Origin of the sequence: Micromonospora sicca (assembly GCF_003172935.1) — a bacterium.
GTDB lineage: Bacteria > Actinomycetota > Actinomycetes > Mycobacteriales > Micromonosporaceae > Micromonospora > Micromonospora sicca.
In genome coordinates, this window is record NZ_QGKS01000406.1 from 1 (window position 1) to 56,227 (window position 56,227).

The 56,227-nt window shown below is 73.3% G+C and carries 53 protein-coding genes, 1 tRNA gene and 1 pseudogene (1 of these 55 cut by a window edge); 33 read left to right on the plus strand and 22 right to left on the minus strand.

Going from position 1 to position 56,227, the window contains the following annotated elements; all coding sequences use genetic code 11:
- On the minus strand, positions 1-448 hold a 448-nt coding region (locus tag DKT69_RS31435), incomplete at its 3' end, for a helix-turn-helix domain-containing protein (protein ID WP_161557989.1).
- Positions 449-653: 205 nt separating this feature from the next.
- Positions 654-1,547 carry a helix-turn-helix domain-containing protein gene (locus tag DKT69_RS31440; RefSeq protein WP_109805058.1) on the minus strand — a complete coding sequence of 298 codons (894 nt, stop codon included), beginning with the start codon at positions 1,545-1,547 and terminating at the stop codon, positions 654-656.
- Positions 1,548-1,682: 135 nt separating this feature from the next.
- On the opposite strand from DKT69_RS31440, the gene mfd reads away from it, so the two are divergent.
- The 4 genes from mfd to DKT69_RS31460 all read left to right on the plus strand — a co-directional run bounded on the left by mfd (position 1,683) and on the right by DKT69_RS31460 (position 8,860).
- Positions 1,683-5,315 (plus strand): transcription-repair coupling factor, encoded by a 3,633-nt coding sequence (gene mfd / locus DKT69_RS31445; RefSeq protein ID WP_109805059.1) that lies wholly within the window; start codon positions 1,683-1,685, stop codon positions 5,313-5,315.
- Between the two features lie 55 nt (positions 5,316-5,370).
- Positions 5,371-6,147: a hypothetical protein gene (locus DKT69_RS31450; protein ID WP_109805060.1), complete on the plus strand. Its 777-nt coding sequence runs from the start codon at positions 5,371-5,373 to the stop codon at positions 6,145-6,147.
- Positions 6,148-6,149: 2 nt separating this feature from the next.
- Complete coding sequence (locus DKT69_RS31455; RefSeq protein ID WP_109805061.1) at positions 6,150-7,145, plus strand: nucleoside triphosphate pyrophosphohydrolase; 996 nt, start codon at positions 6,150-6,152, stop codon at positions 7,143-7,145.
- A 95-nt stretch (positions 7,146-7,240) separates the two neighbouring features.
- Positions 7,241-8,860 (plus strand): DUF885 domain-containing protein, encoded by a 1,620-nt coding sequence (locus tag DKT69_RS31460; protein WP_109805062.1) that lies wholly within the window; start codon positions 7,241-7,243, stop codon positions 8,858-8,860.
- Positions 8,861-8,926: 66 nt separating this feature from the next.
- On the opposite strand, the gene DKT69_RS31465 is transcribed toward DKT69_RS31460, so the two are convergent.
- On the minus strand, positions 8,927-9,775 hold the full coding sequence (locus DKT69_RS31465) for an NAD(+) diphosphatase (protein WP_109805063.1): 849 nt from the start codon (positions 9,773-9,775) through the stop codon (positions 8,927-8,929).
- A 215-nt stretch (positions 9,776-9,990) separates the two neighbouring features.
- Between DKT69_RS31465 and DKT69_RS31470 the strand changes: the two genes are divergently transcribed.
- Both DKT69_RS31470 and DKT69_RS31475 read left to right on the plus strand, forming a co-directional pair.
- Positions 9,991-10,812 (plus strand): alpha/beta fold hydrolase, encoded by an 822-nt coding sequence (locus DKT69_RS31470; protein WP_109805064.1) that lies wholly within the window; start codon positions 9,991-9,993, stop codon positions 10,810-10,812.
- Between the two features lie 68 nt (positions 10,813-10,880).
- Positions 10,881-12,020 carry a low temperature requirement protein A gene (locus DKT69_RS31475; protein ID WP_236648473.1) on the plus strand — a complete coding sequence of 380 codons (1,140 nt, stop codon included), beginning with the start codon at positions 10,881-10,883 and terminating at the stop codon, positions 12,018-12,020.
- A gap of 83 nt (positions 12,021-12,103) precedes the next feature.
- On the opposite strand, the gene DKT69_RS31480 is transcribed toward DKT69_RS31475, so the two are convergent.
- Positions 12,104-12,796 (minus strand): hypothetical protein, encoded by a 693-nt coding sequence (locus tag DKT69_RS31480; protein ID WP_109805066.1) that lies wholly within the window; start codon positions 12,794-12,796, stop codon positions 12,104-12,106.
- Positions 12,797-13,040: 244 nt separating this feature from the next.
- Between DKT69_RS31480 and eno the strand changes: the two genes are divergently transcribed.
- From eno to DKT69_RS31500, 4 genes are read left to right on the plus strand one after another with little or no spacing between them, the layout of a single operon-like run.
- Entirely contained in the window at positions 13,041-14,324 is a 1,284-nt protein-coding gene (gene eno / locus DKT69_RS31485; RefSeq protein WP_109805067.1) for a phosphopyruvate hydratase, read from the plus strand.
- Between the two features lie 29 nt (positions 14,325-14,353).
- Complete coding sequence (locus DKT69_RS31490) at positions 14,354-14,992, plus strand: FtsB family cell division protein (protein WP_109805120.1); 639 nt, start codon at positions 14,354-14,356, stop codon at positions 14,990-14,992.
- 34 nt (positions 14,993-15,026) lie between these two features.
- Positions 15,027-15,584, plus strand: a complete 558-nt coding sequence (locus DKT69_RS31495; protein ID WP_109805121.1) for a DUF501 domain-containing protein — start codon at positions 15,027-15,029, stop codon at positions 15,582-15,584.
- A 2-nt stretch (positions 15,585-15,586) separates the two neighbouring features.
- The gene (locus DKT69_RS31500) at positions 15,587-16,099 is read left to right on the plus strand and encodes an amino-acid N-acetyltransferase (protein ID WP_109805068.1); all 513 of its coding nucleotides are present in this window, start codon (positions 15,587-15,589) and stop codon (positions 16,097-16,099) included.
- 23 nt (positions 16,100-16,122) lie between these two features.
- On the opposite strand, the gene DKT69_RS31505 is transcribed toward DKT69_RS31500, so the two are convergent.
- Positions 16,123-17,019: a CE1 family esterase gene (locus DKT69_RS31505; protein WP_236648474.1), complete on the minus strand. Its 897-nt coding sequence runs from the start codon at positions 17,017-17,019 to the stop codon at positions 16,123-16,125.
- Between the two features lie 96 nt (positions 17,020-17,115).
- Here DKT69_RS31505 and DKT69_RS31510 point away from each other — a divergent pair, with 96 nt between their 5' ends.
- A complete protein-coding gene (locus tag DKT69_RS31510; protein WP_109805070.1) occupies positions 17,116-18,153 on the plus strand; it encodes an ArsR/SmtB family transcription factor in 1,038 nt (345 codons plus the stop codon).
- Positions 18,154-18,206: 53 nt separating this feature from the next.
- A complete protein-coding gene (locus DKT69_RS31515) occupies positions 18,207-19,136 on the plus strand; it encodes a Ppx/GppA phosphatase family protein (RefSeq protein ID WP_109805071.1) in 930 nt (309 codons plus the stop codon).
- A gap of 661 nt (positions 19,137-19,797) precedes the next feature.
- On the opposite strand, the gene DKT69_RS40310 is transcribed toward DKT69_RS31515, so the two are convergent.
- Together DKT69_RS40310 and DKT69_RS31530 are read right to left on the minus strand one after the other, a co-directional pair.
- Entirely contained in the window at positions 19,798-20,139 is a 342-nt protein-coding gene (locus DKT69_RS40310; RefSeq protein ID WP_236648475.1) for a DUF6069 family protein, read from the minus strand.
- A gap of 412 nt (positions 20,140-20,551) precedes the next feature.
- The gene (locus DKT69_RS31530; RefSeq protein ID WP_109805073.1) at positions 20,552-21,580 is read right to left on the minus strand and encodes an RNA polymerase subunit sigma-70; all 1,029 of its coding nucleotides are present in this window, start codon (positions 21,578-21,580) and stop codon (positions 20,552-20,554) included.
- Between the two features lie 616 nt (positions 21,581-22,196).
- Between DKT69_RS31530 and DKT69_RS31535 the strand changes: the two genes are divergently transcribed.
- On the plus strand, positions 22,197-22,547 hold the full coding sequence (locus DKT69_RS31535) for a VOC family protein (protein ID WP_109805074.1): 351 nt from the start codon (positions 22,197-22,199) through the stop codon (positions 22,545-22,547).
- Positions 22,548-22,569: 22 nt separating this feature from the next.
- Here DKT69_RS31535 and DKT69_RS31540 read toward each other — a convergent pair whose 3' ends face one another.
- A complete protein-coding gene (locus DKT69_RS31540; RefSeq protein ID WP_109805075.1) occupies positions 22,570-23,199 on the minus strand; it encodes a LysE family translocator in 630 nt (209 codons plus the stop codon).
- Between the two features lie 79 nt (positions 23,200-23,278).
- On the opposite strand from DKT69_RS31540, the gene DKT69_RS31545 reads away from it, so the two are divergent.
- The 7 genes from DKT69_RS31545 (at position 23,279) to DKT69_RS31575 (ending at position 28,175) form a co-directional block, all read left to right on the plus strand.
- Positions 23,279-23,611 carry a PadR family transcriptional regulator gene (locus DKT69_RS31545; RefSeq protein ID WP_088969841.1) on the plus strand — a complete coding sequence of 111 codons (333 nt, stop codon included), beginning with the start codon at positions 23,279-23,281 and terminating at the stop codon, positions 23,609-23,611.
- Positions 23,608-24,624 carry an HAAS signaling domain-containing protein gene (locus DKT69_RS31550; protein WP_109805076.1) on the plus strand — a complete coding sequence of 339 codons (1,017 nt, stop codon included), beginning with the start codon at positions 23,608-23,610 and terminating at the stop codon, positions 24,622-24,624. The genes DKT69_RS31545 and DKT69_RS31550 overlap by 4 nt, the downstream gene beginning before the upstream one ends.
- 132 nt (positions 24,625-24,756) lie before the next feature.
- The gene (locus DKT69_RS31555; protein ID WP_109805077.1) at positions 24,757-25,251 is read left to right on the plus strand and encodes an LppU/SCO3897 family protein; all 495 of its coding nucleotides are present in this window, start codon (positions 24,757-24,759) and stop codon (positions 25,249-25,251) included.
- A 110-nt stretch (positions 25,252-25,361) separates the two neighbouring features.
- Positions 25,362-26,048: a dienelactone hydrolase family protein gene (locus DKT69_RS31560; protein ID WP_109805078.1), complete on the plus strand. Its 687-nt coding sequence runs from the start codon at positions 25,362-25,364 to the stop codon at positions 26,046-26,048.
- 19 nt (positions 26,049-26,067) lie between these two features.
- Positions 26,068-26,781, plus strand: coding sequence for a uracil-DNA glycosylase (locus tag DKT69_RS31565; RefSeq protein ID WP_109805079.1), 714 nt, complete (start codon positions 26,068-26,070; stop codon positions 26,779-26,781).
- A 19-nt stretch (positions 26,782-26,800) separates the two neighbouring features.
- Positions 26,801-27,535: a DUF4129 domain-containing protein gene (locus tag DKT69_RS31570; RefSeq protein ID WP_109805080.1), complete on the plus strand. Its 735-nt coding sequence runs from the start codon at positions 26,801-26,803 to the stop codon at positions 27,533-27,535.
- 55 nt (positions 27,536-27,590) lie between these two features.
- Positions 27,591-28,175: a hypothetical protein gene (locus DKT69_RS31575; protein WP_109805081.1), complete on the plus strand. Its 585-nt coding sequence runs from the start codon at positions 27,591-27,593 to the stop codon at positions 28,173-28,175.
- Here the strand turns inward: DKT69_RS31575 and DKT69_RS31580 are convergent.
- A complete protein-coding gene (locus DKT69_RS31580) occupies positions 28,150-29,403 on the minus strand; it encodes an RNA-guided endonuclease InsQ/TnpB family protein (protein ID WP_109805082.1) in 1,254 nt (417 codons plus the stop codon). The genes DKT69_RS31575 and DKT69_RS31580 overlap by 26 nt on opposite strands.
- Positions 29,404-29,558: 155 nt before the next feature.
- Between DKT69_RS31580 and DKT69_RS31585 the strand changes: the two genes are divergently transcribed.
- The 4 genes from DKT69_RS31585 to DKT69_RS31600 all read left to right on the plus strand — a co-directional run bounded on the left by DKT69_RS31585 (position 29,559) and on the right by DKT69_RS31600 (position 33,938).
- Positions 29,559-30,566, plus strand: coding sequence for an AAA family ATPase (locus DKT69_RS31585; RefSeq protein WP_109805083.1), 1,008 nt, complete (start codon positions 29,559-29,561; stop codon positions 30,564-30,566).
- Positions 30,566-31,936 (plus strand): DUF58 domain-containing protein, encoded by a 1,371-nt coding sequence (locus tag DKT69_RS31590; protein ID WP_109805084.1) that lies wholly within the window; start codon positions 30,566-30,568, stop codon positions 31,934-31,936. The genes DKT69_RS31585 and DKT69_RS31590 overlap by 1 nt, the downstream gene beginning before the upstream one ends.
- 8 nt (positions 31,937-31,944) lie before the next feature.
- Entirely contained in the window at positions 31,945-32,505 is a 561-nt protein-coding gene (locus tag DKT69_RS31595) for a hypothetical protein (protein ID WP_375373484.1), read from the plus strand.
- A 101-nt stretch (positions 32,506-32,606) separates the two neighbouring features.
- On the plus strand, positions 32,607-33,938 hold the full coding sequence (locus tag DKT69_RS31600; RefSeq protein ID WP_109805086.1) for an NAD(P)/FAD-dependent oxidoreductase: 1,332 nt from the start codon (positions 32,607-32,609) through the stop codon (positions 33,936-33,938).
- Positions 33,939-34,068: 130 nt separating this feature from the next.
- Here the strand turns inward: DKT69_RS31600 and DKT69_RS31605 are convergent, their stop codons facing one another.
- Positions 34,069-35,901: a hypothetical protein gene (locus DKT69_RS31605; RefSeq protein ID WP_236648476.1), complete on the minus strand. Its 1,833-nt coding sequence runs from the start codon at positions 35,899-35,901 to the stop codon at positions 34,069-34,071.
- A gap of 102 nt (positions 35,902-36,003) precedes the next feature.
- Here DKT69_RS31605 and DKT69_RS31610 point away from each other — a divergent pair.
- The 4 genes from DKT69_RS31610 (at position 36,004) to DKT69_RS31625 (ending at position 38,266) form a co-directional block, all read left to right on the plus strand.
- Positions 36,004-36,084 (plus strand) — tRNA-Leu (locus DKT69_RS31610).
- 110 nt (positions 36,085-36,194) lie between these two features.
- Entirely contained in the window at positions 36,195-37,031 is an 837-nt protein-coding gene (locus tag DKT69_RS31615) for a Bax inhibitor-1/YccA family protein (RefSeq protein WP_109805088.1), read from the plus strand.
- A 127-nt stretch (positions 37,032-37,158) separates the two neighbouring features.
- A complete protein-coding gene (locus DKT69_RS31620; RefSeq protein WP_109805089.1) occupies positions 37,159-37,917 on the plus strand; it encodes a Bax inhibitor-1/YccA family protein in 759 nt (252 codons plus the stop codon).
- Positions 37,918-37,945: 28 nt separating this feature from the next.
- Complete coding sequence (locus DKT69_RS31625; protein ID WP_109805090.1) at positions 37,946-38,266, plus strand: hypothetical protein; 321 nt, start codon at positions 37,946-37,948, stop codon at positions 38,264-38,266.
- 37 nt (positions 38,267-38,303) lie between these two features.
- Here DKT69_RS31625 and DKT69_RS31630 read toward each other — a convergent pair whose 3' ends face one another.
- The 4 genes from DKT69_RS31630 to DKT69_RS31645 form a co-directional block, all read right to left on the minus strand.
- Entirely contained in the window at positions 38,304-39,797 is a 1,494-nt protein-coding gene (locus tag DKT69_RS31630; RefSeq protein ID WP_109805091.1) for a CYTH and CHAD domain-containing protein, read from the minus strand.
- Between the two features lie 39 nt (positions 39,798-39,836).
- On the minus strand, positions 39,837-41,099 hold the full coding sequence (locus tag DKT69_RS31635; RefSeq protein ID WP_109805092.1) for an acetyl-CoA C-acetyltransferase: 1,263 nt from the start codon (positions 41,097-41,099) through the stop codon (positions 39,837-39,839).
- 76 nt (positions 41,100-41,175) lie between these two features.
- A complete protein-coding gene (locus DKT69_RS31640; protein ID WP_109805093.1) occupies positions 41,176-41,976 on the minus strand; it encodes an SGNH/GDSL hydrolase family protein in 801 nt (266 codons plus the stop codon).
- A gap of 46 nt (positions 41,977-42,022) precedes the next feature.
- A complete protein-coding gene (locus tag DKT69_RS31645) occupies positions 42,023-43,069 on the minus strand; it encodes an SGNH/GDSL hydrolase family protein (RefSeq protein ID WP_109805094.1) in 1,047 nt (348 codons plus the stop codon).
- Positions 43,070-43,249: 180 nt separating this feature from the next.
- On the opposite strand from DKT69_RS31645, the gene DKT69_RS31650 reads away from it, so the two are divergent.
- Together DKT69_RS31650 and DKT69_RS31655 are read left to right on the plus strand one after the other, a co-directional pair.
- Positions 43,250-43,606, plus strand: coding sequence for a YkvA family protein (locus DKT69_RS31650; protein ID WP_109805095.1), 357 nt, complete (start codon positions 43,250-43,252; stop codon positions 43,604-43,606).
- A 76-nt stretch (positions 43,607-43,682) separates the two neighbouring features.
- Positions 43,683-45,053, plus strand: a complete 1,371-nt coding sequence (locus tag DKT69_RS31655) for a cystathionine beta-synthase (protein WP_109805096.1) — start codon at positions 43,683-43,685, stop codon at positions 45,051-45,053.
- Between the two features lie 46 nt (positions 45,054-45,099).
- Here the strand turns inward: DKT69_RS31655 and DKT69_RS31660 are convergent, their stop codons facing one another.
- The 3 genes from DKT69_RS31660 to DKT69_RS31670 form a co-directional block, all read right to left on the minus strand.
- Positions 45,100-46,050: a S1C family serine protease gene (locus DKT69_RS31660; RefSeq protein ID WP_109805097.1), complete on the minus strand. Its 951-nt coding sequence runs from the start codon at positions 46,048-46,050 to the stop codon at positions 45,100-45,102.
- Between the two features lie 113 nt (positions 46,051-46,163).
- Positions 46,164-46,673: a GNAT family N-acetyltransferase gene (locus DKT69_RS31665; RefSeq protein ID WP_109805098.1), complete on the minus strand. Its 510-nt coding sequence runs from the start codon at positions 46,671-46,673 to the stop codon at positions 46,164-46,166.
- A complete protein-coding gene (locus DKT69_RS31670; protein WP_109805099.1) occupies positions 46,670-47,599 on the minus strand; it encodes a ribonuclease Z in 930 nt (309 codons plus the stop codon). Before DKT69_RS31670 ends, DKT69_RS31665 begins: the two co-directional genes overlap by 4 nt.
- Positions 47,600-48,007: 408 nt before the next feature.
- On the opposite strand from DKT69_RS31670, the pseudogene DKT69_RS40315 reads away from it, so the two are divergent.
- A pseudogene (locus DKT69_RS40315) lies at positions 48,008-48,235 on the plus strand (alpha/beta fold hydrolase); the annotation flags it as partial.
- Between the two features lie 148 nt (positions 48,236-48,383).
- Here DKT69_RS40315 and DKT69_RS31680 read toward each other — a convergent pair.
- The 5 genes from DKT69_RS31680 to DKT69_RS31700 form a co-directional block, all read right to left on the minus strand.
- Positions 48,384-49,583: an osmoprotectant NAGGN system M42 family peptidase gene (locus DKT69_RS31680; protein WP_109805101.1), complete on the minus strand. Its 1,200-nt coding sequence runs from the start codon at positions 49,581-49,583 to the stop codon at positions 48,384-48,386.
- Entirely contained in the window at positions 49,580-51,409 is a 1,830-nt protein-coding gene (gene ngg, locus DKT69_RS31685) for an N-acetylglutaminylglutamine synthetase (RefSeq protein ID WP_109805102.1), read from the minus strand. Before ngg ends, DKT69_RS31680 begins: the two co-directional genes overlap by 4 nt.
- 2 nt (positions 51,410-51,411) lie before the next feature.
- Complete coding sequence (locus DKT69_RS31690) at positions 51,412-53,196, minus strand: N-acetylglutaminylglutamine amidotransferase (protein ID WP_109805103.1); 1,785 nt, start codon at positions 53,194-53,196, stop codon at positions 51,412-51,414.
- A gap of 202 nt (positions 53,197-53,398) precedes the next feature.
- Positions 53,399-54,061, minus strand: coding sequence for a peptide-methionine (S)-S-oxide reductase MsrA (gene msrA / locus DKT69_RS31695; RefSeq protein WP_109805104.1), 663 nt, complete (start codon positions 54,059-54,061; stop codon positions 53,399-53,401).
- Between the two features lie 74 nt (positions 54,062-54,135).
- Positions 54,136-54,552, minus strand: coding sequence for an HIT family protein (locus DKT69_RS31700; protein WP_109805105.1), 417 nt, complete (start codon positions 54,550-54,552; stop codon positions 54,136-54,138).
- A gap of 130 nt (positions 54,553-54,682) precedes the next feature.
- Here DKT69_RS31700 and DKT69_RS31705 point away from each other — a divergent pair, with 130 nt between their 5' ends.
- Together DKT69_RS31705 and DKT69_RS31710 are read left to right on the plus strand one after the other, a co-directional pair.
- Positions 54,683-55,822 carry a cystathionine gamma-synthase gene (locus tag DKT69_RS31705; RefSeq protein WP_109805106.1) on the plus strand — a complete coding sequence of 380 codons (1,140 nt, stop codon included), beginning with the start codon at positions 54,683-54,685 and terminating at the stop codon, positions 55,820-55,822.
- Positions 55,823-55,834: 12 nt separating this feature from the next.
- On the plus strand, positions 55,835-56,227 hold the 5' end (the start) of the coding sequence (locus tag DKT69_RS31710; RefSeq protein WP_109805107.1) for an amidase. 1,017 nt of this gene lie beyond the right edge of the window; only the first 393 of its 1,410 coding nucleotides appear in the window; it begins with the start codon at positions 55,835-55,837; its stop codon lies beyond the right edge, outside the window.

A 56,227-nucleotide genomic window follows, 5' to 3' on the forward strand; every position in this document is an offset into this window, starting at 1 on the left:
CCCGGATGGCCCCGGTGGTGAACCGCACCGAGGGTGTGGACCGGCGGCGTGACTTGAACCCCGGGAACCCCACCCGCCGCCCGGCGCGCTTGCTTGAACGCGAGTCGGACCAGTTCTTCAACCCCCGCGCCAGCGCGTCCAGGCCAGTGTTGAACGACTCCTTCGAACACTCCGCCCACCACGGCGCCACATCGGCCTTCGCGTGATTCCACGCTCTACGCAGCGCCGGCAGCGACCAGCCGATCATGGGGGTGAGCTGCCCGTCGGGGATGCCGTAGGAACGCTCAGCGGCCCGCTGATCCATCACCACCCTGACCCGGGCCAGCGCCCAGTTGTGCGCCACCCGCGCCGCACCAGCATGAGCCAGCACCACCCGCTCCTGTCGGGGCGTCAGGTCCAACGCGAACCGGTACGCCTGCACGACACCCAACCGCTCCTGGTGTGCCACGCCGAGCACGATAACCACGCGGTAGGACATTCACCTGCAACCACCATCGCCCCGCCCCCCACGACAGCGCGCCGCCGACCACCGGATCCCCCTCACGATGCACCACCCACACCGCACGCCACTCCTCCAAGGTCACCAACACCCACCAACACCTACTCAACCGGGAACAGTCGACTGCCCCCGTACGGCACCTTTGCCGGCAGGGTCAGCCCGCGAGCAGCCGGCGCAGCCGGGCCGGCGGGTGACCGACCTGGTCGCGTACCACCCGGGTCAGGTGGGCCTGGTCGGCGAAGCCGTACTCACTGGCCAGCGCGCCGAGCGGACGCCCGTCCGGCTCGGCGAGGGTGTCCAGCACCGCCCGGACCCGCAGCCGGTTCCGGTACGCGGTCAGGCTGCTCCCGGTCATCCGCTGGAACACCCGGCTGAGGTGGTGCGGCGAGGTGCCCACCTCCCGGGCCACCTCCTCCAGGCCGAGGGTGAAGTCCGAGGTGGCCAGCACCTCACGGGCCCGGTCGGCGAGCCGCCGGTGCGCGGCCAGCGTCGCCGGCCGTCGCCGGACCGCCCGCTCGATCTCGGCGCCCGCCTCCTCCCCGGCCAGCGCGCTGTGCTGGAGCAGCCGGCCCAGGAACCGGTGCAGCCGCTCGGCCATCTCGAACCGGTCCAGCCCGCGCCGGCACTCGGCCACCAGCAGCCGGTGCGCCAGGTCCAGGGAGGCGTCCGAGGTGCCCGCCCAGCCGGGCCGGTCCAGCCAGCCGACGGCGTCCGGCCGGTCCGCCAGCACCTCCCGGTCGATCTCCAAGCAGGTGTACGAGTCGCCGCAGCCGTACGGGTGGGAGACCGCCATCTCGTCCCCGGGGCGGGTGATCAGCACCGAGGTGGCGTCGGAGACACCGGGCCGGCCGTTGAGGCGGCGCTGGTAGGCGCCCGAGCGACCCAGGATGATCTTGTAGCGGTCCTCGGCGGCGGGCTCCGTCCAGCCGTGGTGTTCCACGATGCAGTGCACCTGGTAGATCAGCATCCCGTCCGGGTGCCCCAGCACCCGCCACCGGGCCGGCGTGGTCTTGCGGCGTGGATCACTGCCGGTTCCCTCCGCAGGCATTCGGTCTCCCTCAGGTGTTCCTCGACGGCGTGGCGGCCGATCGTCCCCCCGGAGAGATAGTGTCGATTCGCAAACCCCCCGTCCAGACCGGGCGCGGGGTGATCGTCGTGTGCCATCCGCGGGAAGTGATCACTGATGCTCACCGGACTGTTCGCCGCCGCCCTGGCCGACCCGGGCCTGGCCCGGGCCCGTGACCTGGCGCGCTCCGGTGCCGCCCAGGTCGACGGCCTGGACCTCACCGCCCCGGCCGCGCTGCGCCCGTTCGCGGTCGCCGCGGTCGCCGCGGACGAGCCCGCGGGCGGCGCCGGCCGCCCGGTGCTGGCCGTCACCGCCACCAGCCGGGAGGCCGACGACCTCGCCTCGGCGCTGGGCAGCCTGGTTCCGCCGGAGCAGGTGGCGGTCTTCCCGTCCTGGGAGACGCTGCCGCACGAGCGGCTCTCGCCCCGCTCCGACACGGTCGGGCGGCGGCTGGCCGTGCTGCGCCGGCTGGCCCACCCGGGCTCCGCCGACGCGCACGGGCGTACCGGGCCGCTGCGGGTGGTCGTGGCGCCGGTCCGGTCGCTGCTGCAACCCCAGCTCAAGGGGCTCGGCGACCTGGAGCCGGTGCAGCTCGCCGCGGGTGACGAGGCGGATCTGGAGGAGGTCGCCCGCCGGCTCACCGACATGGCGTACGCCCGGGTCGACCTGGTCACCAAGCGGGGCGAGTTCGCCGTCCGCGGCGGCATCCTCGACGTCTTCCCGCCCACCGACGAGCACCCGTCCCGGGTCGAGTTCTGGGGCGACGAGGTGGAGGAGATCCGCACCTTCGCCGTCGCCGACCAGCGCACCATCGAGGGCGTGCCGCAGCTCTGGGCGCCGCCCTGCCGGGAACTGCTGCTCACGCCGGAGGTCCGCAAGCGGGCCGCCGCCCTGGCGCAGGAGCACCCGGAGCTGGCCGAGATCCTCGACAAGCTCGCCGAGGGCATCCCCGTCGAGGGGATGGAGTCGCTGGTCCCGGCGCTGCTCGGCAACGAGAGCCTGGAACTGCTGCTGAACTGCATGCCGGCCGGCACCCACGTGCTGCTCTGCGACCCGGAGCGGATCCGCACCCGGGCGCACGACCTGGTGCGTACCTCGGAGGAGTTCCTCCAGGCCAGCTGGGCCGCGGCCGCCGTCGGCGGCCAGGCCCCGGTCGACCTCGGCGCCGCCGCGTTCAAGACCCTGGGCGACGTACGCACGGCGGCCCGCGCCCTGCGCCAGCCGTGGTGGACCCTCGCGCCGTTCGGCCTGGTCGAGGCGGACGCCACCGCACCGGTCCGCCAGCCGTGGGAGGACGAGCCGACCGAGGTCGACGTCAGCCCCGACGACGCGATCGCGGTGACCCTGGCCGCCCAGCCCGCCCCGCTCTACCACGGCGAGACCGCCCGGGTGGTCGAGGACCTGAAGCGCTGGGCCGGCGAGGGCTGGTCGATCGCGCTGGTCTTCGAGGGCCACGGCCCCGCCCAGCGGGCCGTCGAGGTGCTCCGCGACGCCGGTCTCGGCGCCCGGCTCACCGAGGCGGTCCCCACCGCGCCCGCCCCCGGCGAGCTGCTGGTGTCCTGTGGCTGCCTGACCGGCGGCTTCGTCGACGAGGCGTCCCGGTTCGTGCTGCTCACCGGCAACGACGTCACCGGCGGCCGGGGCACCTCCACCCGGGACATGCGCAAGATGCCGAGCCGGCGGCGCAACACCATCGACCCGCTGGAGCTCAAGGCCGGCGACCACGTGGTGCACGAGCAGCACGGCATCGGCCGGTACGTCGAGCTGGTGCAGCGCACCGTCAACGGCGCCTCCCGGGAATACCTGGTCATCGAGTACGCCGCGAGCAAGCGCGGCCAGCCCGGCGACCGGCTCTTCGTCCCCACCGACCAGCTCGACCAGCTCTCCCGGTACGTCGGCGGCGAGCAGCCCACCCTGCACAAGATGGGCGGCTCGGACTGGCAGAAGTCGAAGGCCCGGGCCCGCAAGGCGGTCCGCGAGATCGCCGCCCAGCTGATCCAGCTCTACGCCGCCCGCAAGGCGTCCAAGGGGCACTCGTTCGGCCCGGACACCCCGTGGCAGCGGGAGCTGGAGGACGCCTTCCCCTGGCAGGAGACGCCGGACCAGCTCGCCGCGATCGACGAGGTCAAGCGGGACATGGAGCAGACCGTGCCGATGGACCGGCTGATCTGCGGCGACGTCGGGTACGGCAAGACCGAGATCGCGGTGCGAGCCGCGTTCAAGGCGGTCCAGGACGGCAAGCAGGTGGCGGTGCTGGTGCCCACCACGCTGCTGGTGCAGCAGCACTACAACACCTTCGCCGAGCGGATGGGTCAGTTCCCGGTGACCATCCGGCAGCTGTCCCGGTTCCAGACGCCGAAGGAGTCCGAGCGGACGTTGGAGATGATCGCCGACGGCACCGTCGACATCGTCATCGGCACCCACCGGCTGCTCCAGACGGCCACCCGGTTCAAGAACCTCGGCCTGGTCATCGTCGACGAGGAGCAGCGCTTCGGCGTCGAGCACAAGGAGCACCTGAAGACGCTGCGCGCCTCGGTCGACGTGCTGAGCATGTCGGCCACCCCGATCCCGCGGACGCTGGAGATGGCGATCACCGGCATCCGGGAGATGTCCACCATCGCCACCCCGCCGGAGGAGCGGCACCCGGTGCTGACCTTCGTCGGGGCGTACGACGACCGGCAGGTGGCCGCCTCCATCCACCGCGAGCTGCTCCGCGACGGGCAGGTGTTCTACCTGCACAACCGGGTCGAGTCGATCGACCGGGCGGCGCGCCGGATCCGGGAGCTCGTGCCCGAGGCGCGGGTCGCCGTGGCGCACGGCCAGATGGGCGAGGAGGCGCTGGAGAAGGTGATGGTCGGCTTCTGGGAGAAGGAGTTCGACGTCCTGGTCTGCACCACGATCGTGGAGTCCGGCATCGACATCCCGAACGCCAACACCCTGATCGTGGAGCGCGCCGACCTGCTCGGCCTGGCTCAGCTGCACCAGATCCGCGGCCGGGTCGGCCGGGGCCGGGAGCGGGCGTACGCCTACTTCCTCTACCCGCCGGAGAAGCCGCTCACCGAGCACGCGCACGAGCGGCTGGCCACCATCGCCCAGCACACCGAGCTGGGCGCCGGCATGTACGTGGCGATGAAGGACCTGGAGATCCGGGGCGCCGGCAACCTGCTCGGGGGCGAGCAGTCCGGCCACATCGAGGGCGTCGGCTTCGACCTGTACGTCCGGATGGTCGGCGAGGCGGTGTCGGCGTTCAAGGGCGAGCAGCCCGAGGAGGAGGCCGACGTCAAGATCGACCTCCCGGTCGACGCGCACCTGCCGCACGACTACGTCGGGGTGGAGCGGCTGCGCCTGGAGATGTACCGCAAGCTCGCCGAGGCCCGCGACGACGAGCGGCTGCGCGAGGTGGTCGCGGAGATGACCGACCGGTACGGCGAGCCGCCCGCCCCGGTGCAGAACCTGGTCGCGGTGGCCCGGTTCCGGCTGCTGGCCCGCCGGTACGGCCTCAGCGAGGTCTCCATGCAGGGCAAGCACCTGCGGTTCGGCCCGTTGCCGCTGCCCGACTCGAAGCAGCTGCGGCTCAAGCGCTACCACCCGGACTCGGTCTACAAGCAGGCCCAGGACCAGGTCAGCGTGCCGCGCCCGAGCACCCGCCGAGTGGGCGGCGAGCCGCTGCGCGACCAGGCCTTGTTGGAGTGGTGCGCCCAGCTCCTCAAGGATGTGCTGGGCGAGCCGGCCCTGGCGGGGGCCCGGTGAGCCGGCCCGGTGGGCGGCGTCACAGCCGGGTGGCGGGCGTGAGAGAGTGACCGTCATGCGTGCTCGCCGTCTCATCGCCGCCGCCAGCGTCGCGGCCCTCGCTGTCTTCCCCCTCGCCGCCTGCGGTCGGTCCGCCCCGGACGTCGCCGCGTACGTCGGGGACCGGACCTACTCGGTGGACCGGGTGGACGCCATCCACGACGAGGCCCAGGCGGCGTACGAGGAGTCGGTGAAGGCCTCCGCCGCGCAGCAGGGGGCGACCCCGTCGCCGGAGCAGCTGAAGCTGAACGTGGACCGGCAGGACATCCTCAACCTGCTGGTCGGCATCGACCTCGGCAAGCGGATCGCCGAGGAGAAGAAGGTCGAGGTGCAGGACCAGCTCAGCGCCGCGCAGATCGGCAAGGAGCTGGGCGTGCCGGACACCGAGTACGCGCAGCTCGCCGCCGAGTGGTACGACCTCTACCTGGGCCTGGAGGCGGGGCTGCCGCCGGCCGAGCTGACCGACGACTCGCGCGGTGACCTCTACGACGCGCTGGTCAAGGCCGGCGTGGCCCCGGCCGGCTGGTCCGCCGACGAGCAGCGCCAGCAGTTCGAGCAGGCGCCGTTCACCCGCCAGGTCTCCGCGGTGAGCGCGGCCCTGCAGGACGAGGTCGAGAAGCTCGACGTCACGGTCAACCCGCGCTTCCGGGCGCTGGAGATCCCGGCGCTGCTGCAGACCCAGAGCGGCCTCCGCCAGTACGACCTGCCGTACGTCCACGGCAACGGCCAGGTGACCGACGTCTCCACGCCGGAGCCGGTGGCCACCGAGGCGACCGGTCAGGCCGCCTCCTGAGCATGTCCGCGCGGATCGTCCTGCTGGTCACCTCGCCCCGGCTGCCGGCCGGCCTGCTGACCGCGGCCGCCTGGGACGTCGTACGGTCCGCTCCGGTGCTGGCGGGCGCGGAGAGCGCGCTGACGGCGGCGGTCCGCTCGGCGGGCGCCGAGGTCTCGGTGCAGGTCGAGGGCGGCGCGACGCAGGCGTTGCTGGACGCGGTGGCCGCGCACGGCACGGCGGTCTGGCTGGCCGGCCCGGCCGGCGACGAGGCGCTGGCCCGGGAGTTGGGGCTGCGGCTGGCCCGCGAGCCCGGGCTGGCCGAGCTGGAGCTGATGTACGGCTCGTGGGATCCGCCGGGGGCCCGGCTGCTGGACGCGGTCGAGGTGATGGACCGGCTGGCCTCGCCGGGCGGTGACCCGTGGAAGCGGGCGCAGACCCACCGCAGCCTCGCCGGCTTCCTGCTCGAGGAGTGCTACGAGGCGTACGACGCGATCAGCGCCGACGACACCGACGCTCTCCGCGAGGAGTTGGGCGACGTGCTGCTTCAGGTGCTGCTGCACGCCCGCCTCGCCGAGGACCTGCCCGAGGACGAGCGGTGGAACGTCGACGACGTGGCCGGGGGGCTGGTCGACAAGATGGTCCGCCGCAACCCGCACGTCTTCTCCGGGGAGCGGACCGGCTCGCTGGAGGAGATCGAGGCGAACTGGGAGCGGATCAAGCGGGCCGAGAAGGCCCGCGAGTCGGTGCTGGACGGCATCGCGCTGAGCCAGCCCGCCCTCGCCCTGGCCGCCAAGATCCTCGACCGCGCCGCCCGCGTCGGGCTCGCCGTCCCGCCCCCGCTCGCGGAGTCCCAGGTCGACCCGGAGGCCAGGCTCGGCGCCAGCCTCCTCGCCACGGTGGCGGCGGCGCGGCAGGCGGACATCGACCCCGAGGCCGCCCTCCGTCGCACCACCCTGGCCTACGCCGAAGCCGTCCGCACCGCCGAACGCGAGGCCCGCGCCGACCAGCCGAGTTGATTATGAAGTTGTCACGACCCGTCGTGCCGAGTGACAACAACTTCATGATCAACCGAAGGGCGGCCGAGGTGCCGCGAGGTCGGTAGGGTCGGGGCATGGAGTCGTTCGTGCCGCTCGCCGAGCGGATCGTGGAGGCATTGCTGGAGAGCCGGCCGGGGCTGGCCACGTCGGCCGGGGACCACCGGTACGACGACCGGCTGCCCGACCTCTCCGCGGACGCGGTCGCAGCCGACCAGGCGATGCTCAAGGAGGCCGCCGACGCGCTCTCCGAGATCGACCCGGATTCGCTCGACGTCGAGGAGGGCGTCGACCACGCGCTGCTGAGCAGCCTCGTCGACCGGGCGATGTTCGAGTCGACGGAGATCCGCGCGCACGAGTGGGACCCACTGCGACACAACCCGGGTCCGCTGCTGCACGCGCTGCTCGCCCGCCCGTACGCGCCCGTCGAGGAGCGGCTGTCCCACCTCGCCGGGCGGCTGTCGGCCGTACCGGACGCCCTGGCGACCGCGCGCGCGACGCTGCGCGACATGCCGCGGATCCACGTGGAGACGGCGGTCGGGCAGTTCACCGGCACAGCGGCGCTGATCCGCGACGAGGTGCCCCGGCTGCTGGCCGAGGCGCCGGGGCTGTACGGCCGGGTCGAGCCCGCCGCGACCGACGCGATCGCCGCGCTGGAGGAGTTCGTGGCCTGGTTGCGGATCGGCCTGGCCGCCGACGCCGGGCCGGGGCGCGACCCGCGGCTGGGCCGGCGCCGCTGGGAGGCGCGGCTCTGGCACACCCTCGACACCGAGCTGGGCGCCGCCGAGGTGCAGCGCCGGGCCTGGGCCAACCTGGAGCGGGTCACCGCGGAGATCCGCGAGGCGGCCGTCGAGCTGGTCGGCGGTCCGGCCGACGACGAGACGGTACGCCGGGCGCTGGACCTGCTCGCCGCCGAGCACCCCGACGACCAGTCCATCGTGGAGCTGGCCTCGGTCACCCTGGACGAGGCGAGCGACTTCGTCCGCGCGCACGACCTGATCACCCTGGTCGAAGACCCGTGCGTGATCCAGGAGATGCCGGAGTTCGCCCGGGGGGTCGCGGTGGCGTACTGCGACTCGCCGGGCCCGCTGGAGACGGCCGACCTGCCCACCTTCTACTGCATCGCGCCCACCCCCGCGGACTGGCCGGCGCACCGGGTCGAGTCGTTCTACCGGGAGTACAACGACCACATGATCCGCAACCTGACCGTGCACGAGGCGGTGCCCGGTCACTTCCTCCAGCTCGCCCACGCCCGCCGGTACGCCGGCCCCACCCGGGTCCGCGCGCTGACCGAGTCCGGCGTGTTCGTCGAGGGCTGGGCGGTCTACACCGAGGAGCTGATGGCCGGCCTCGGTTTCGGCGGGCTGCCGGTGCGGTTGCAGCAGCTCAAGATGCAGCTGCGGATGACCATCAACGCGCTGCTCGACCAGCTCGTGCACGGCGAGGACCTGCCCGAGTCGGAGGCGATGGCGCTGATGACCGGGCGCGGCTTCCAGGAGGAGGGCGAGGCGGCCGGCAAGTGGCGCCGGGCGCTGCTGACCTCCACCCAGCTCTCCACGTACTTCGTCGGCTACAGCGAGATGGCCGACATCGCCCGGTCCCGGCCGGACGGGGTGTCGGTGCGCGAGTGGCACGACGCGATGCTGGCGCACGACTGCCCGCCGCCCCGGCACCTGCGCACCCTGCTGGGCGTCTGAGCCGGCGGACCACCTGCGGCGCTGCCCTCCCTGGCCCCGGCCTGCGGCCCCGGGCGCCGCGCGGGCTCAGCGCCGCGCGGCGGTCACCGCCGCGTCGATCAGCCAGCGGGAGATCGAGTACGCCGGCGGCAGCTCCGCCGGCAGCGAGTCCACCGGGAACCAGCGCGCCTGCGTCAGCTCCCGCCCGTCGACCACCGGCTCGGCCGTGGGGTCGGCGGCGGTGGCGGTGAAGCCGGCGAGCAGCGTCCCCGGCCCGGACATCGCCCAGGGCTGGCTGCCGAAGTAGGTGACCCTGCCGACGGCCAGCCCGACCTCCTCGGCCACTTCCCGGTGCACCGCCGCCTCCAGCGACTCGCCCGCCTCCAGGAAGCCGGCGACCAGCGCCCACAGCTCCGCCGGGCCGTACGCGTGCCGGACGAGCAGCAGCTCGTTGGCGCCGCCGGCCGGGCCGGGGCGGGTGATCGCGGTGAGCACCGCGGCGGAGAGCCCCATCGGGACGTACAACTCGCAGCCGGGGCAGCGGCGGGCCGTCTCGCCGGGCACGTCGGCCAGCTCCTCCCGGCAGGCGCCGCACCAGCGGTGGGTACGCCGCCAGGTGAGCACCGCCAGCGCCCGACCGGCGAGCGTGGCGAGCGGTTCGGGCAGCTCGGCGGCGAGCACGCGCCAGCTGCGCCAGCGCCCCCCGTCGTGCTGTCCCGGGACCACCTCGGCGCCCCAGGCGCGTACCCCGTCGAGCGTGCCCAGTGGCACCCAGCGGGTCTCCGGCGGCAGGTCGGCGACCCGGGGGAAGCCGCCGTCCGGTGCGGTCAACAGCCGGCGGCCGGCCACTGGCAGGGCCAGGTCGTCGGGGGCGGGCGGGACGGTGGCGTCCGATCCCGGCAGGAAGCGTGCGCGGACCGGCTGGGGGATCGACATCCGTACGAGGGTAGTCGTGGCGATGGAGACCGATCGGCAACGACCGGTCGGGGGCCTCTCCCTTCGCCCGCAGCGCGTTTCGGTGAACCGGCCGTTCCCGGCCGAGGGCCGACCTAGCATCGGGTGAAGTCGACCTCCCCCTGCCGGCCTGCGGCGAGACTGCGCGCGCGGCTCGGTCGTCCGCACCCCACTTTTGTGACCAGGAAGGTAGCGGCATGAGTTTCGTCACGACCAAAGACGGCACGGACATCTACTACAAGGACTGGGGCGAGGGTCCGGTCGTCACCTTCTCCCACGGCTGGCCCCTCAGCGCGGACGCCTGGGACGGGCAGATGCTCTTCCTGGCGCAGAACGGCTTCCGGGTGGTCGCCCACGACCGTCGCGGCCACGGCCGGTCCAGCCAGTCCGGCACGCGAAACGACATGGACGGGTACGCCGACGACCTCGCCGCGGTCATCGAGGCGCTCGACCTGCGGGACGCGACGCTGATCGGCCACTCGACCGGCGGCGGCGAGGTGGCCCGCTACATCGGCCGGCACGGCACCGGCCGGGTCGCCAAGGCGGTGCTCATCTCCGCCGTACCGCCGATCATGGTGCAGACCCCGGACAACCCGGAGGGCCTCCCGATCAGCGTGTTCGACGAACTGCGCGCGAACCTGGTCAAGGACCGGTCGCAGTTCTACCAGGACCTGGCGCAGATGTTCTACGGCGCCAACCGGCCCGGCGCGAAGGTCTCGAAGGGGATCCTCGACCAGTTCTGGCTGTGGAGCATGCAGGCCGGGCTGTGGAACGCGTACGAGAGCATCAAGGCGTTCTCGGAGACGGACTTCCGGGACGACCTCGCCAAGTTCGACGTCCCCACGCTCGTGCTGCACGGCGAGGACGATCAGATCGTCCCGGTGAAGGACTCGGCGCGGAAGACCGCCCAGCTCGTCCGGAACGCGCAGGACATCTACTACCCGGGCGCGCCGCACGGCATCACTTCGACCCATCAGGATCAGGTCAACAAGGATCTGCTCGCGTTCCTCCGCAGCTGAACGCGTCCCGGCCCGACGACGTGCGGATCCGGCCGCGGGCCCCGGTGCCGGCCGCCCCGGACGGTCGGGTGACGACGTTCGAGATCTTCTTCGATCTGGTGTTCGTCTTCGCGCTCACGCGGATCATGGCGTTGATCGGGCAGCCGCCGACCCCGGTGGCCATGGCGCAGGGCCTGCTCCTGCTGGTGCTGCTCTGGTTCGCCTGGTCGTCGTACGCCTGGTTGGGCAACCAGACGCGGGCCGACGTCGGTCTGGTCCGTGCGGGGATCCTGGTCGCCATGGCGGCGCTCTTCGTCGCCGCGCTGGTCATGCCCCGCTCCTGGTCGTCCGGGCCGGGCCTGGACGGGCCGCTGCTCCTCGTCCTGGCCTACGTGCTGCTCCGCGCGGTCCACCTGCTGCTGTACCACTGGGTGGCGGGCGCCGTCCCCGGACTGCGCGCGCGGATCCGGTTCTTCGCGACGGTCAGCGCCCTCGGCTGGGTGCCGCTCCTGCTCGGCGCGCTGCTGGGCGGGGCCGCCCATGCCGTGCTGTGGGTGGCGGCGTTCGTGATCGAGATCGGCGGGCAGCGTCTGTCGTACGCGTGGCGCGGCGTCTGGCCGTTGCGCAGCCCGAGCCACTTCGCCGAACGGCACGGACTCGTCCTGATCATCGCGCTCGGCGAGTCGCTGGTCGCGGCGGGGGTCGGTGCCAGGTCGGCGGTGATCGCGCCGCCGGTCCTCGGCGTGGCGCTGGTCGGCCTGGCCGTGACGGTCTGCCTGTGGTGGCTGTACTTCGCCGACGCCGCGCCTGCGGCGGCCCGCGCTCTCGCCGCGGCGAGCGGGGACCGGCGGGCCCGGATGGCGGCGGACGCCTACAGCGTCACCCACCTGCTGCTGATCATCGGGGTCATCTACGTCGCGCTCGGCATCGAGCAGGTGCTCGCGCACGTCGCCGAGCAGGACGGCGGTGGCCGCCGTTCCGGCGGTGGCACGTTGAGCTGGTCGGCCTCCGTCGCCCTGTACGGCGGCGCCACGGTCTACCTTGCCGGTCGGCTGCTCTTCCGCCGGCTCACCGAGCAGGCGGTCCGGCCGGCGCAGGTGGCGGCCGCCGTGGCGGCGTTGCTCCTGCTGCCGCTCGGCCGGGCGCTGCCGCCGGCGGCGGCGCTCGGCGTGCTCGCGGCGCTTCTCGTCGCCGCGGCGGTCGGTGAACGGCTGGCCCGCGCCCGATGAGGCCACCGCGTCGGACGCGCCGGCGCCGGCCGCCGGCGGGGCCGGACCGGAACGCCCGTCAGGGGCGGGAGGCGCCGGTCCGGTCAGGACGCCGCGCGGCGGCGGTCCACCACGCCGGCCCCGGGCGGCACGTCGAAGGTGGTCGGGTCGACGGTCTCGGTGTAGCCGGTCAGCGCCACCTCCGCCGGCTTGCCGTCCAGGGTGCCGGTGAAGCTGCCCAGCACCCCCTCGGTGGTGACGCAGGCGTCGAACCGGTCACCGGAGCGGGTGACGTCGACGCAGGTGGCGTGGTGTCCGGCGAGCGTGGTGTCGCTCTGCTCGATGGTCGCCGCCGGGTCGAGGGCGGCCTCGGTGAGCAGTCTGATCACGGCGGGCGGGGTGACCAGGCCGAGCTTGCCGGCCTCCGTGTAGACGGCGACCGACGGTTTCCCGGCGGTCAGCACCGGCGGCAGCAGGGTGCACGAGGTGCGGCCGGCGGTCGTCGCGCACCGGGTGAACGCCTCCTGGGTCACCGTGATCTTGCCGGCCGGCCAGGTGTACGCCGACCGGAGCGGATCCTCCGTCTGGGCGATCGAGGCGGTCTTGCCGCCGGGGCGCTGGTAGTCGGCGGCCCAGGTCTGCTCGAGCGCCCGGTCCATCCGGGCGGCCAGGTCGTTGACCAGGTCGGCCCGGCCGAGGGCCTGTCCGGCGTCGTCGAGCGCCTGACACCCGGTGACCGTCAGCGACGCGATGACCGAGGTGGCGAGCACGCGGAGGGTGGTCGAGGCGGCGGGCATGGCGCCCAGCCTTGTCGATCGAGGCGACCTCTCGCAAACCCGTTGCCGGTTGACGCCCGAGAATCCGGGAATGTCCGTGTCACCCTTCGTCGGGCGTGGGATTCGCGTGCGGGTCCGTACGTCCGTCGCTCACCGGGTGGAGACGTGCGACCGGGCGTCGCCCGATACGCTGCGTGCAACACCTGCCTCAGCCGCACCGTCGCGGCCCATACCGGACCGGAACACACAAACGAGGAGCGACTCAGTGGCAACCATCGAGGGAATCGTCGCCCGGGAGATCCTGGACTCGCGGGGCAACCCGACGGTCGAGGTCGAGGTCGGGCTCGACGACGGCACGATCGCCCGCGCCGCCGTGCCCTCCGGCGCCTCCACCGGCGCCTTCGAGGCGATCGAGCTGCGCGACGGTGACGCGGACCGCTACCAGGGCAAGGGCGTCGAAAAGGCCGTCTCGAACATCGAGGACAGGATCGTCGACCAGCTCATCGGGTACGAGGCCAGCGAGCAGCGGCTGATCGACCAGAAGATGCTCGACCTCGACGGCACGGACAACAAGGCCGAGCTGGGCGCCAACGCCATCCTCGGCGTCTCGCTGGCGATCGCGAAGGCCGCCGCGGGCAGCGCCGAGCTGAGCCTGTTCCGCTACCTGGGCGGCCCGAACGCGCACCTGCTGCCCGTGCCGATGATGAACATCCTCAACGGCGGCGCGCACGCGGACTCCAACGTCGACATCCAGGAGTTCATGATCGCGCCGATCGGCGCGCCGAGCTTCCGGGAGGCGCTGCGCTCCGGCGCCGAGGTCTACCACGCGCTGAAGTCGGTGCTGAAGAAGAAGGACCTGTCGACCGGTCTCGGCGACGAGGGCGGCTTCGCCCCGAACCTGCCCACCAACGCCGCCGCGCTGGACCTGATCGCCGAGGCGGTGGAGAAGGCCGGCTACCGGTTGGGCACCGACATCGTCTTCGCCCTGGACGTGGCCGCCACCGAGTTCTTCGACAACGGCAAGTACACCTTCGAGGGCAGTGCGAAGACCGCCGAGGAGATGAGCAACTACTACACCAAGCTCATCGGCGACTACCCGATCGTCTCCATCGAGGACCCGCTGTCCGAGGACGACTGGAGCGGCTGGGCGACCCTGACCGCGGCGGTCGGCGACCGGATCCAGATCGTCGGCGACGACCTCTTCGTCACCAACCCGCAGCGGATCGCCCGCGGCATCACCGAGAAGGCCGCCAACGCGGTGCTGGTGAAGGTCAACCAGATCGGTTCGCTGACCGAGACCCTGGACGCGGTGGACCTGGCCCACCGGGCCGGCTTCAAGTGCATGATGAGCCACCGCTCCGGCGAGACCGAGGACACCACCATCGCCGACCTGGCGGTGGCCACCGGCTGCGGTCAGATCAAGACCGGCGCGCCGGCCCGCTCCGACCGGGTCGCGAAGTACAACCAGCTCCTGCGCATCGAGGAGGAGCTGGCCGACGCGGCGCGGTACGCCGGTGCGGGCGCGTTCCCGCGTTACCGTTCGGCCTGAGCGCGTAGCTCCGGGGGAGGGGTGTGACGATGCAGCAGCGCCGCACACCGGGTGGCCAGCGTCCCGCCCGTCGGCCGGGTCAGGCCGGCCGGGCGGGCGGGCCTCGGGCCCGGTCGTCGGTCCGCGAGGGTGGCGTCCGCGCCGAGCCGCGCGGCGCCGCCGGCCGGTCGCCCGGCACGGCCCGGGGCGCGGAGGGCGTACGCTCCGCGAACCGGCCCGCCGCCGCCCGGCGGACGGCTGCCGGCGGCACGGTCAAGCGGCTCTCCGCACCCCACCCCCGGCGCTTCACCGGGCGCGCCACCGTGCTGTTCGCGGTGTTGATCGCGCTCGCCCTGGCGTACACCTATCCGGTCCGGGTGTACCTGGACCAGCAGCGCGACATCGAGCGGATGGAGGCGTCCCAGGCCGATCAGCGCCGGCGGATCGAAGACCTCACCGCCGAGGCGGCCAAGTGGCAGGACCCGGCGTACATCGAGACGCAGGCCCGGGAGCGGTTCTTCATGGGCAAGCCGGGGGAGACGCTGCTCGTGGTGCTCTCCGACCCGGAGGGCGCCGCCAAGGACGCCGGCAAGGGCGCGAAGCCGGGGCCGCCGAAGGCGCCGGACCCCTGGTACGACACGCTGTGGTCGAGCGTGCAGGCGGCCAACGCCGAGCGGCCCGACAAGTGAGCACCACCTGAGCACCGAACGAGAGATGGGCACCGTGACTGTCGTACCACCGCAGGACCCGGCGGCGGGTTCCGTACCCCCGCCGGAGCGCCAGCCGGCCACCGAGGCCGACCTGGCCGCGGTGGCCGCGCAGCTCGGACGCCCGCCCCGCGGCACCCGGGCGGTGGCCCACCGCTGCCCCTGCGGCCTGCCGGACGTGGTGGAGACGACGCCCCGGCTGGCCGACGGCACGCCCTTCCCGACGCTGTTCTACCTGACCTGCCCGCGGGCGACCGCGGCGTGCAGCCGGCTGGAGTCGGTCGGGCTGATGAAGGAGATGGCCGACCGGCTGGGCACCGACCCGGAGCTGGCCGCCCGCTACCGGGCGGCGCACGAGGACTACCTCACCCGTCGGGAGGCGATCGGCGAGGTGCCGGAGATCGCCGGCATCTCGGCCGGCGGCATGCCCGGCCGGGTGAAGTGCCTGCACGTGCACCTGGGGCACGCGCTCGGCGCCGGGCCGGGGGTCAACCCGTTCGGGGACGAGACCCTCGCGCTGGTGGAGAAGTGGTGGGCCGCCGGCCCGTGCGTGGACGTCCCGGCGGGCGAGTGAGCATGTCGGTCTCCGACGAGATCGTGGTGCGCCGCGCCCGCACCGGCGACGTTCGGGGCATCCGGCGGCTGGTCGACACCTACACCGACGACCGGCGGCTGCTCAGCAAGGCCACCGTCACGCTCTACGAGGACGTGCAGGAGTTCCGGGTCGCGGTGGCGCCCGACGGCACGGTGGTCGGGTGCGGCGCGCTGCACGTGATGTGGGAGGACCTGGCCGAGATCCGCACGGTGGCGGTCGACCCGGCCTGCCGGGGCCGGAAGCTCGGCCACCGGATCGTCGGCGAGCTGATCGACTCCGCCCGGGAGCTGGGCGTGGCCCGGATCTTCGTGCTCACCTTCGAGACCAGCTTCTTCGGCTCGTTCGGCTTCCGGGAGATCGACGGCGCGCCGGTGCCGCAGCCGGTCTACGAGCAGCTGCTGCGCTCGTACGACGAGGGCGTCGCCGAGTTCCTGGACCTGGAACGGGTCAAACCGAACACCCTCGGCAACACCCGCATGCTGCTGCGCCTCTGACGGCCGCCCACGGCGGCGCGGGATCAGGTCCGCCGGGGGTGGGCGGCGAAGAAGGCCCAGACGAGGTCGGTGGCCACCACACCCGCCCGCGGCGCGGCGAGCTGGCCGGCGGTCGCCCCGGGCCACGAGTGGCCCATGTCCGGGATGGTGTACACGGTGACGTCGCTGTCGTCGGCGCAGCGCGCGTCGGTCCGGGAGATCCCGGCGGGCGCCGTGCGGCGCGGGCCGGGTGCGGGCCGGCAGCCCAGCCGCCGCTGCCAGGTTCGCATGCCCTCGCTGAAGATGTCGGCGTAGACGTCCTGGCCGCCGATGAAGGTGATGACCGAGACCGGACGTTTCGGCACGTAGTCCTCCGCCGCCGTCCGGGGCCCGCTGTAGCCGCCGCTGACCACGCCGATCGCCGCGAACACTCCCTCGGCCTCGACCGCGGCCCGGAAACTCATGTCGCCCCCGTTGGAGATGCCGGTGAGGTAGACCCGGTCCGGGTCGGCCCGCCAGGTGTCGACAAGGTGGGCGGTGAGGGCCTTGAGGAAGCCGACGTCGTCGGACGAGCCGCAGCAGATCAGGGCGTTGAAGCCGCCGTACCGCCCGTCCGGGTAGGCGACGAGCGCGTGCTCCCGGTCGGCCTTGGCGTCCAGGCCCACCATCTGCCGCATCGCCGCCCCGTCGCCGGGGTAGAAGTGCAGCGCGATCACCAGCGGGAGCGGCGTGGCCGGGTCGTAGCCGGGCGGGGCGTGCAGTAGATAGCTCCGCTCCGTCCCGTCGTGCCGCAGGGTGAGCCGGTGGTCGCCGGCCGCGGGCCGCTCGGCGGCCGACGGGGGCGGGGAGGCCGCCGCCCGGGTACGCCCCCGCTCGTCACCGCACGCCGCGCCGAAGATCACCAGGCAGAACCCGGTCAGCACCGCCATCGTCCGCCGCACGCCCCGCCCCCTTCGTGGACTCCCCGTCCACAGTGGTGAGCCGGGCCCGGCGGGGCAACCCTTTCGGCTCTCGCCGAATAGCGGCACGCTGCCCGTATGCTCCGTCTTCATCTCACCCCGGCGGACCTGTGCCGGGTGCGGTTCGCCGGACGGCTGCACCCGGTCGGCACGGCGATGCTGGCCCGTCAGGCGCTGCGCGATCCGGCCACCGCCGGGTTGGTGCCGGCCCTCGCCGCGCCGCAGGCGGACACCACTGCGCCGACGCCGGTGCCGGTGCGGGCCGCCGCCGCGTCGCTGGCGCACCTGCTGCCCGCCCGCGGCCGGCTGCCGGACTTCCTCACCCCGTTCGAGGGTCTCGAATCGGTGTCGGCCGGCCTCGCGGCCATCCGGGCCACCCCGCCCCGACGTGTCCGGGCCGAGCTCACCGCGGCGTACGCCGACCTGCCGCCGACGCCGTTGCGGCGCCGGTTCGCCGAGGCGGACCCGGAGATCCTGGACCTGTTCGAGCAGGCGGTGGCCACCTGGTTCGGCGCGGTGCTCGCGCCGCACTGGACCGAGCTCGCATCCGCCCACCGGCACCAGGTCGCGACCGCCACGCACCGGCTGGCCGAGAACGGCCTGGACGGCCTCTTCGCCGGGCTGCACCCGGCGATCGGCTGGCGGCCGCCGGTGCTGGAGGTGCGGACCTGGTGGAGCGGGGAGGTGACCGGCACCGGCGAAGGGCTCGTGCTGCTGCCGTCGCCCGTGGCCGGCCCGCGCCCCCGGGTGCTGGTCGAGCCGGAGCGGCCGGTGCTGCTCGTCTATCCCGCCGCGATGCCGCGCAGCGCGGCCGTCCCGGGCGCCGATCCGCTCGGCCGGCTCCTCGGGGCCACCCGGGCGGCGTTGCTGCGCCGGCTGGCTGAGCCGGGCCGGCACACCACCACGGCGCTGGCCGGGGCGGTCGGGGTCAGTCTCTCCACCGCGTCGGAACACCTGACGGCGCTGCGGGCCGCCGGTCTGATCCGGACCGGACGGGACGGCGCCTCGGTGCTGCACCGGCTGACGCCGCTCGGCGGGCACCTGCTGGGCGGCTCCGGGGACGTTGGCCCCGGAAGCGACCGGCCCGACGAGTGGCACAGCGGGCTGCGCCCGTGACCGTGGCACCCGGGTCGGGGCGCTGCCGTAGGGTTGCTGCCGTGACGACGCGTGTGGCCGCCATCGACTGCGGGACCAACTCCATCCGACTGCTGGTCGCCGACCTGCCCGACCCGTCGGCCGGCCCGCAGGCGCCGCTGGTCGACGTGACCCGCCGGATGGAGATCGTCCGGCTCGGCCAGGGCGTCGACAGGACGGGCCGGCTCGCCCCCGAGGCCATCGAGCGCACCCGGGTCGCGCTGGCGTCCTACGCCGCCGAGATCGAGAAGCTGGGCGCCGAGCGGGTCCGGATGTGCGCCACCTCGGCGACCCGCGACGCGGCCAACGCCGCCGACTTCCGGGCGATGGTCGAGCAGACCCTCGGCGTCGAGCCCGAGGTGGTGACCGGCGACGAGGAGGCCCGGCTCTCGTTCACCGGCGCGGTGCGCGGCCTGCCCGCCGACGCCGAGCAGCCGTACCTGGTGGTCGACATCGGCGGCGGCTCCACCGAGTTCGTGGTCGGCACCCGCGAGGGCGGCGTCGAAGCCGCCGTCTCAATGGACATCGGCTGTGTCCGGATGACCGAGCGGCACCTGCACGGCGACCCGCCGACCCTGGACGAGATCGCCGCAGCCCAGGCCGACATCGTGGTCGCGGTGGACCGGGCGCTGGCGGTGGTGCCGGGCCGCGAGGCCGCCACGCTGGTCGGGCTCGCCGGGTCGGTCACCACCGTGGTCGCCGTCGCCCAGGGCCTGACCGAGTACGACCCGGCGCGCATCCACCACGCCCGGGTGTCGTACGAGCAGGTCGCCGACGTCACCGCCGACCTGCTGGCGAAGACCCGGGAGCAGCGGCTCGCCATCCCGGTGATGCACCCGGGCCGGGCCGACGTGATCGGCGCGGGGGCGTTGGTGCTCCGCGTGATCATGGAGCGGGCCGGCATGCCGTCGGTGGTCGCCTCCGAGCACGACATCCTCGACGGCATCTGCTACAGCATTCTGTAGCAGGGTCGGCCCCTGCGCGGTCTGCTAGCCGGGTTCGCCCTCAAGGTCGCTGCGACGCTTCGCAGCCCAAGCCCTGACGTCCGCCGCCCGCCACACTCGGCCGACGGTCAGGTGGGCGATCGGGACGGGGAAGTCTGCGCGCTCAGCGAGCGTGTTGGCTCGCTGCCTGGACACACCGAGGAAGGCCGCTATCTCGGCCATGGCCATAACGTCCTCGGTCATCGGTGCCGACCATCCGACCGAGGCTCATCTATGAGCCTTTTCCAACCTCCCACGTCACAAACAGCGCTCCCTGCCCCGTCGGCTACGGCGTGGCAGCCTCCCGCAGGCGTAGGTGTCAGGGCTCGGCTGCGAGCGCGTCCTGGCGCGGCTTGAGCCTGACGTCGACCCGAGAGAGGGTCAGATCCCGGCTCAAGCCGCCGCGCAGGAGCCGAATCCACGTGGGGGCGCGCGACGGCGGGGTCGGCCAGGGTGACGCGACCGACCGAAGCGGATGGCGTTTGGTCTTCATCCCGCAAGGTGCCCTGTGCTTCTTCGCACACGCGACTCAGCTTTCGGATTGGCCAAGAAAAGGAACCTGGAATGGAGGGTGGCAGCACCGGGGCCGCGTTAGTGCGCTCGCGCACGCCCTTGCGCCGCGCGTTGTCCCGTTGCGGGATCGTCAATCGGTCCGGGTGCGGAGGCTCCGCGCCAGGGTGGGGATCATCACCGTCGCAGGGACGAGGTGTAGTCCGAGGAGGGCGGTGGTGGTGGCGGTGTTTGCCCCGGAGAGGAGGGGCGGGACCAACGAGATCGCGGTCAGCGACACTGCGGTCCACACGAATCGCTCGGTGGGGCGAGCGCTCCAACGAAGAAGAGCGACGGCAATGACGATGCCCACGACCGAGAAGAAGCCGGTCACCACGGCGAACCCGGACAACGGGATCGTCTCGCCACCATCGGGGACCTCGAAGTCGACGCCAACGGCCTGGGCAAGCGCAGCGGCGAGGGTGGTGGCCACCATCGCTGCGAGCGTGGCAATGAAGCCGGTGCCGGCGAGCCCGCGGAGTCGGTGGGTGTGCCTGGTCCGGCCCGATGCCGGGCCCGCGACGACCCCGGTGTCATTCATGCTGTTCATGTCGTTCCTCCATCATTCGGTAACTGGCGTACGGGGTGTGTTGACCAGCATGTGACGGTCCTGGCCCTGGGGGTGACGATGCGCACCCTCGCCGTGCGACGGCCGGGGTTCCGCAGGGCGTGGATGCCGGTGCCGCGGAGCCAGAACCCGGCGTCGCGTCCGACGACCGGCCCGGGCTCGCCGTCGCGCAGCTCCAGCTGCACCCGCCCGCGGGTGACGACGCCGAACGCGTCGCACCACTCCGCCGCGACCACCGCGACACGCGCGCCACCGCGCAGCGTGAGCGTCCACACCGGGACTACTCCGTGCCGTCCGCCGGCAGGCGCTCCGGCAGCCCGAGCCGCGGGAACTGGTCGTCGTGGAAGATGACGATCTCGGTGATCGCCCCGCCGGTGACGCGCAGGACGTCGATCGTCAGCGGCAGGTACGCGCCCTCCCGCTTCCGCCACAGGTAGAAGGCGACGGCCGGCTGCCGGTTCACCGAGGTGGGGACCGCGCGCAGGCCCTTCATGCCATCGAATCCATCCTCGACCCAGCTGTTCACCACCGCGTCGCGGCCGACGTACAGGCCCGGCGTGGGCGGCATCGAGCAGCGGACGTCGTCCCGCAGCATGGCAGCGAGCACGTCGATGTCCGTGGCCACACTGGCGTCGGTGAAGCGGCGCACCAGCTCGCGCGTCCCGGCGTCCTCCTCGCCGCCGGTCCAGTCCTGCCGCTCTGCGGGCAGGTGCTCCCGCATGCCGGCGCGGGCCCGCTGCAGCGCGCTGTTCACGGAGTTGACGGAGTCCCCGAGGAGCTCCGCGACGTCCTTCGCCGGCCAGCCGAGCACGTCCCGCAGGATCAGCACGGCCCGCGGGCGCGGCGCGAGGTGCTGGACCGCGACCAGGTACGCCAGCTCGATCGTCTCCCGCGCGACGGCGACGCTCTCCGGCTCGTCCGCATCGCCCGCGGGCAGCTCGTCGAGCAGCCGGTCCGGGTAGGGCTGCAGCCACAGCACCTCGCCGCCGGTCGCAGGCTCCGGGCGGCACTTGGCGAGCAGGTCCAGGCAGGCGTTGGTGGCGATCCGGTACAGCCAGGCCCGGAACGTCGACCGCCCCTCGAAGGTCTCCCGCCGCCGCCAGGCACGGAGGAACGTCTCCTGCACGGTGTCCTCGGCGTCCTCGAACGACCCGAGCATCCGGTAGCAGTGCACGTGCAGCTCCCGCCGGTGCCGCTCCGCCAGCCCCGAGAACGCCGGCTCGTCGACCTCGCCCAGACCGCACCCGCCCAGACCGCTCTCGCCCAGACCGCTCACGCCCAGCTCCTCCAGCCGCGTGTCCGCACTCATCACGTCATCCTTCCGTCTCGTCGTGTCCCGTCGTAGGTGTGACGGGTGCGGGCGCGACAACTCATCACTTGGGTCGATCGGCATGGCTGATCCAGTGACGGATCCGGTGGCGGAGCACGACGCGCGGTACGGCGAGGAGGGCGCGGGTCCGCCGGAGTGGGCGTGGGTGCGCGACCGCCTGGCGCGTGCCGGGGTCCCCTGGTTCACGACGACGCGGCGGGCATGGACGCACGGGCACGGCACGAGGTCCACCGAAAAGGATGGGCTTGATCTTGGAGCCGAGACCCGGCTCACCTGGGGAGATGCGCGCCCGAAGGGATTCGAACCCCGGCGCTGTTGCGTTACCGGATCGGCGGACACGCTAGGCCCGCCGACTACCTGTCAGATCGCTTCGGCGAGCTCGGTGAACGCCGCGGCGACCCGCAGTGCGGGACGGGCCGTCTTACCTGGAGCCTCGTCCTCATCGATGTCCGGGTCTGCCACACCCGCCCTGACCTGCAAGATCAGGTTGGAAAAGGCTCTATCTCTGACCCGTCCAGCGCAGATTCTGTCGCAACTGCCGGGCGGCATCGCCTGGAGCCTCGCGCTGACGGGGTAAGCCGCCTAGGCTGCCGAAATGGCGGTCAAGCGGATCAAGCCGAACATCCGCTCCGAGGACTTCGACGGGAGCCGTCGGTTCTACACCGACCTGATCGGGCTGGACGGCGGTGACGGGCTCGACTGGATCCTGTTCTTCGGTGGGGAGACCCGCGAGGTCCAGCTCTCGGTCATGAAGCGGGACATCCGCGCGGACGTCCACCCAGATGTGTCGATCGAGGTGGACGACGTCGACGACGTGCACGCGCGGTGCGTCGCCGCGGGTGCCGAGATCGTCTACCCGCTCACCGACGAGCCCTGGGGGCTACGCCGGTTCTTCGTCCGCGACCCCAACGGCGCCGTCATCAACGTCACCCAGCACAGGGTGTAGCAGCCGAGCGGGCGGGCGGTGGTCAGGCGCGCTCGGTGGCGAGGCGCGCGCTGAAGCCGAGCAGGGCCACCCCGGTCAGCCCGTCCAGCCAGCGTCGGACCCGGCGGCGGGACAGCAGCTCGCGGGCGCGGTTCATCGTCGCGACCAGCACCAGCAGGTAGGCCAGCCCCAGCACCGCGTGGCTGAGCGCGAACAGCAGCAGCACCGCCAGGGGCGCGGAGCCGCCGACGAACTGCGGCAGCACGGCCAGGTAGAAGGCCAGCACCTTCGGGTTGGTGATGTTGGAGAGGAAGCCCTGCCGGAAGCCGGTGAACGCCTCGCCGGACGGGGTGGGGCCGTCGTCGGCCAGCGGGGCGTACCGGCCCTGCCAGGCCGAGCGCCAGGCCTGCACGCCCAGGTACGCCAGGTAGGCGACGCCGGCCCAGCGGATCGTCTCGAACAGCGGCTGGGAGCGGACGATCAGCGCGCCCAGCCCGGCCGCGGCGGCGACGCCCTGCACGGCGTTCGAGCCGGTCACCCCGACCGCGCTCCACCTGCCGCGCCGTCGGCCGGCGGCCAGGGTGTTCCGGGTGACCACCGCGAAGTCCGGGCCGGGGATGAGGATGAGCACCGTGGCGAAGACCAGGAAGGATCCGTAGCTGCTCCACGACATGCTTCCGACCATACGACGGCGCCGACGTCCGCTAGTGTTTTCTTGACGGTACTACGCAATCCGCACTAGTGTCGAAAGCGTGGATACCACGCAGCTCCTCAAGGGCGTGCTCGACCTCGCCGTCCTCGCCGTGCTCCGAGAGGAGGACGGCTACGGCTACGACATCCTGCGCCGGTTGCGCGAGGCCGGCCTGGAGGAGGTCGGCGACGCCTCGGTCTACGGCACCCTGCGCCGGCTCTTCGCCGCCGGCCTGCTCACCACCTACGTCGTCCCGAGCGAATCCGGCCCGCACCGCAAGTACTACGCCCTCAACGCCGCCGGCCGGGACCAGCTCGCCCGCTCCGGCAAGACCTGGCGCTCGTTCGCCACGACCATGGACGCACTGCTCGACGATCGGGGGATGGCGGCATGACCGTCACTGGGCAGGACATCGCGGACTACGTCCACCGGGTGCGGGCCGCACTGGCCGACCTGCCGTCCGCCGTCCGCGACGAGTTGACCGAGGACCTGCCGGAGCACCTGACCGAGGTCGCCGCCGAGGCGGACGGCACGCTGGTCGAGCGGCTCGGCGAGCCCGAGGCGTACGCCGCCGAACTGCGCGCGGCCGCTGGCGCCGGCGAGCCGCTCGGCGCCCGCGGCGGCCTGGACCGGCGGATCGCCGCCGCCGCGCACCGGGCCCGCGCCCGGCTGTCCGGCCTCGACACCAGTCTCGGTCCGATCCTCGGGTACGCCTCGGCGAGCGAGTTCCTCCGCCTGCTCCGGCCGGCCTGGTGGGTGCTGCGCGGCTACCTGGCGGCGGCACTGCTCTCGGCGATCTTCAGTGGTGACCTCACCCTCGTGCCCCGGCCCTTCCTCAGCGAGGTCACCGGCCTGCTCGTGCTCGTCGCCGCCGTGCTGGCCTCGATCTGGCTCGGTCGCAACTCCGACCGGCTGCGGCGGTGGCCGCGCCGGCTGATGCACGCCGGCGCCCTCGTGCTGGTGGTCTTCGGGCTGGTCCTGCTCGTCAACCTCGACGAGCGGTCGCAGTGGGACGACTTCGGCTACCAGGGGGTGTCGGTCGGCGACCGGTACGACAGCGTCCAGGACGTCTTCGTCTACGACAGCGAGGGGCGGCTGGTGGAGAACGCCCGGCTCTTCGACCAGAACGGCGTGCCGATCCGGCTCGGCTACCCGTCGTGCGTCGACCCGGCCCAGCCGGACGCCGCGCTGCGCACCGGCTACCCGTACTGCCCGGAAATGGCCCCGTTCCGGCCGCGGCCGCCCGCCACGGCACCGGTGCCGCCGGGGGCGAACGGGGGCGGGGCGACCCCGGCGCCGTCGGGAAGTTCGTTGCCGACGGCGGCCGCCACGCCGACCGCGGTTCCCAGCGCGACGGTGACTCCGGCCCCGACCGGCACGGTCCCGGAGCCGAGCCCGACCCGCTGAACCACACCGAGGGGCGCCCACCGATCCGGTGGGTGCCCCTCGTGCGTCCATGATGGACGGGGCGGTGCAGCGCGACCCGATCTTGATCGCTACGGTGTCGCTTGCTCTCACCCCACCCCGGAAGGAACGCCCGTGTCAGAGCAGGTCGCCGTCGCTCCCGCACCCCCCGCACGGGAGAGCGAGCAGCAGCCCGTCGCCCCGTCCACACCGGCCGCCGGGCGGTCCCGGATCGGCACGGTCCTCGGCGTCGTCGTGCTGATCCTCGGCGTGCTGGTCGCGCTCGCGGTGGGCGCGGTGCTCAAGCTCGGTCCCGGACCCCTCGGCGGCTTGCTGGGCCGCGACGGCACGGCCGACGCGAAGGCCGGCGACTGCGTCGCCGAGCTGCCCCGGGTCGCCGGCACCGGGGCTACGTCGGTCGACGACGCGACGATCGTCCCCTGCACCGGCGCCCGGGCCGCGTACGCGGTGGTCGGCCGGGTGGACGACCCGGCCGCCGCACGGAGCCGGTCGGCGGTGGCGTGCGAGCCGCACTTCCGCCCCGGCGACGACGGATACGTCCTCTACCGCGTCGGCGGTGACGGCGACGGCTACCTGCTCTGCCTTGTCCGGAAGGCGAACGGGAGGTGAATGCCACTGTTCTCGCGTCTTCCCCGGCGTGGTCGCGGCGTGGCAGGCTACCCGCACGTAGGACCACTGGGCGACCAGCCAACGATGACTGACCGCTAGGAGGACGGGCCATGGGCGAGACGGTGAGCTTCACCAGCAACGGAGGGACGAGCGAGGGGTATCTCGCGATACCCTCCGGCGGTGTGGCCAGCCCGGCGGTCATCGTCATCCAGGACTGGTGGGGTCTCGTGCCCCACGTCCGGGCGGTGGTGGACCGCTTCGCCGAGGCGGGGTTCGTCGCCCTCGCCCCGGACTTCCGGCACGGCGAGCCGGCCAGCAAGCCGACCGAGCCGCGACAGATGCTGAACGGGCCGCAGATGGACGAGGCGGCGACGGAGATCGCCGCCGCGGCGGAATACCTCGCCGGCCGTCCCGAGGTCACCGGCAAGGTCGGCTGCGCCGGCTTCTGCGCCGGCGCCAGCCTGGCCCTCTGGTCGGCGACGTTCTCCGAGCGGATCGTCGCCGCCGCCGGCTTCTACCCCCGGCTGCCCTGGGAGGGGATGCGCGCCGACTGGGCCGACTACGCCGGCAAGGCCGCCCTGATCCACTGCTCCGAAGAGGACGGCCTCGCGTCCGCGGACGGCGTGCAGGCCGCCCGCCGGGCCATCGAGGCGGCCGGCGGCAGTTGCCAGACCTACGACTACCCGGGCACGTCACACGCGTTCTTCAACGAGGACCGGCCGGAGAAGTTCGACCAGCGGGCCGCCGCCACCGCCTGGGCCCGCACCCTGGAACTCTTCCGGGCCAAGCTTGGCTGAGCCGCGTACGCCCGACGAGGTGGTCGCCCGCGCCGCGCGGGCGACCGACCTCGCCGACCTCGACGCCGCGGTGAGCGACTGCTTCGCCTGCCCGCGCCTGGTGGCCTGGCGGGAGGAGGTCGCCCGGGTCAAGCGGGCGGCCTTCCGCGACCAGCGGTACTGGGGCCGCCCGGTGCCCGGCTTCGGCGCCGCCGACGCGCGGATCGCCATCCTCGGGCTGGCACCGGCCGCGCACGGCGGCAACCGCACCGGCCGGATCTTCACCGGGGACCGCTCCGGTGACGTCCTCTTCGCCGCGCTGCACCGCGCCGGCCTGGCCAACCAGCCGACCAGCGTGGCCGCCGACGACGGCCTGACCCTGCGGGACACCCGCATCTTCGCCGCGGTGCGCTGCGCACCGCCGGACAACAAGCCCACCCCGGCCGAGCGGGACACCTGCGCGCCGTGGCTGCACCGGGAGGTCGCGCTGATCCGGCCCACCCTGCGCGTCGTGGTCGCGCTGGGTGCCTTCGCCTGGGCCGCGTGGTGGCCGGTGCTGCGCGACGTGTACGGGGTCCGGCCGCCCAGTCCGCGACCGGCCTTCGGCCATGGGGCACACTGGTCCGGCGGCTCCGCACCGGCGCTGCTCGGCTGCTATCACGTCAGCCAGCAGAACACCTTCACCGGGCGGCTGACACCAGGGATGCTGGACGACGTGTTCGCCCGGGCGAAGCAGTTGGCCGGGGTGGACTGAGGATGCGTGGGGCGGTGGGATGGACCTCGGCGTGCTGCGCAGGTGGTGGCCGATCGCGGCGGTGACCGTCCTGCTGGCCGTCGCCGCGCTGGCGGCCGGGCACTCCTCGATCGGGGCCAGCCGGATCCCGCCCGCCGCCGACAACATCCCCTACGTGCCGGACTACCCCTCAGCCGAGCCCGCGCCGTCGATCGCCGTCGAGCCGAGGGACGGCGCCGAGGCCACCCAGGCGCAGATCCCGGACTGGATCGTCACCGCCGCCATGGTCGTGCTGGGCCTGGCGGCCCTGCTCGCCATCGGGTACGTCGGCTGGACGCTGGTCCGCGGCGCGCTGCGGCGGACCACCCGGGCGATCCCGGCGCAGCGGGCCCGGCGTACCGCCGAGGGTACCGCGCGGGAGGTGGTGGCCGCGCTCGACGCGGGCCTGGTGGAGTTGGACGACCGGGCCACCGACCCGCGGACCGCGGTGATCGCCTGCTGGGTCCGGCTGGAGGAGGCCGCCGAGGAGGCCGGCGTGCCCCGGCTCGCCGGGGACACCCCGACCGATCTGGTCAGCCGGCTGCTGCGCGGCGACCCGGCGGCCGGCGTCCCTGCGATCGCCAGCGCGGACGTGCTGGACGGGTTCGCGCACGTCTACCGCGAGGCCCGGTACGCCACGCACACCGTCGACGAGCGGATGCGCGACCAGGCCCGGGCGGCGCTGCGCCGGCTGCGCGGCGAGTTGACCAACCTCGCCGGCCAGGTGGCGCCGTGAGCGCGAGGAGTGAGCCGGTCCTGCGAGCCCCGCAGTCGCGAACCGAGGTGGCGCCGTGAGTACCAGCATCGACGACCTGCTGTCGTTCGAGGAGGAGCCGGCGGGACCGGCCGTCCAGTCCCGCGGTGGCCCGGTGCGCCTGGTGCTGCGTGCCCTCCTGGTCACCGCGGCGATCGTGGCGGTCGTCGTGGCGGGCCTACGGGTGGTCGGCCTCCAGGTCTCCCTGTGGATCGTCGTCGCCGGTGTGCTCGCGCTGCTCGCCGTCCGGCGGGTCACCGGGGCGCTGTCGCCCCCGCCGCCGCCCCGGGCCGGTTACCGTGCGCCGGCGGGCGAGGAGCCGGGCAGCTGGAACTGGGCCGCCCGGGACGCGCTGCGCGCCGCGATCAACGGGTGGGAACGCCCGCTGGACTGGTGCGCGGGCAACCGCGAGCGGTTCACCGAGCGGGTCCTGCCCCGGATCGGCGAGCTGGCCGACGAGCGGCTGCGCCAGAAGCACGGCATCACCCGCGAGTCCGACCCGGCCCGCGCCCGCACCCTGCTAGGGGAGCCGCTGTGGACGTTCCTCAGCACGCCCTCCCGCCGCCGCCCGTCGCCGCGCGACCTCGCGGCGATCGTCACCGAACTGGAGAAGCTGTGTTGACATCTTCCCGGCCCTGAAGGACCGGGATTCCCACGGTCGCCCGTGAGGTTTCCTGCTTCGTCACCGACCGCCTTGTCCGGGAGGGCTCCCGTTGAGGTCTTACACCAGCTCCACAGGCAGACACCGCCAGCCCGGCGGCCAGAATGTTTCGCGCCGGGTTCACGTCACGGTCGTGGATGGCGCCGCAGTCGCACGTCCAGGTCCGGACGTGCAGCGGCATCGTGTCCCGTACGGTTCCGCAGGTCGAGCACAGTTTGGAGGAGGGGAACCAGCGGTCGACCGCGATCACCTTACGGCCGTACCACTGGGTCTTGTATTCCAGCATGCTGCGAAAGTCGCGCCACGCCGCGTCGCTGATGGCGCGGGCGAGTGTGTGGTTTTTCAGCAGGTTCCGAACGGTGAGGTCCTCGATCACGATCGTTTGGTTATCACGAACAAGCCGAGTGGTGATCTTGTGCAGGTGGTCGCGTCGCCGGTCGGCGATGCGAGCATGAACCTTGGCGACCTTGCGGCGGGCCTTGTCCCGGTTCGCCGAGCCCTTGACCTTCCGCGACAGCTCCCGCTGGACGCGGGCGAGCCGGGCACGGTCACGCCGCTCATGCCGAGGGTTGGTGATCTTTTCCCCGGTCGACAGGGTCAGCAGGCGGTCAAGCCCGGCGTCTATCCCGATCGCCGCGGTGGTCGGGGGCAGCGGCTGCAGGGTCTGGTCCTCGCACAGCACGGACACGAACCAGCGGCCCGCGCTGTCCTGGGACACTGTCACCGTCGACGGCTTCGCACCCTCCGGGAGAGGGCGCGACCACACGATGTGCAGCGGCTCCCCCATCTTCGCCAGCGTCAGCATGCCGTCGCGGAAGCGGAAAGCGCTGGTGGTGTACTCCGCCGACTTCCGCGATCTCTTCCGCGACTTGAAACGCGGGTACTGCGCGCGTTTGGCGAAGAAGTTTGTGAAGGCCGTCTGAAGGTGCCGCAGGGCCTGCTGAAGCGGAACCGAGGAGACCTCGTTGAGGTAGGCCAGTTCCCCGGTCTTCTTCCACTCGGCCAGCATCGCCGACGTGGCGTTGTAGCTGACGCGTTCCTGCCGGAGAGTCCACGCCTCCGTACGGGCCGCCAACGCGAGGTTGTAAACCTTCCGCACGCATCCGAACGTGCGCGACAGCTCGGCTGCCTGCGCCTCAGTCGGATAGAAGCGGTACTTGAATGCCCGCTTCACCCGCGTGGTCTTCATGGCTACCGAACTATCGCATCGCCCTGTGACAATCTGCGGGCTCTCGGGAGGGGCCACCGGTCCGCCTTGCCGGCGAACCGGCTATCCCTGCCCTGCTCCGCAGGAGTTCGATTCCTCCCCGCCCTGAAGGGCGAGGGCTCCTCGAAGGAGTACTGATGAACGACGTGGACCGGAGCATGCCCCCCGCCGAGGTGGGCCAACTGGCCCGGGCGGTGCTCGACGCGGTCGGCACGGTCGTGGTCGGCAAGCGGGAGGCGCTGGAACTCGTCCTCGCCGGCATCCTCGCCGGTGGGCACGTGCTGCTGGAGGACCTGCCCGGGCTGGGCAAGACGCTGACCGCGCGCTCCTTCGCGCAGGCCCTCGGGCTGGACTTCCGCCGGCTCCAGTTCACCCCCGACCTGCTGCCCGCCGACGTCACCGGCTCCTTCCTGTACGACCAGCGCAGCGGCGACTTCTCGTTCCGGCCCGGCCCGGTCTTCACCAACCTGCTGCTCGCCGACGAGATCAACCGGACGCCGCCGAAGACCCAGTCGGCGCTGCTGGAGGCGATGCAGGAGAAGCAGGTCTCCGTCGAAGGCGTCACCTACCGGCTGGACGAGCCGTTCCACGTGCTCGCCACCGCCAACCCGATCGAGTACGAGGGGACGTACCCGCTGCCGGAGGCGCAGCTCGACCGGTTCCTGCTCCGGGTGTCGTTCGGCTACCCGAACCACGAGGAGGAGTGGGAGGTGCTGCGCCGGCGAATGGCCCGCCGTCGCGAGGAGGCCGAGATCAAGCCGGTGGTGGACGCCGCCACGCTGCGCGCCATGCAGGCCGCGCTGGAGGACGTGGTGGTCGAGGACTCGATCGGCCGCTACATCGTGGCGCTCACCGCGGCCACCCGGGAGCACCCGTCCGCGCTGGTCGGCGCCTCCCCGCGCGGCTCGCTGGCGCTGCTGCTGCTGGCCCGGGTCCGGGCCGTCTTCGCCGGCCGGGACTACGTGGTGCCGGAGGACGTCAAGGAGGTGGCGGTGCCCGCGCTGGCCCACCGGATCACGCTGCGCCCGGAGATGTGGCTGCGCCGGGTCGACCCGTCCTTCGTCGTCGGTGAGGTCCTCGAGCAGACGCCCGCCCCGGCCAGCGGCGCGCTGCCCAGCTACGCGGCCGGGCGGCCCGGGCGCTGATGGCCAGCCGTCACGACCCGGAGCCGGCGACGGGCTGGGCGCCCACCTGGGCGCTCGGCCGGGCGGTGCTGCTCACCGGGCTGCTGTTGATCGCGGCGGTGCTGTTCGGCCGGGTCGACCTGGTGGTGCTGGCCACGCCGTTCGCCCTCGGCACCGCGTACGCGCTGCGCCGACGGCCCACCGCCGGGCCCCAGCTGGAGATCAGCACCGGAGACGCACACCTGGTGGAGGGCGGCCCGATGACCGCCACGGTCGCCGTCGGCAACCCGGACACCGTGTCGTACGACGTGGCGGTGGTGCGGACCCGGATGTCGCCGTGGCTGCGGGTGGAGAAGGTCGGCTTCGGCGGGACGGGCCTGCAGGTGGCCCGCGCCGGGGGCGCCGACCGGCCCTTCGTCACCTCCGTGCCGAGGGGCACGGCGGTCGACCTGGAGCTGTCCGGTACGGCGCTGCGCTGGGGCCGGCACCCGATCGGTCCGGCCGGCGCCCGGGTCGCCAGCGCGGACGGGCTGCTGGTCTCCCGGGCCGTGATCACCGACCCGGTGCGGATGCGGGTCTACCCGAGGACCGAGCCGTTCGAGGCGGTGGAGGCGATGCCCCGCGCGGCCGGGCTGGTCGGCGCGCACCATTCCCGGCGGCCGGGGGAGGGCGGCGAGCTGGCCGGGGTGCGGGTCTTCGCCCCGGGTGACCGGCTGCGCCGGATCGACTGGCGGGTCTCGCTGCGGGCCCGCCAGCTGCACGTCGCGGCCACCCTCTCCGACCGGGACGCCGAGGTGGTGGTGCTGCTCGACGTGCTGGCGGAGGCGGGCCGCTCCGGGGGTGTCAACGGTCCCGCGTCGGTGCTCGACACCACGGTCCGGGCGGCCGCCGCGATCGGCGAGCACTACCTGCACCGGGGCGACCGGGTGGCGATGCTGGAGTACGGTCCGGCCGCCCGCCGGCTGCGCCCGGCCACCGGACGCCGGCAGTACCTGACGGTGCTGGAGTGGCTGCTCGACGTGCACGCCGAGGCCTCCCCGCACGAGCCGTACGACCAGGTCTTCGGGCCGCAGGTGCTCTCCGTCGACGCGCTGGTGGTGGTGCTCACCCCGCTGTTGGACGAGCGGTCGGCGCAGATGCTGGCCCGGCTCGCCCGGGGCGGACGGTTCGTGGTCGCGGTGGACACCCTGCCGGCCGACCTGCCGCCGCCGAAGGACCGGGGCTGGGCCGAGGTGGCGTACCGGCTGTGGCGGCTGGACCGGGACACGATGATCGGTCAGCTCCGCGAGCACGGTGTGCCGGTGGTGCGCTGGGCCGGCGCGGGCAGCCTGGACCAGGTGCTCCGGGACGTCGCCCGGCTGGCCACCGCCCCCCGGGTGGGTACCCGATGAACGACATGCTGGAGGCGGTGAACGAACGGGTCCGCGCCGTGCGGTACGCGGCCACCCGGGTCAGCCTGGCTCCGTTGCTGGTCCGGGCCGCCATCTTCCTGACCGTGCTGGTCGGTTTCCTGCTGGCGTACCCCGTGCAGGTCTTCGCGCCGCGGGCGCTGTTGGCCCTCACGGTGGTGGCGGTGCTGCCGGCGGTCGGGCCGCGCCGGGTCTGGCCGACCTTCGCGGCGCTGGTCACGGTCGGTGGGTGGCTGCTGGCCTCGGCCGGCTTCGACCGGCCGATCGCGCTGTGGCGGCTGCTCGGCGTGGCGACGCTGCTCTACCTGGCGCACACCCTCTGCGCGCTGGTCGCGCTGCTGCCCTTCGACGGGGTGGTCGACCCGGATCTGATCCTGCGGTGGTTGGCCCGGGCCGGTGCGGTGGTGCTCGCCAGCGCGGTGCTCGGCATCCTGCTGGCCGGGCTCAGCGGGGCGGGGGCGGACCGGGGCTTCCAGGCGGCCACGGTGGCGGGACTGCTGGTCGCGGTGGCCGTCAGCGCGTTGCTCGGGTGGCTGTTGCGTCGCAGATAACGGGACGGACAGGACGTTGTGCAGGTCACAGGTGTTGTGCTCGGTCACAGAAGGGGGTCTCGAACGGGATTAGCCGAGCCGCCCGGGGAAAGATAGATGACGTGAATCCGAAGCGGATCCTTGTCGTGGGTGCCGGGCACGTCGGCCTGTACGCCGCTCTGCGCCTGTCCAAGAAGCTGAGCTCCCGTGAGGCCGAGGTCGTCGTCGTCGACCCGCAGCCGCACATGACCTACCAGCCGTTCCTCCCCGAGGCGGCGGCCGGCAACATCTCGCCCCGGCACTCCGTGGTGCCGCTGCGGCGGGAGTTGCGCAGGTGCAAGGTGGTGGCCGGCACGGTGACCCGGATCGACCACGACCGGAAGACGGCGGTCGTGCAGCCGATCAGCGGCCCGACCCGGGAGATCCAGTACGACCACGTGGTGGTCGCCCCCGGCTCGGTGTCCCGGACGCTGCCGATTCCGGGCCTGCACGAGCACGGCATCGGGTTCAAGACCATCGGCGAGGCCATCTACCTGCGCAACCACGTGCTGGACCGGCTCGACGTGGCGGCCGCCACGACCGACCCGGACGTCCGCCGTTCCGCGCTGACCTTCACCTTCGTCGGCGGTGGCTACGCCGGCATCGAGGCGCTGGCCGAGATGGAGGACATGGCCCGGGACGCGATGCGCTACTACCCGGAGCTGAAGCCGGAGGACATGCGCTGGGTCCTGGTCGAGGCCACCCAGCGGGTGCTGCCCGAGGTCGATCGGGACATGGGCGCCTACACGGTGCAGGAGCTGCTCAAGCGGAACATGGACATCCGGCTGGACACCCGGCTGGAGTCCTGCGTCGACGGGATGGTCAAGCTCTCGGACGGCGACAGTTTCCGCTCCGACACCATCGTCTGGACGGCCGGTGTGAAGCCGTCGCCGATGCTGGACGCCACGGACTTCCCGCGCGACGAGCGCCGGCGGGTCACCTGCCTGCCCACCCTCCAGATCGTGGACGGCGACCGGGTCGTCGAGGGCGCCTGGAGCGCCGGCGACTGCGCCGCGGTGCCGGACCTGACCAAGGAGCCGGGCAACTTCTGCTCGCCCAGCGCACAGCACGCGGTCCGGCAGGCCGCCCGGATGGCCGACAACATCGTGAACGTGATCCGCGGTCGCGAGCCGGTCAACTACAAGCACAAGCACGCGGGCAGCGTGGCCAGCCTCGGCCTGCACAAGGGCGTGGCGCAGGTCTACGGGATCAAGATGACCGGCTGGCCGGCGTGGTTCATGCACCGGACGTACCACATGTCGCGGATCCCGTCGTTCAACCGCAAGGTCCGGGTCGTGGTCGACTGGTCGCTGGCGTTCTTCCTGAAGCGCGAGGTGGTCGCGCTGGGCCAGCTGCACGACCCGCGTGAGGAGTTCGCCGAGGCCTCCCTGCCGGTCGGCGCGCTGCGCAGCTGAGTTAGTACGGAAGGGTCGTCGCCACGGCTGTCGTGGCGGCGGACCCTTTTCGTCTCGCTCTGCTTCAACCCACGCAACACCTCGGTGAGCCGGCGCTTCTGTTCGGACGTGAGTGGCGCCCGCGGGTGGGTCAGAAGCGCCAGGTCCAGGCGTCGGCGATCCGGGTGCCGGGGCCGAAGAGCTGCTCCAGCGTCTTGTGCAGGAGCGGCGCGTGCGGGGCGTCGTCGGTCAGCGCCACGCACGACGCCCCCCAGAACTGGACGTCCCGGGCGGCCTGCCGCCGTTGCTCGTCGCCGATCGCCGCCGGAACGCCCCGCTTGGCCACCTCGGCCAACAGTGCCGAGGTGGGGCGCTTGTAGGTGCCCATGGTGGCCGAGCCGCCCCGGCCGTACGGGCCGATGAAGAAGCCCTCCGGCATGCCGAACTCCGCGTCCGCCGCGGTCGCCCAGCGCATCGGCCCCGGGTCCTTCGGGGTGGCGGGCGGCACGGGGACCAGCACGCCGCCGGGGCGTACGCACTGCCGCCAGTGTCCGGCGGTGACGAACGCCGGCAACGCCGGCCGCTCCGTGGTCGGCAGCGGCGCCGGGAAGACGCTGAGCAGGGCCGCGCCGACCGCCAGGGGGACCAGCCGCCGGGCCCGGCCGGGCTCGCGCAGGGCGCGGTCCACCGCGAGCGTCAGCAGGGTGCCGGCCAGCGGCAGCAGGGCGAGGCCGAACCGCATCGGCAGCGCGCCGTCCACCACCGGCAGGCCGCCCAGCAGGGCGTACGGGCCGGGCAGCGCGGTCCGTTCGCCGGAGATCACCAGCTCGGGGCCGAGTGACAGCACGCCCATCACCAGCGCCCCGGCGACGCAGGCGACGACCACCGGCCGGCGGCCGAGCCAGACCGCGCAGGCGCCGGTGACCAGCAGCAGCGGCCAGCCGAGGAAGGTGTTGTACTCGGCCGGCCCGGTGGTCAGGTGGGACGAGGTGTCGCTGCCCAGCACCGAGAGTGGGGAGATCGTCCACCAGCTGCTCAGGTCGGCGGAGAAGTAGTGCGGGCTGAACATCCCGTCGGCGACCCCCTGTGGCCCGGCGAACTGGTACCAGAGCGGGTACGCCAGCACCAGCAGCGCCAGGCCGGCGGCGAGCATCAACCCGCCGCCGAATGTGGGCAGGGCTCGCCGGAACAGCGGTCGGTCGGTCACCGCGTAGGCGACGGTCATCACCAGCAGGGTGAGCGCGGCGAGGAAGAGCACCTCCTCGCCGACGAAGACCTGGACGGTGACTGCCGCCGCCAGCCCGACCGCCGAGGTGGCCAGCCGGCGGCGGTCCGGCCCGTCCAGGGTGCCGGCCGGGTCGGCGGCCCGGAGCAGCCGGACCACCAGCCAGACGATCACCGGGACCAGCCACTGCGCGGTCATGTGCAGGTGACTGTTGCTCTGCGAGATCATGCCGGGGCCGAAGCCGCACAGTGCGGCGCCGAGCCCGGCGGCGAGCCGGCGGGCCCGCAGCGTCCGGGTGAACAGCAGGTACCAGGCGGCCGCCGTGCCGGCCAGGTTCCCGGCGGCCAGCAGCGCGAAGGTGACCGGCGCGCCGACCAGCAGCGTGACCGGGGCGAGGAGCATCCCGAGCGCGATCACCGTGGTGTTGGTCATCAGGTTGACCCCGTCCGGCGCGTTGAGCCGGTCGGTGAGCAGGCTGAAGTCGCCGAGCAGGGCGCGCGAGTCGACGGCCAGGAACCACTCGTAGAGGGTCTGGTCCTCGGGGTTCAGCGCGAGCATCCGCTGCCCGGGCGACGGCCACAGCCCGTGGGTGAGCCAGCCCGCCAGCAGCGCGAAGAGCAGCCCGGCCAGCAGGTCCGCGCGATAGCGGACCGCGGTGGCCAGCAGCTGGGCGGACCGGGACGGGCGGGCGACCTCCGGTTCGAGGCGGACAGCCTGGCCGGGGTCGGGCCCGGGGGCGGTGCGGGCTGCGCTGGTCACGGCCTCGACCATAGTGGCGCGACCAGCACGGGGTACGCCGGGTCCGGGCGCAACGACTACGGTGAGACTGCACCGCCGCGTGTCGCCGCGCCGGTGTCACCCGCCCGGGTGGTGGAACGGCAGACACGGCCGCCTTAAAAGCGGCTGCCGAAAGGCGTGCGGGTTCGACCCCCGCCCCGGGCACCGAGACTCTCAGCTTTCCCACAGCTTTCCGCCCGGCGTGGGCTGCGAGCCCCGTTTACCCTTGAGGGTGCACGTTCACGTGCACTGACCCCCTGAGGGAGGCCTGAGAAGTGAAGACCTCGAACCCGGTGCTCGCCCGGCTCGGCCAGGCGGCCGAGCGTGAGCGGGCGGCCGGGTACGCCCAGCCCGGGCCGTACGGACAGCCCGGTTACCCGCAGCAGTACGCGCCCTACCAGCAGCAGTACCCGACCGGCACCGGCTACCCGGCGGCACCGCCCACCGTGACCCCGATGACCCTCGACGACGTCGTCGTCAAGACGGTCATGCTGCTCGGCCTCCTCGGCGCCTCCGCCGCGGCGGCGTGGGTGCTCGTGCCCGACGCTCTGGTCGGTGTCGCCTGGATCGGCGCCGCCGTCGTCGGCCTGGCGCTCGGCCTGATCATCTCGTTCTCGCGGATGGCGAACCCGGCGCTGGTCGTGGCGTACTCGGTCGTCGAGGGCGTCTTCGTCGGCATGGTCAGCAAGGCGTTCGAGTCGCTCTACGACGGCATCGTGCTGCAAGCCGTGGTGGCGACCTTCGGCGTCTTCTTCCTGATGGCGGTGATCTACAAGGCACGGATCATCCGAGCCACCCCGAAGTTCGCCCGGATCATGATCTCGGTCATGGTCGGTCTCTTCGCGGTGATGCTGATCAACCTGGTGCTCGCCCTCTTCGGCGTCAACACCCACCTGCGCGACGGCAGCCCGCTGGCCATCGGCTTCAGCCTGGTCTGCATCGTGGTCGCCTCGCTGAGCTTCGTGCTCAACTTCCACGAGATCGAAGAGGGCGTCCGGATGGGGCTCCCGCAGCGCTACTCCTGGATCGCCGCCTTCGGCATCGTGGTCGGCCTGGTCTGGCTCTACCTGGAGATCCTGCGCCTGCTCAGCTACTTCCAGGGCGACGACTGACCCGCCCGCCGCCCGATCCCGGCGCCCGCCTCCGCGACAGCGGCGGCGGGCGCTGTCGTTTTCCCGTCGCCGCCGGGCCGCCCGGGGCAGAGTGGGACCCGGGGGTACGTCGGGCGAGGAGGTCGCGGTGCGGAGTGCCAACCCGGTGCTGACCCGACTGGACGACGTCGGCCGGACCGAACGCCAGGTGCTCGGGGTCGGGGCCGCCGAGGCGATGACCGTGGACGACGTGGTGACCCGGACGGTCGGCCTGCTGCTGCTCACCGGCGTCACCGCCGCCGTCGCCTGGGTGGTGGTCCCGCAGGCGGTGTGGCTCTCGGCGGCGCTGGCCGGAACCGCGATCGCCGGGTTGGTGCTGGTGCTGGTCATCTCGCTGAAGCAGATCACCAACCCGCCGCTCATCGCGGCGTACGCCGTGCTCCAGGGGCTGCTGCTCGGTGTGGCCAGCCGGGCCTTCGAGCTGATCTACCCGGGGATCGTGGTGCAGGCGGTGATCGGCACCTTCGGCGTCTTCCTGGGCATGGCGCTGCTCTACCGGGCCCGGCTCATCCGCGCCACCCCGCGGCTCGCCCGGCTGGTCGCCGGCGCGCTCATCGGCATCCTCGCGATCAGCCTGGTCAACCTGGTCACCTACCTGCTCACCGGCCGGCAAGGGGTGGAGGCGTACAGCCTGACCAGTCGGGTCGGCTGGCTGCCGTACCTCATCTCGGTGGTGGCGATCATCGCCGGGGCGTTCAGCTTCATCCTCGACTTCGACCTGGTCGAGCGGTCGGTCCGGGCCGGCCTGCCCCGCCGGTACGCCTGGTTCTGCGCGTTCGGCCTGCTGGTCGGGTTGATCTTCCTGTACTGGCAGATCCTGCGCCTGCTCAGCTACCTGCGCCGGTGACCGCCGGCCCCTCGTAGACTCGGCGGCGATGAGCGCAGCGGAACTGGACCGGGCGGTGGATCTGCTGGTCCGTCAGGTCGGTCACTGGCAGCAGCCCCGGTGGTCGGCGTCGGCCGAGGGCGGCAACGTGTCCCGGGCCGACCTGGTGCACAAGCTGGTGCAGGAGCTCGCCAACCTGGCGGCGGACGTGGAGGGCGGGCCGCGCCGGGACGTACCCCGGTTGGGCAACGACCTGGTGCTGCCGGACCAGCTCCGGGTGGTCGCGGCCGATCTGCTGGCGGCCGGGCCGCCGGAGGCGGTGCTCGACCGGGCCGCCGAGGCGGTCAGCAGGACCCGCTCGGCGCTCTGACCGCGCGGCTGCCGGCGGACCGCTGGCGCGGCGGCGGTCAGCGCTTCAGCCAGCGCCGCAGCTTCCGCCGCCGGGCCCGGTCGCGGGCCCGGGCGACGGCCCGCACGTCCCGGCCGGCCGTCGCGGCCTGCCGCGCGTGCAGGATGCCGTACGTGAAGGTGTTCTCGCCGTCGGCGTACGCGCGCAGCGCCTGCCGCCGCAGCACCTCGCGGGTGACCACCGAGTCCTGATGCGCGCCGAGCAGGTCCTGCAGGTCCTTGAGCCGGTCGACCAGCCTGCCGGCGGGCTTCCCGACCGCCGGCTCGCGCACCTCGACGGCGTACCGGGCTGCCTTGTACGCCTTCCGCGCCTCGTGCAGCGCGACGTCCTCCGCCGCGTCGTCCGGCCGGTCACCGGCGAGGGCCCGGTCCAGCCGGTCGTCCGCCCGGGTCACCGCCCGGCGCACCCGCCGGGCGACCCAGCGCGCGTCGACCGTCCGCGCGGTCGGCCCCTCCAGCAGCGCGTCCAGCCGGGCCAGCAGGGCGGTGTACCGGTCGGAGTCGAGCGCCGCGCGCAGCTCGTCCAGGGCGGTGGCCAGGTCCGCGGCGAACCGGGCGGAGATCCGCGCCGCGACCGGGCCGAGCACCAGGTCGGCGGGCTCGGCGTGCACCGCGTCGGTGAGCCGGGCGGCCATCACCTGGGTGTCGCGGACGGCGCCGAGCTGGGCGCCGAGCCAGCGCAGCTCGGCCCGCAGCCACTCGCTCTCCCGGCGGTCCCACAGCCCGCGGAAGGTCCGCAGGGTGGACCGCAGCCGGCGGACGGCGACCCGCATGTCGTGCACCGCGTCCTCGCCGCCGCCCAGCGCGCCGGGGTGGTTGGCGATCAGCACGTCCCGGTGGGCGAGGGCGTAGTCGAGGACGGGCGCGGCGCCGGGATCGGGGGTGGCCGCCGGGGCGGCGAGCCGGGTGGCCAGCGCGCGGTGCGACTTGGAGACCGGCACCGGGCGGGCGCCGGCCGCCCGCAGCCGGGCGTCCACCGCGTCGAGCAGCGCGTCGTCGCCGTCGACCAGCTCGACCTCGATCTCCCGCCAGGCTTGCCGCTCGTCGGTGACCAGGTCTCGTCCCTCGACGGTGTCGTCGGCGACCTCGGCCAGCACCCGGCCCCGCCCGTCGAGCAGCCGGCGCTCGGTCCGACGGGTGGTGATCCGCGCCGCCGGGGCCACCGGCCGTCCCCGGGACGCGGCCCGGAAGAGCGCGACCAGCTCCGCCGGCGGGTCGGTGTCGTCCGGCCCGGCGGGGAACTGGTACTCGGTCCGGTCGCCGCCGGCCGAGCCGACCTTCAGGTGCCAGCCCGCGTCGTGCCCGCCGGTACGCCGGCGCAGCGCGAACCCGCTGCGGGCCAGCCGGAGGTCGGCGGTGTCCAGGTAGACCGCGTCGAGGTCGAAGGCGGTGGCGTCCGACGTGGTCGTGACGCCACCGCACCCCGTCAAGTCCGGCAGGCGGAATCCCTCGTCACCGGAGTACTTGCGCTCCCGTTCCACGACCGTCGCCATGTCGGAACGGTACCCGGACCCGGGAACGCCGAAGCGGGCTCAGCTCAGCCGTTCGAGCACCATCGCCATGCCCTGGCCGCCGCCGACGCACATGGTCTCCAGACCGATGGTCTTGTCGTGCCACTCGAGGGCGTTGAGCAGGGTGCCGGTGATCCGGGCGCCGGTCATGCCGAACGGGTGGCCGACGGCGATCGCGCCGCCCATCACGTTCAGCTTCTCCTCCGGGATGCCGAGCTGCCGGTAGGAGGGGATCACCTGGGCGGCGAACGCCTCGTTGATCTCGACCAGGTCGACGTCGTCGATGGTCATCCCGGCCCGCTTGAGGGCCTGCTTGGAGGCCTCGACCGGGCCGAGGCCCATGATCTCCGGCGACAGCGCGGTGACGCCGGTCGACACGATCCGGGCCAGCGGGGTCAGCCCGAGGTCCTCCGCCCGCTGGGCGCTCATGATCACCACTGCGGCGCAGCCGTCGTTGAGCGGGCAGCAGTTGCCGGCGGTGATCCGGCCGTCGGGGCGGAAGACCGGCTTCAGGCCCGCGACCGCCGCCAGGGTCACCCCGGCGCGCGGGCCGTCGTCGGCGCTGACCACGGTGCCGTCCGGCGTGGTGACCGGGGTGATCTCGCGGGCCCAGAAGCCGTCGGCGATCGCCTTCTCGGCCAGGTTCTGGCTGCGCACGCCGAAGGCGTCCATGTCCTCGCGGGTGACGTCGTACACCTGGGCGAGGTTCTCCGCGGTCTGCCCCATGGACAGGTAGATGTCGGGAAGCCGGCCGTCCTCCCGCGGGTCGGTCCACACCTCCGCGCCGCCCCGCGCGCGGGCCTCCGACCGCTCGTGGGCCGCCGCGAAGCGCGGGTTCTCCCAGCCGCCGCCGACCAGCGCCTGCGCCTCCGGCGGCAGGGTGTCGGAGTTGCCCCGGGCGTACCGGGAGACCATCTCGACGCCGGCGGAGATGAAGACGTCGCCCTCGCCGGCCCGGATCGCGTGCATCGCCATCCGGGTGGTCTGCAACGAGGAGGCGCAGTAGCGGGTCAGGGTGGCGCCGGGCAGGCCGTCGAGGCCCATCAGGGTGGCGACCACCCGGGCCATGTTGAAGCCCTGCTCGCCGCCGGGCAGACCGCAGCCCAGGTACAGGTCGTCGATCTCGGTCGGGTCGAGCCCGGGGACCTTGGCCAGGGCGGCCTGGACGATGGTGGCGGCGAGGTCGTCCGAACGGACGTCACGCAGCGAACCCTTGAACGCGCGGCCGATGGGGGACCGGGCGGTGGCGACGATGACGGCGTCGCGGGACGACTCAATCGGCATGAACCAACGTTAACCCGCGGGTAACTTACGGCGGAAGTCGCTCACCGGGCGGGAAATGTCACGCCGCCCGCGGTGGTCAGTGGTGGTGACGGGAGGCGACCGTCGCCGCCGCCTCGACCGCCGGCAGCAGGGCGTGCGCCCAGACCCGGTAGCCGTCGGCGGACGGGTGGTAACCGTCGTGGCAGAGCGTCCCGGCGTCCGCCCGGAACACCGGCCCGGTCTCGGTGGCCAGGTCGACCACGCTGCCGCCCGCGTCCAGCACGGCCGTCGTCTGGGCGCGGGCCACCCGCCGCCCGGACCAGCCCAGGACCTGCCGCAGCGGGGACGCCACCGCGCGGACCGCGCCGAGGTCGGGGCAGGTCCCCACGACCACCTCGACGTGCGCCTCACGCAGCCGGCGCACCGCCGAGCCGAGGTAGGCCGCGGCGTCCGCCGGCCGGGTCATCGCGGTGGCGTCGTTGGCGCCGACCAGGATCAACGCCACGTCGGGACGCTCGCCCAGCAGCGCCCGGGCCACCTGGGTGGCCAGGTCGGTCGAGCGGGAGCCGGCGACGCCGACGCTGGAGAGGTGCACCTGCCGGCCGGTCGGGCCCTCGGCGAGCAGGTGGGCGAGCTGGCCGCCCACGGTCTCCTCGAAGCGTTCCACCCCGACGCCGAGCGCCGAGGAATCGCCGAGCAGCACCAGCCGCAGTGGTGGGGCACCCGCCCGGCCGACCGTGGCGCGCAGGGCGAGGCCCAGCTCCGGCTGGGCGTAGCGGCGGTTGCGGGCGGCGATGGCCTGGCCGGCGAGGACGGCGGCCCCGCCCACCGTGCCGGCGACCAGCGAGAGCGCCGCGGCCCGACCCAGCCGGAACGCGAGCTCGTGGTGCTCGGTCATGCCGTCACCGCCCGGCGGTCGGCGGCACACGTGCCGGTCAGCTCGCTCATGCCAGTCCCTCCAGTGTTGGTGAGTCGGCGGCGGGACCGGGTTGCGGCACCGCGCCGACGCCGAAGAACGCCCGCCGCCGCAGCTGCGCCCAGCGGCCGCCCGGCCCCCGGTCCCGGCCCCGGACCTGGGTGCCGCTGACCTCGGTGCCGGCGTGCCGGGCCGCCTCGTGGGCCGCCTCCGGCAGCGACCGTACGCCTTCGCCAAGGGGGGCCGCCGCCCGGCGTTCCTGGCCCGCCCCGAGCGCGGAGAGCACGGTGGGCAGGAGCGCCGCCGCGGCCACCGCGTACCCCTCGGCGGACGGGTGGAACCGGTCCCAGGCGAACATCCGGGCCGGCTCGGCGGCGAACCGGGGACCCAGCATGTCACCCAGGGAGACCGTGGAGCCGCCCGCCTCGACCACCGCCACCGTCTGGGCGGCGGCCAGCTGCCGGCTCCAGCGCCGGGCCAGCCAGCGCAGCGGCGGCTGGATGGGCCGGATCGCGCCCAGGTCGGGGCAGGTGCCGACGACCACCTCGCAACCGGCCGCGCGCAGCGTGCGGACCGCGTCGACCAGGTAGCGCACGGCCAGCGCCGGCGGGGTCCGGTTGGTGACGTCGTTGCCGCCGATCAGGATCACCGCGATGTCCGGTTCGACCTCCAGGGCCGACTCGACCTGCGGCTTGAGACCGGCCGACAGGGAGCCGACCACGGCGTACCGGTGGAGCCGCACCGGCCGGTGCAGCCGGCGGGACAGCCCGGTGGCCAGCAGCGCGCCCGGGGTCTCCCGGCGGCGGTGCACGCCGTAGCCCGCGGCGGAGGAGTCGCCGAGGATCACCATGGTCAGCGGCGGGCCGGGGAACTTGGCGCCGTACGTCCCGTCGCAGCGCGGCGGGGGCGCCTCGGCCATGGGGATGGTCCGCCTCGCCTGGCGGGCCTGACCGAGCAGCACTCCACCCGTCGCGACGGTGGCCGCCACCGTGGCGCCCGTGCCGATCGCCGCCACCCGGGCGATCCGCCGGGCGCGCTGCCAGCCGGCCGGTACGACGGATCCAGCGTCCCCCATGAGCCGACATTATCGCGCCGGCCCGACACCCCGCTCTCCTCGCGTCGGCTGGTTCGCGGCTGGGAGACGACGGTTCTGGGTACCTCCTGCGGCAGGGCCGCCGACCGACGGTCCGGCCGGCGAGCGGCGCGGGGCTTGCGCCGGGGCGGCACGCTGGTCGAGCGGAAAGGGGCGCAGACGATGGGGAAGACGTTGAAGCGGAGCGCGGCGTTCACCGCGCTGGCCCGGGCACTCATGGCGGGCGCGCGGGGAGGGCCGTCGCTGGGCGAGCGGCTGGCCGCGCTGCCCCGGATGATCAGGGCGACCGCCCGCGGGGAGTACGACGGCGGCCTGCGGCTGGCCATGATGACCGCGGCGACGGCGTACGTGGTCTCCCCGGTCGACGTGGTCCCGGAGCTGTTCCTGACCATCTTCGGGCTGGTGGACGACGCGGTGATGGTCACCTGGTTGGCGGGCAGCGTGCTGTCGGAGACCGAACGCTTCCTGAAGTGGGAGGCGCGTCGCAGCTCGGTCATCCCCGGACATGTCACGCCCTGACGGCACGTACCCTGGGCGTCGAGAAGTACGTCTGCCCGGCCGCCGTCGCCGGCGCCGCAACGAAGGGCACAACGAGGTGCAGTACTACGACAACGTCGTCGAGCTGATCGGCAACACCCCGCTGGTACGGCTGCGCAACGTCACCGAGGGCATCCAGGCGACGGTGCTGGCGAAGGTGGAGTACGTCAACCCGGGCGGTTCGGTGAAGGACCGGATCGCGCTTCGGATGGTGGAGGACGCCGAGGCCGCGGGCATCCTCAAGCCGGGCGGCACCATCGTCGAGCCGACCAGCGGCAACACCGGCGTCGGGCTGGCCCTGGTGGCTCAGCTCAAGGGCTACAAGTGCGTCTTCGTCTGCCCCGACAAGGTCAGCCAGGACAAGCAGGACGTGCTGCGCGCGTACGGCGCCGAGGTGGTGGTCTGCCCGACCGCCGTCGCGCCGGAGGACCCGCGCTCCTACTACAACGTCTCCGACCGGCTGGCCCGGGAGATCCCCGGCGCCTGGAAGCCCAACCAGTACAGCAACCCGGCCAACCCGCGCTCGCACTACGAGACCACGGGGCCGGAGATCTGGAAGCAGACGGAGGGGGAGATCACCCACTTCGTGGCGGGCGTCGGCACCGGCGGCACCATCTCCGGCATCGGTCGCTACCTGAAGGAGGCGTCCGAGGGCCGGGTCAGGGTCGTCGGCGCGGACCCGGAGGGTTCGGTCTACTCCGGCGGCACCGGCCGGCCGTACCTGGTCGAGGGCGTCGGTGAGGACTTCTGGCCGGAGACGTACGACCGGGGCGTCCCCGACGAGATCGTCGAGGTCTCCGACAAGGAGTCCTTCGAGATGACCCGGCGGCTGGCCCGTGAGGAGGGGCTGCTGGTCGGCGGCTCCTGCGGGATGGCCGTGGTGGCCGCCCTCGAGGTGGCCCGCAAGGCCGGCCCGGACGACGTGATCGTGGTGCTGCTGCCGGACAGCGGCAGAGGCTACCTGTCGAAGATCTTCAACGACAAGTGGATGGCCCGGTACGGTTTCCTGGACAACTCGGGCACCGAACCGACCGTCGCGGACGCCCTCGCCAGCAAGCCGGGCGGCCTGCCCGAGCTGGTGCACGTGCACCCGACCGAGACGGTCCGCGACGCCATCGACTACATGCGCGAGTACGGCGTCTCCCAGCTCCCGGTGCTCAAGGCCGAGCCGCCGGTGGTGACCGGCGAGGTGGCCGGCTCGATCGCCGAGAGGGACCTGCTCGACGCGCTCTTCACCGGCCAGGCGCACCTGCACGACACGATCGAGCGGCACATGGGCGAGCCGCTGCCGATGATCGGCGGCGGCCAGCCGGTGAGCGAGGCGGTCGGCCTGCTGGAGAAGTCCGACGCGGCGCTGGTGCTGGTCGACGGCAAGCCCAAGGGCGTGCTCACCCGCCAGGACCTCCTCGCCCACCTCGGCGCCCGCTGACCCCGGTCGACAGGGCCGCTCCCCGCCGGGAACGGCCCTGTCGTCGTCAGCGGGTCAGTTCGGTGGGGACGGCGACCACGTCGACGAAGGCGCCCTTGCGCAGCACGGTGACCGCCAGGCGGGTGCCGATGGCCGGGCCGAGCATCAGCCGTTGCAGGCCCTGGCCGTCCTGCACCGGCCGGCCGCCCGCAGAGACGATGATGTCCCCCAGGTAGATCCCGGCCAGCCCGGCGGGGCTGCCCGGGACCACCTCCACCACCCGCAGGCCGCGCCGCTGCCCGGTCCGTTCGGTGAGTTCCGGGGGCAGCGGCACCGGCACCCCGGCGACGCCCAGCCAGGCCCGCCGGACCCGGCCGGTGGCGGTCAGGTCGGCGATGATCTGCCGGGTGGTGGCGTTGATCGGCACGGCCAGCCCGAGGCCGTACCCGGCGACCGCGGTGTTCACCCCGACCACCCGGCCGGTGGAGTCGGCCAGCGCGCCCCCGGAGTTGCCCGGGTTGAGCGCGGCGTCGGTCTGGATGACGTCCTCGATCAGTCGGACCAGTCGCCCGTCCCGGGCCGGCAGCGACCGGCCCAGCCCGGAGACGACCCCGGCGGTGACCGAGCCGGCCAGCCCCATCGGGTTGCCGACCGCCACCACGAGCTGCCCGATCCGCAGGCCGTCCGCGTCGCCCAGCTCCACCGGCGGCACCGCCGGCTCCTCGGCCCGCAGCACGGCCAGGTCCGACAGCGGGTCGGCGCCGACCACCCGGAACCGGGTCTCGGTGCCGTCGCCGAAGGCGGCCGAGCCGCCCGCGGCGCCCTGCACAACGTGGGCGCTGGTCAGCAGCAGGCCCTCGGCGTCGATGGTGACGGCCGAGCCGGCGCCGGCCCCGCGCGGGGTCCGCACCGACAGGGCGGCGACGCTGGGCAGCACCCGTGCCGCCACGCCGGTCACCACCCGGGAGTACGCGTCCAGGGCGGCGTCCTCCGCCCGCTCGGTGTGCTCGATGTCCATGACGGGGGCAACGCGGCCGGATCGACGCTCATGCCCCGATCCGCTGAGAGCGAACGGCAGCCCGACCGGCAGGGGTGCCCGCCGAACGGCGGCGGTCGAGGCGCCCGCGACGGTCAGAGCGGGCGTTCGTAGCGGAGTTGGCGGGTACGGGCGGCGCCGATGTGTTCGTCACGTGCCGACCCGGTGGGCGTCCAGCCGCCGCGTTCGTAGAAGGCACGGGCGGGGGCGTTCTCCCGGAGTACCCAGAGCACCGCCCGGGACCAGCCGCGGGCCCGCATGGCGGCCAGGGCGTCGACCATCAGCGCCCGCCCGGTGCCCTGGCCGCGCTCGTCCGGTTCCAGGTGGATCGCGTTGAGCAGGCCGGTCGCCGGGTCGCCCTCGTCGTCCGGGCCCAGGTAGCTGAAGCCGACCAGCCGGCCGTCGCGGTCCGCGACGGTCATCCGGTGGTCGTCCCGCTCCCAGGTCCACCGCTCGACCCAGTACCGCCCCATCGCCTCGGGCGTCGGCTCGGCCAGCGCCTCCGCCGGCAGGAACGACGAGTACGCCGCCACCCGCGACCGCTGGTGCAGGGCGCCGACCGGCATCAGGTCGGCCTCGGTGGCGGGGCGCAGGGTGACCGTCATCCGACCGAGGCTACCCGGCGGGGCGGGACCGGCACGGTCATCAGGTCCTCGGCGACGACCAGCTCACCGGCGAAGTGCTCGCGGGCCTCGTCGGCGAAGCGGCGCGGGTCGGCGTACCGCTGGGAGAAGTGGGTGAGCAGCAGCGTGCGTACTCCCGACTCGGTCGCCACCCGTGCGGCCTGCGCCGCGGTGAGGTGACCGACCTCGGCGGCGAGCGCGGCCTCCGACTCCAGGAACGTCGACTCGATGACCAGCAGGTCGGCGAGCTCGGCGAGGGCGTACACCCCGTCGCAGAGCGCGGTGTCCATCACGAAGGCGAACCGCTGCCCCGGGCGGGTCACGCTCACCTCGTCCCGGGTGACGCGGCGCCCGTCCACGTCGAGGTGGCCGACGCGGAGCAGCTCGCCGACCGCCGGACCGGTGATCCCGTACGCGGACAGCTTCTCCGGCAGCGCCCGGAAGCCGTCCGGCTCGACCAGCCGGTAGCCGTACGTCTCGATCGGGTGCCGCAGCCGGCGGGCCTCCAGCGTGCCGAGGCCCAGCGTGATCCGCTGCCCGTCGGCGTCGATCGGCTCGACGCGCAACTCGGCGGTCTCGTAGAAGGAGCTGGCGTGGCGCAGCCGGGCGAAGTACTCGGCGCCCGCGGCCGGGAAGTGCACGGCCACCGGGTGGGGCACCCGGTCCAGGGAGAGCCGCTGGATCATGCCGGGCAGTCCCAGGCAGTGGTCGCCGTGGAAGTGGGTGACGCAGATCCGGGTGAGGTCGGTGGCGGAGATGCCGGTGTGCAGCATCTGCCGCTGGCTGCCCTCGCCCGGGTCGAACAGCAGCACCTCGTCGTCCCAGCGCAGCAGGTAGCCGTTGTGGTTGCGATAACGGGTGGGCGTCTGACTGGCCGTTCCGAGCACCACCAGCTCGCGCATCGACACGGTCCTGACCTCCCGGCTGGGTCGACTGGCCCGGCTCCGCCGGACATGAAGCGACCCCCGGGGCTTCCGCGCTCGCGCGCGGGCCGGCTGGACTGGGCCGGCACCCCGGGGGTCGGGTGGCTGTCGTGGTTTCGCCGCACCGCTGCCACACGGTCTCGACGATCGTGCCTTTGCCCGCCTCTCGGCGGACGAGATCTCACTGTCGAGGACAGCGGCTAGCGGACAGCCACCTCACGAGTCCGATTGCTATACAAGTCTGGACCACCTCCTTTCCCGTGTACCGCCACGCTATCGACTTCCCGGCGGCCCCGGCAACGGATTTCGATCACAGGCCCGGCTGGGAATGCCCGGTGGACGCCCGCAGCGCCCGGCCGGCGAGGTCGCGCAGGCGGCGGCGGAGTTCGGGCGCTGCTGCTCACCCACGGCTGGCCGAACTCGTTCGTCGAGTTCACCGAGCTGATCGGGCCGCTCACCGATCCGCGCGCCCACGGTGGCGACCCCGGGCAGGCGTTCCACGTCGTGGTGCCGTCGATGCCCGGCTTCGGGTTCTCCGCCCCGCCACCGGAGGCCGGTTTCTCCGTCGCCCGGATCGGGCGGATGCTCGCCGAGCTGATGCGCCGGCTCGGGCACGACCGGCGTGCCCGTGGCAGGACTCCCCGGTCGGGCTGCTGGCCTGGATGATCCAGTGCCGCGGGTCGCTACGAAGCTGATGACGTGAATGGATCAGCGCCCGGGCCGCCGGGGTGATTCATCCACGACATCAGCTTCGTAGCGCCGGGTGGGCTTACGCCGGGCCCTGCGAGGCCGGGTCGGTGACACCGATCGGGCCCTCGCGGGGGCCGTCCTCGGACGCCGGCTGGACGGCCAGCGACGGGAAGTCGGCCAGGTCGCCTTCGGGCTCGGCGTCCCATTCGGGGAAGACCAGGTCGCTCTGGAGGTAGAGGCAGAGCAACTGGGTGAGGTGGCGCAGCCCGTCGAGGTGGGTGCGCTCGTGGCCGTGGGTGGCGTCGACGCCGAAGCCGAGCAGCGCCACCCGGGCGTGCGCGCCCGCCTCGACCGCCGCCGCCACGTCCGACCGGTAGTAGTCGAAGACGTCGCGGACCAGGTCGACGCCGTGCTCCTTGGCGATGGCGGCCAGGTTGCGGGTCAGGTGGTAGTCGAACGGGCCCACCCCGTCACCCATCGCCAGGGTCGCCGCGTTCTCCCGGGACTGCTGCCCGGGGGCGACCACCGCGGCGTCCACCGAGACGATCTCCGCGACGTCCGGGTCCAGGCCGTGGCTCGCGCCGTGGCCGATCTCCTCGGTGACCGTGACCAGCAGGTGCGCGGTGACCGCCGGGGTGATCCCGGCGTCGACCATCGCCTTGAACGCGGTGAGCACCGCCGCCACGCCGGCCTTGTCGTCCAGGTGCCGGGACTTCACGTATCCGCTCGGCGTGATCACCGGGTTGGGCAGGAACGCCACGAAGTCCCCGGCGTCGATGCCGAGCGCCCGCAGGCCGGCGACATCGTGCACCGGCTCGTCGACCCGGACCTCGACGTGCTCCCAGCCGACTCCCTGCAGGTCGACGTCGTCGTTGTAGCGGTGCCCGCTCGCCTTCAGCGGAAGCACCTGGCCGGTGATCACCCGGTCCAGGTCGTCGGTGAAGATCCGCACGTGGGCGCCCTCGGCGAACCGGGCGCTGTGCGTGCCGATGGTCTTCAGCTCCAGCCGACCGTTGCACTTCAGCCGCTTCACCATGCCGCCGATGGTGTCGGTGTGCACCACGATCGCCCGGTCGGCGCCGGTCTCCCGTGGCCCGGGCAGATTGGCGCTCAGCGCGCCACGCCGGGTCAGGGTGGAGGAGATGCCGAGCGCGGAGAGTCGTTCCCCGACGTACTGCTGGACGTGGTCGGTACGCCCCGACGGGCTGGGGATCTCCAGCAGCTCCACCAGCACCTGGCGGAGGTAGGCGAGGTCCAGCTCCAGCGGTTTCGGACTCACGCGACACCGCCCGTCCCGGCCGGCGACCAGAGCCGCTGCGGTGCCCGGGTGCCGGGGAAGAGCAGGTCCACGAAGCGTTCGGCGGTCGGCTGCGGCTCGTGGTTGGCCAGGCCGGGCCGCTCGTTCGCCTCGATGAAGACGTGCTCCGGCCGGTCCGGGGCGGGCACCAGCAGGTCCAGCCCGGTCACCGGGATGTCCAACGCCCGGCTGGCCGCCACGCACGCCTCGGCGATGGTCGGGTGCAGCTCGGCCGTGACGTCGTGGATGGTGCCGCCGGTGTGCAGGTTGGCGGTCCGGCGTACGGCGAGCACCTGACCCTCCGGAAGCACGTCGTGCATCCGGTGGCCGGCCTCCGCCACCACCTCGCGGGTCATGTCGTCGATCGGGATGCGGGATTCGCCGCCGGTGGCGGCGGCCCGGCGGCGACTCTGCCGCTCGATCAGCTCCGTGACGTCGTGCACCCCGTCGCCGGTGATCTGGGCGGGGCGGCGGACGGCGGCGGCCACCACCTCGTGGTCGATGACGATGACCCGCAGGTCCTCGCCGTCGCGCAGCTCCTCGATCAGCACGTCCGGGCAGAACCGCCGGGCCAGCTCCACCGCCGCGGTGAGCGCCTCGGCGGTGCGCACCCCGACGGTGATGCCGTTGCCCTGCTCGCCCCGAGCCGGCTTGACCACCACCGGGCCGACGTCCTCGAGGAAGGCCAGGTCGTCCGGCTCGCCGGTGGCGGTCCGCCCGCGCGGCACCGACAGCCCGGCCTCGGTGAGGATCCGCCGGGTGACCCGCTTGTCGTCGCAGCGGCTCATCGCCACCGCCGAGGTCAACTCGGACAGGGACTCGCGGGTGTGCACGGTCCGGCCGCCGTTGGTCAGCTTCAGCTCGCCCCACTGCGGGTCGGTGACCTCCACCCGGATGCCGCGCCGCATCGCCTCGTCGGCGACGATCCGCGCGTACGGGTTGAGCTCGTCGTATCCCTCCGGGGCGGCGGCCAGGAAGAGCCGCTCGTTGATCGGGTTCTTCCGCTTCACGCAGAGCGTGCCGGTGCGGTGGAAGCCGAGCCGCTCGTAGAGCCGGATCGCCCCCGAGTTCTCCGCGAGCACCGAGAGGTCCACGAAGGCCCGCCCCCGCTCGTCGAGCCGGTCGGCCAGTTCCGACAGCAGCGCCTGGCCGGTGCCGGGCGGCGCGTGGTTGAAGTCCACCGTCAGGCACCAGAGGCTGGCGCCGTTCTCCGGGTCGGCGAAGACTGCCACGTGGTCGACACCGGTGATGGTGCCGACGAGCTCACCGGTGGGCGCCTCGGCGACCAGGTGCAGGAAGCGATCGGTGCCGGCGTTGTCGACCAGCACCTCGACCGGCGCGGTCACCATGCCGTTGCGCGCGTAGATCCGGTTGACCGCGTCGGCGTCCGCGGCGTCGCGCAGCGGACGGATCACCAGGCCGGGGATCTCCGCGCCGGAGTCGGTGGCGGCCGGCCGGCGGTCGCCCAGTGGCAGCCGGTAGGTCAGCGACGGGTCGATGAACAGCTCGTCCGGCAGCCGGGACACCAGCACGTGCGGGTCGCGCAGGTAGATGCAGATGTCCCGGGCGCCGGCCGCCTCGGAGCGCAGCACGTCGGCGACGGCGGACTGGTCGGTGAAGGTCTGGCCGAAGACCAGCCGGCCCCAGCCGCAGTCCAGCACCACGCCGGCCGGGTCGGTGGGGCGCCGCGCGGGCTCGGGCGCGCCCGGGGCGACCGGGTCGCCGCCCGGACCGGTCCGCTCCCGGCGGCGGCCGAGCACCCGTTCCCGGTCGATACGCGCCGTGCCGGTGGCGAGGGTGTCGGTCACGGTCAGTCGATTCCGTGGCTCTGGAGCCACATTTCCAGGAGTCCCAGTTGCCACAGCTTGTTTCCGTTCAACGGGGTCAGTTCGGCGTTCGGGTCGGCGAGCAGCGCGTCGACGTAGTCGGCGCGGAACAGGCCGCGGCGGCGGGCCTCGGGCGCGGAGAGCGCGTCGCGTACCCGGTCGAGGAGCTTGCCCTCCAGGTGGGTGAGGCCCGGCACCGGGAAGTAGCCCTTGGGCCGGTCGATCACCTCGTGCGGGAGGACCCGGCGGCCGATCTCCTTGAGCACGCCCTTGCCGCCCTGGGCCAGCTTCAGCTCGGGTGGGCAGCCCGCCGCCAGTTCCACGAACTCGTGGTCGAGGAACGGCACCCGGGCCTCCAGCCCGTGCGCCATAGTCATGTTGTCGACCCGCTTCACCGGGTCGTCGGTCAGCATGACCTGGGTGTCGATCCGCAAGCCGGCGTCGACCGCGGTCTGCGCGCCCGGCCGGCCCAGGTGCCCGGCCACGAAGTCCCGCGCCGGGTCGCCCTCGGCGAGCCACGCCGGGTTGAGCACCCGGGCCAGGCCGGCCGCGTCCCGGTCGAAGAACGCCTTCGCGTACGTCTCGAGCGCCTGTTCCCGGTCGACGCCGGCCAGCGGCGGGTACCAGTGGTAGCCGCCCAGGATCTCGTCCGCGCCCTGGCCGGACTGGACCACCTTGACGTGCCGGGCGACCTCCTGGCTGAGCAGGTAGAACGCCACGCAGTCGTGGCTGACCATCGGTTCGCTCATGGCCGCGACGGCGGCCTCCAGCGGCGGCAGCAGGTCGCCGGTGGGCACCTTGATCTGGTGGTGGTCGGTGTCGAAGGTCTTCGCCACCAGGTCGGAGTAGACGAACTCGTCGCCCTCCCGGCCGCCGACCGCCTCGAAGCCGATGGAGAAGGTGGCGAGCCCGGACTGGCCCTCCCCGGCGAGCAGCGCGACGACCAGGCTCGAGTCGAGGCCGCCGGAGAGCAGCACGCCGACCGGCACGTCGGCCACCATCCGGCGGCGTACCGCGGTGGTCAGCGACTCCAGCAGCGCGTCCTGCCAGTCCCGCTCGGACCAGTCGGCGCGCTCGGCGGCCCGGCTGAACGCGGGGTCCCAGTAGACCCGCTCGCGGGTGGAGCCGTCCGGCTCGTAGACCCGGACGGTGGCCGGGGGCAGCTTGGTGACGCCGCGCGGGATGGTCCGCGGCGGCGGCACGATGCTGTGGAAGCTGAGGTAGTGGGCGAGCGCCACCGGGTCGATCGAGGTGTCGATCCCGCCGCCGGCCAGCAGCGCCGGCAGGGTGCTGGCGAAGCGCACCACGCCGGGCGTCTCGGCCAGGTAGAGCGGCTTGATGCCGAGCCGGTCCCGGGCCAGCACCAGGCGGCCGCTGTCCCGTTCGCTGATCGCCACGGCGAACATGCCGATCAGGTGGTCGACGAAGTCGAGCCCCCACTCGGCGTACGCCTTGACCACCACCTCGCTGTCGCCGGACGAGAAGAAGCGGTGCCCCTTGGCCCGCAACTCCTGGCGCAGTTCCCGGTAGTTGTAGATGCAGCCGTTGAAGACGCCGGTCAGACCAGAGGCGGCGTCGACCAGCGGCTGTCCGCTCGCCGCGGACATGTCGATGATCTTCAGGCGGCGGTGCCCGAGGGCCGTCGGGCCCTGGGACCAGACCCCGCTGTCGTCCGGTCCCCGGTCACTCATCGTGGCCGCCATCCGCTCCACCGCCGCGACGTCGGCGCGCGAGCCGTCCCGACGGAACTCCCCAGCCAGTCCGCACATGCCGCGCAATGCTGCCAGAGGTGGCCACAGTTCGCCTGTTGAGCTGATGCTACGGCGTTACGTGTTTGCTAGGGTGCGCGCCTCTCGATTCCTGGGCGCTGCCAGCGCCGACGTTCCTGCCGACGGCCCGCGCGGTGCCCGAATCGCACCGGGCCCACGGTGTGACAAACACCGCAGGCCCGGGAAACGGACATCAGGTCGGTCAGCCGGCGGTACGCGCCACGCCCACCGGGCAGCTCAGCCCGTTGGGACCGTGGTTGCAGTACCCGTTCGGGTTCTTGGTGGGGGCCAGGTACTGCTGGTGGTAGTCCTCGGCGAAGTAGTAGCGGCCGAGCGGGGCGATCTCCGTGGTGATCTCACCCTTGCCGGCCCGCGCCACGATCGGCGCGAACGCGTCCCGGGACGCCTGCGCGGTGGCGAGCTGGTCCTCGGTGGTGGTGTAGATCGCCGACCGGTACTGCGTACCGACGTCGTTGCCCTGGCGCATGCCCTGGGTCGGGTCGTGGTTCTCCCAGAAGACCTTGAGCAGGTCCTCGTAGCTGATCCTCGCGGAGTCGTAGACCACCTGGACCACCTCGGCGTGCCCGGTCATGCCCGAGCAGACCTCCTCGTAGGTCGGGTTCGGGGTGACGCCACCCGCGTAGCCGGCCGACGTGGTGACCACACCGGGCAGGGTCCAGAACAGCCGCTCGGCGCCCCAGAAGCAGCCCATTCCGAAGACGGCGACCTGCGAGCCCTCGGGGAAGGGGCCCTTCAGCGAGGACGGGAGCACCTCGTGCCGGTCACCGATCGGCATCGCGATCGGGCGGCCCGGCAGGGCCTGGTCGGGGGTGGGCAGCTCGGCCTTCATGCGGCGAAGGAACACGGTGGGACTCCTTTCCTACCTCTCCCAGCCTGCAACACCGCCAGGCCCCGCTTCCTTACCCGGCCGACTCGCGGTCAGGCCGGCACGGCCGAGGCCACCCGCCGGGCGAACCCCTCGGCTTCGGCGTCGTCGGTGTACCGGGTCCGGGGCCAGAAGAAACCGCGCAGGCCGTCCCCCTTGGTCCGGGGCACCACGTGGGTGTGCAGGTGCGGCACCGACTGGGACACCTTGTTGTTGATCGCCACGAACGTCCCACCGGCCCCCAGACCGGTCTCCACCGCCAGGGCCAACCGCTGCACGAGACCGAAGTACCCGGCCAGCGCCTCCGCCGGCAGGTCGCTCAGGGTGACCAGGTGGGTCCGCGGCACCACCAGGACGTGACCCTTGAACACCGGCCGGGTGTCCAGGAAGGCCACCCCGTCCGGCTCGTCGGCGACGGTGAACGCGGGCACCTCACCCGCCACGATCCCGCAGAACACGCACCCGCTCATCGGGCCAGGTTAGGCGCTCGACGGGTCCGCCGCCGTGCGGCGTAGTCCCAGCCGCCCCGGCATCACCGGTGTTGTGACCCGCGTCCGGGTTCCAGCCGGTGGGACGGGCGGGAGGACTAACGTCTGCGGAATGAGTCACGGCTTCGAGACGCTCGCCATCCACGCCGGCCAGGACCCGGAGGCCCGCACCGGCGCGGTGATCCCACCGATCTACCAGACCAGCACCTACGCGCAGGACGCCGTCGGGACGCCCCGCGAGGGCTACGAATACAGCCGTTCCGGCAACCCGACCCGGGACGCGCTCCAGGAGTGCCTGGCCGCGCTGGAGGGTGGGCCCGTCGGGCTCGCCTTCGCCAGCGGCCTGGCCGCCGAGGACACCCTGCTGCGCACCATCTGCAAGCCGGGCGACCACGTGGTGATCCCGGACGACGCGTACGGCGGCACGTACCGGCTCTTCGCCAAGGTCGCGGAGCGCTGGGGGCTCGACTTCACCCCGGCCCGGGTCTCCGACCCGGACGCGGTGCGGGCCGCGATCCGCGCCACCACGAAGATCGTCTGGGTGGAGACGCCGACCAACCCGCTGCTCGGCATCGCCGACATCGCCGCCCTGGCCGCCGTCACGCACGACGCCAACGCGCTCCTGGTGGTCGACAACACCTTCGCCTCGCCGTACCTCCAGCAGCCGATCACCCTCGGCGCGGACGTGGTGGTCCACTCGACCACGAAGTACATCGGCGGGCACTCCGATGTGGTCGGTGGCGCGCTGATCGCCGCCGACGCCGGGCTCGGCGAGGGGCTGCGCTACCACCAGAACGCGATGGGCGCGGTCAACGGCCCGTTCGACGCCTGGCTCACCCTGCGCGGCATCAAGACCCTCGGCGTACGGATGGACCGACACTGCGACAACGCCGAGCGGATCGCCGCGTACCTGGACGGGCACGCCAAGGTCGGCCAGGTCAGCTACCCGGGCCTGCCGTCGCACCCGGGCCACGAGGTGGCCGCCAAGCAGATGCGCCGGTTCGGCGGCATGATCTCGTTCCGCGCCGCGGGCGGCGAGGAGCACGCGGTGGAGATCTGCAACCGCACGAAGCTCTTCGTGCTCGCCGAGTCGCTCGGCGGCGTGGAGTCCCTGATCGAGCACCCGGGCCGGATGACACACGCAAGTGCTGCCGGCTCGCCGCTTGAAGTTCCCGGCGATCTCGTGCGACTGTCTGTCGGCATCGAGACGGTCGACGACCTGCTCGCCGATCTGGAGCAGGCGCTGGGCTGACCGCTGGGGAGGGTGGCCGTGCAGGACATCATGCCGACCTGGGTGGGGGCGACCGCCAAGCAGATCGCCCGAGGCGTACGCCGGGGTGACGTCTCCGCCACCCAGGTCGTCGCCGACCACCTGGACCACATCGCCCGGGCCGACGCCGACCTCGCCGCGTTCCGCGCGGTACGCGGCGGGGAGGCGATCACCGAGGCGGAGAAGGTCGACGAGCAGGAGGACCTGGCCAACCTCCCGCTGGCCGGGGTGCCGGTCGCGGTCAAGGAGAACACCCCGGTCGCCGGCCTGCCCACCTGGAACGGGTCGGCGGCCGTGCGTACCGCCGTGGCGGAGGCCGACCACGAGGTGGTCCGGCGGCTGCGCGGCGCGGGCGCGGTGATCCTCGGGGTGACCCGGATGCCGGAA

Bases quoted from the DNA above. Each gene is read 5' to 3' on its own strand.
- DKT69_RS31440 (WP_109805058.1), bottom strand. From the start codon at position 1,547: ATGCCTGCGGAGGGAACCGGCAGTGATCCACGCCGCAAGACCACGCCG.
- mfd (WP_109805059.1), top strand. From the start codon at position 1,683: ATGCTCACCGGACTGTTCGCCGCCGCCCTGGCCGACCCGGGCCTGGCC.
- DKT69_RS31450 (WP_109805060.1), top strand. From the start codon at position 5,371: ATGCGTGCTCGCCGTCTCATCGCCGCCGCCAGCGTCGCGGCCCTCGCT.
- DKT69_RS31455 (WP_109805061.1), top strand. From the start codon at position 6,150: ATGTCCGCGCGGATCGTCCTGCTGGTCACCTCGCCCCGGCTGCCGGCC.
- DKT69_RS31460 (WP_109805062.1), top strand. From the start codon at position 7,241: ATGGAGTCGTTCGTGCCGCTCGCCGAGCGGATCGTGGAGGCATTGCTG.
- DKT69_RS31465 (WP_109805063.1), bottom strand. From the start codon at position 9,775: ATGTCGATCCCCCAGCCGGTCCGCGCACGCTTCCTGCCGGGATCGGAC.
- DKT69_RS31470 (WP_109805064.1), top strand. From the start codon at position 9,991: ATGAGTTTCGTCACGACCAAAGACGGCACGGACATCTACTACAAGGAC.
- DKT69_RS31480 (WP_109805066.1), bottom strand. From the start codon at position 12,796: ATGCCCGCCGCCTCGACCACCCTCCGCGTGCTCGCCACCTCGGTCATC.
- DKT69_RS31490 (WP_109805120.1), top strand. From the start codon at position 14,354: ATGCAGCAGCGCCGCACACCGGGTGGCCAGCGTCCCGCCCGTCGGCCG.
- DKT69_RS31500 (WP_109805068.1), top strand. From the start codon at position 15,587: ATGTCGGTCTCCGACGAGATCGTGGTGCGCCGCGCCCGCACCGGCGAC.
- DKT69_RS31510 (WP_109805070.1), top strand. From the start codon at position 17,116: ATGCTCCGTCTTCATCTCACCCCGGCGGACCTGTGCCGGGTGCGGTTC.
- DKT69_RS40310 (WP_236648475.1), bottom strand. From the start codon at position 20,139: ATGGTGGCCACCACCCTCGCCGCTGCGCTTGCCCAGGCCGTTGGCGTC.
- DKT69_RS31530 (WP_109805073.1), bottom strand. From the start codon at position 21,580: ATGAGTGCGGACACGCGGCTGGAGGAGCTGGGCGTGAGCGGTCTGGGC.
- DKT69_RS31535 (WP_109805074.1), top strand. From the start codon at position 22,197: ATGGCGGTCAAGCGGATCAAGCCGAACATCCGCTCCGAGGACTTCGAC.
- DKT69_RS31540 (WP_109805075.1), bottom strand. From the start codon at position 23,199: ATGTCGTGGAGCAGCTACGGATCCTTCCTGGTCTTCGCCACGGTGCTC.
- DKT69_RS31550 (WP_109805076.1), top strand. From the start codon at position 23,608: ATGACCGTCACTGGGCAGGACATCGCGGACTACGTCCACCGGGTGCGG.
- DKT69_RS31560 (WP_109805078.1), top strand. From the start codon at position 25,362: ATGGGCGAGACGGTGAGCTTCACCAGCAACGGAGGGACGAGCGAGGGG.
- DKT69_RS31570 (WP_109805080.1), top strand. From the start codon at position 26,801: ATGGACCTCGGCGTGCTGCGCAGGTGGTGGCCGATCGCGGCGGTGACC.
- DKT69_RS31580 (WP_109805082.1), bottom strand. From the start codon at position 29,403: ATGAAGACCACGCGGGTGAAGCGGGCATTCAAGTACCGCTTCTATCCG.
- DKT69_RS31585 (WP_109805083.1), top strand. From the start codon at position 29,559: ATGAACGACGTGGACCGGAGCATGCCCCCCGCCGAGGTGGGCCAACTG.
- DKT69_RS31590 (WP_109805084.1), top strand. From the start codon at position 30,566: ATGGCCAGCCGTCACGACCCGGAGCCGGCGACGGGCTGGGCGCCCACC.
- DKT69_RS31625 (WP_109805090.1), top strand. From the start codon at position 37,946: ATGAGCGCAGCGGAACTGGACCGGGCGGTGGATCTGCTGGTCCGTCAG.
- DKT69_RS31630 (WP_109805091.1), bottom strand. From the start codon at position 39,797: ATGGCGACGGTCGTGGAACGGGAGCGCAAGTACTCCGGTGACGAGGGA.
- DKT69_RS31635 (WP_109805092.1), bottom strand. From the start codon at position 41,099: ATGCCGATTGAGTCGTCCCGCGACGCCGTCATCGTCGCCACCGCCCGG.
- DKT69_RS31640 (WP_109805093.1), bottom strand. From the start codon at position 41,976: ATGACCGAGCACCACGAGCTCGCGTTCCGGCTGGGTCGGGCCGCGGCG.
- DKT69_RS31645 (WP_109805094.1), bottom strand. From the start codon at position 43,069: ATGGGGGACGCTGGATCCGTCGTACCGGCCGGCTGGCAGCGCGCCCGG.
- DKT69_RS31650 (WP_109805095.1), top strand. From the start codon at position 43,250: ATGGGGAAGACGTTGAAGCGGAGCGCGGCGTTCACCGCGCTGGCCCGG.
- DKT69_RS31660 (WP_109805097.1), bottom strand. From the start codon at position 46,050: ATGGACATCGAGCACACCGAGCGGGCGGAGGACGCCGCCCTGGACGCG.
- DKT69_RS31665 (WP_109805098.1), bottom strand. From the start codon at position 46,673: ATGACGGTCACCCTGCGCCCCGCCACCGAGGCCGACCTGATGCCGGTC.
- DKT69_RS31690 (WP_109805103.1), bottom strand. From the start codon at position 53,196: ATGTGCGGACTGGCTGGGGAGTTCCGTCGGGACGGCTCGCGCGCCGAC.
- DKT69_RS31700 (WP_109805105.1), bottom strand. From the start codon at position 54,552: ATGAGCGGGTGCGTGTTCTGCGGGATCGTGGCGGGTGAGGTGCCCGCG.
- DKT69_RS31705 (WP_109805106.1), top strand. From the start codon at position 54,683: ATGAGTCACGGCTTCGAGACGCTCGCCATCCACGCCGGCCAGGACCCG.